This is a genomic window from Enterococcus alishanensis (assembly GCF_019218635.1).
In the GTDB taxonomy this organism is placed as follows: domain Bacteria; phylum Bacillota; class Bacilli; order Lactobacillales; family Enterococcaceae; genus Enterococcus_A; species Enterococcus_A alishanensis.
In genome coordinates, this window is sequence record NZ_JAHUZB010000011.1 from 1 (window position 1) to 57,671 (window position 57,671).

Sequence of the window (57,671 nt, forward strand, 5' to 3'; positions counted from 1 at the left end):
ATTCTATAGTCCTAGATAAAGATGTATTTAAAAAGGGGATTCGTCAAAGAGCGTTGATAAGGAACAAACTGTATAAATTTTAAGTCATAAACCAGCTAGTTTTTGCTAGCTGGTTTTCGTTGTTTCAAAAACCAACCCTTGAACCATATCAATGCCTGCAAGATGCTTGTTTTTTTGAGGAACCACAATTATTTAGTTCAAAATAAAACCGAATAAAATAAGATGACATATTTCGGATAATCTGAGTCACACATTTTCTTAAAATAGTAAATGAATCTATGATACAGAAAACTCAGTGTACAGAAAACGACCCTTTTCTGTACACTTTTCATTTCCACTCATTTTTTATTAGACGAAGATTATTTATACACAGTGAGCAAATTTGAATATGTTGGATTGCAAGACTTAAATGGCCGATTGACGGGGTTGCCTTCAAGAGTGTACTTTCAGATCATCAAGATGCTATAAGTGCCTATCGTCTATATAACTCTAATTCTGAAGAACATTTCTATACTTTAAGCAAAAAAGAATACGATTATGTATCATCTAAAGGAAGGACAAAAAATGAACTTTTTATATACATAACTTAACAGTTATGCACACAATATAGATATGTATCTAATGGAAATAAATATATCAGGATTTTTTTTATTTTAATATATCTGCCATCATAATGAATATTTTATTAAAGGATATTGATTATGACTAAAGTAAATAATATAGTAATATACATAAAAAATCATTCCTAAATTTTTTTGTACCACTAAGAAATCGTTACTAAATATATTATGTATACGAATAATGGAAATTTGAAGTGATGGTATTTATTCAAAAAATCTAATTGAAAAGAGAGGGAGAGAGTATATGAACATTTTACTATTAACAAATAGCTTTTCATTTGAAAATCCCTTTATTCAAGAACTAAATGCTATGAATCATGAAATTTTATGTAGCAAAAAATTAATCGCTCAGTTGACAAAAGATTCCATGAGCGAAAATTTATTGGCTTATTTCCAAGCAATTATTTTTAGCGAGACACTCCTAAACCGTGAAGTATATGATATATTAACAAAACAGAACCTTAAGCAGAGTATAGTTTGTTTAAAACAAGCAGGTGATTTAGATTTAGAAGAAGAAAAAATATGGGTTGAGAAGGGAATTACCAACTTCATTACAGAAAAATCGAATTTTGATGATATCAGAGAAATTTTTAGTATCACTGAAACAGCTGAGAAGAATATTACTAATCTATCTCCAAATGAAAATTTCTCTAAAAAAGAGGTAGGTAAAATCGTTCATGTTAGACTTTCGCGGCAAGAGCAAAAATTATTTGTAGAACTACAAAAAGCTAATAAAACAATCTCAAGAGAAGAATTATCGAGGAAATTATGGGGAAAGACATCAAATAATTCAACACTAAGCCAGCTTTCGAATTTAGTAAATAAAATCAACAAGAAGATGAAAGACAAGGGGGTCAATTTATACATATCGACGATTTGGAGAAATGGGTATATTTTAATAAGCCGATAAATTCAGATTAGTTAATTGCATATGAACGTAAATTAGAACGATTTCTATACTATAAATTGAAAAAGATGATTGTTCTCTTTTACAGACCCTCCACTATTCTTTTAAAGGTTCCTATAATAGGACTACGGATAAGATATTCAATATAATCTATTAAAGAGCTTTTCTTTAAAATTAATAAATGAATAAACTCTGTTTACTTATCAGATTTTTACTTGTCATTTTTGCAGATAAGTTGCAGACAGAAATAATTAAAAAAACTACGTACCTAATTCATGGCTGCGTAGTCTTTTTGGATTCTATAAACTGTTTGATGTGTAACACTATAATCTTTAGCAATTTTCGAGATTGCCGTCCCTTTTTCTAATTCGTCTACAATATTTCGATAAACTGCACGTCGTTGAGGATTTTTAGCATTAGACCCATACAACTTTGGTCTTCCTTTGTACACACCATTACTTTTAGCAATGTTTATCCCCTGGGCCTGTCTTCTTTTAGATTCAGTTCTTTCTTGTTCCGATATCATAGCCAATATTTGAACAATTAAATCTTTGATAAAACGATCTAATAGAGGATTACCAATTGCTTCAGCCATAATTGGAAGGCTTGTAATAACGAGTTTTACATTTTTCTGTTTTAGATAATTTACAGTCTGGATAACTTCATCATAATTTCTCCCTAAACGGTCAATTGCTTCAACCATAAATGTATCTTCTTCTCGAACAAAATTTAAAGCTTCTTGAAAAATTGGACGCTGCTCAATTGTGGCGCCTGTTTTTTTTCTCTACAAAAATTTTTTCAGCATCAAATTTTTCTAGAGAATCAATTTGCCTTTCCAAATTTTGGTTGATTGTTGAAACTCGTGCATGTGCAACTTTCAAAATATCACCTTTTCAAAATTTCTATCATACACCCTAGTCATACAACAGAAATCTAGATTTTCCAATATATTTATGTTGTCTATTTAAGGTACGCCCTAAATAGACAATAATAGGATTTATTAAGGGAGATGAATTGTGAGTAAGGGAAATTTTTTTGCATTTGTGCACATCAGTAGTTGAAAAAATTGCAATATAATTTTAAAAGTGACACTTTTAAGTGTTAATTAGATTATTAGGCGGTATTCAATATAAATCACATTATTTACAGTAGTTTAAACTAACTCTTCAAACTCCTGTGGGCTTAGATAGTGAATCGAGCTATGGATCCGATTTCGGTTATAAAATCCTTCAATGTAGCTAAATAGCGCTCGATTTGCTTCTTCAAAATCCGAGTAGCTAGTCGTGTAGACTTCTTCCTTTTTCAATGAAGCATGGAAAGATTCGATTCCAGCATTATCATAAGGTGTTCCCTTTCTACTATAAGAATGACATAATGCATTTTTGCTTTTTTCAGCGTTTGAATGACACAATCCACAGTCATTCGTTTTGAAAATGTATAGCTAATAATATTTTTTGTGTGTAAATCCATGATTGAAGATAAGTAACACAAACCATTTTTCTTAGTAGGAATGTAAGTAATGTCAGCTGCCCATTTCTCACAGATAGTCTTAGTAGAAAAGTCCTGATTTAAGAGGTTTTCTTTTGAAATAATCGGTTTATTAGACCTTTGAGGTCTAAATTTTTTAACTACAATCGACCTTAAATTTAATTGTTTCATCAGCTTTTGAACATTTTAAGAGATACTGAAATACCTTCTTTTAATAAAACTTGATGAATCTTTGTGGCACCATAGCGTTGTTTATTCGTAAAAAAAATTGTTGAAATCTTCTTTTTCAACTTATTATTTCTGACTTCTGTAACTGTCAATGGTTTGTTCTTATAAAAATAATAGACACTTCTAGGGATTTCTAATAACCGACACAACAAAGAAACAGTGTAATCCTTACACCATTTTTCAATAAATTGAACAAGCGAATTCAGGTTTCCCGAGAGAATATGGCTACGGCTTTTTTTAAGATTTCAAGTTCCTCTTTCAAACGAGCATTTTCTTTTCTCAGTTCAGCCACTTCTTTTCCAGTCAGTCCTGTGGACTGATTAGGTAAATATAAATTCTTCCATTTGTAAATCGTTGCTTCAGATAAGCCATATTCTTTCGCCAATCCACGAACAGAACGTCCAGTTTGATTCAGTTCAACAATCATCTGTTTGAAATTTTCTTCGCTTCGGGTCATAAAAATCATCCTCTCGTAGATAAGTTTAATTTATTTTTGTCTCTACGAAAAGCTATCTAAGATTTGATACTAACACCATTTTGGTCGTCACCGCAAAATTGAACAATTAGCTGAAGAGAGCCTACCGGCTCGATGGCTAACCCAAGAACAAATGCCTATCTATCGAACAATCGCTCACTTTCGTATCTCCAATGAGTTAAAAACCCTGATCGAAAAAAGACTTGATTCGTTAATTGATTACTTAAGAGAACGACAATTGATCAATGATTCTATTTTTATTGATGGGACGAAACTGTTAGCCGACGCCAATAAATATAATTTCGTTTGGAAAAAAAGTACAATCAAATACGACAAAATGAATCGCAATCAGATCATTGGTTTAATGACAGAATTCAAAGAAGCCTATGGGATGGGTCATATTCCTGAAGGAACTACACTCACATTAGATATGTTAGATGAAGTACTCACCAGATTGGAATTACGTTTGGAAGAATTGGATCAGGAAGTCAATGAAACCAAAAAGATTTCACCTAATCCAGACAAGCAACAACGAAGAACTTTGAAATCTAAACAACACAAACTGAAGGAAAAACGCGAAAAGATGGTGAATCACCAATTACGCCTATCTATTTGTGGTGTCCGTAATAGTTATTTGAAAACAGATACTGACGCAATATTTATGCGAGTAAAAGAAGATCCTATGCGAAAAGGGCAATTAAAACCGGCTTACAATCTTCAATTGGCTACCAGTAATCAATTCATTTTGAATTATGATGTTTATCAAAATCCTACGGATACGAAGACCTTACGTCCTTTTCTAGAAAAAATGAATATGACAAATCAACTAATAAAAACAATTGCAGATAGTGGTACAATAATCAAAACGATTGAAGAAAAGTTAGGCTGAAAGTATCGTTGTTTTTGAATATGGGAAATTATTTTCAATTAAAAAGGGGTTAAATATGAAGAAACAACAGGTTTAAAAGAATAAGTTTTTAAGAGCATTGTTACTTATGATTGTTTTGTGTTAAGTCTAAAACATTTTTTTCCGGATTTTTGTCATAGGAGCCATCAAAATTTTTTGAACGAAAGCGTTAGAAAGCGATCCCAAAGGAACTCTTGTTAATTTAAATCAATTAAAATAAATTTATAAAATGATTTTTAAACGATATTAAATATCAACATGCTGTGATTATTTCATTTTTATAATAAAATCATTTAACTTTTGCTAGAAATTTTAAATAAAGAGGGGGAGATATATTAGAATTATTCTGGGTCTTTCTGGTTGTCAGCTTTTTAAAGGGTTATCAAATGAATTATTAATGTGAGGTGCTGGAACAAAAAGTGAGTTTCAAGTGATGGTGAGAAAAATTATGGGCTGGTCAGCCATCATGCTTATCAAGGGGATCTGCTCTTTTCGTCTGTAATACATGCTAAAAACGGCGAGAAAGTTAATTCTGCAGGTACACAATGGTTAGATGTATCCGATGACGAAAAACTTGTTACATTAGTTACATGCGGGGGCACTAGCGGCGGTGATAGAATAATTGTTCGAGACGATTATGTCTATTGATGAGGCCAGAATATTTCAATTTAGAACAAAGAAGGATTTAAATTTTTTTCTCCTCCATAATAAAGTAAAATGATTAATAAATTATCAACCTGCTTAACTTCTGGAATCACAGGGAGAATATTTCATATTTTTAATCTTTTTTAATGCAAAAATATTAATTTTTTTTTAGAGAGGAATAAGTAAAAAGTATCTATAGATATATGCTATAGTGAGCTACCTAAATTTTATGAACTGTCTTTAATTTCAAAATTGGAAGCATAAAATGATGATTCTTTGACAGATATATCAACGAATAGAATATTCATTGATAATTATACAATTGCTTCATTATCATATTTTAGTAATGAAGTTAAAATATAGAAACCACTTTAGATATTTTGAGAGTTTCACGTACCTGATGGGCAAAATATTGCCTAACATGCTATTTAATAAGAGATCACTCCACAAGTTGAAGAGTGAATAAGGGAGAATTAAATGAAAAATATATATATTATTTTTATGCCGTTATTATTAATGTCACTATTTTTATTTCCAAATGTTAGTTCTGCAGAAATTCAAACAGCCACTTGGGGTACTGCCCCTGTATCATTTGATAGTGATACTGGAAATCTGACTGTTGAATCTGGTGAAATTACACCAGAACAGACACCTACTGTTGGCTCTGTTATAAATAAAGAATCTATTAAAAGCATTAATTTTGTCGGTAATGTGATTGCTCCAGAAGACAGTAGTTTTTTATTCTCTAGGTATACGTACTATACCAACTTATCTTCAATAAAGGGTAATCTAGATACTTCGTATGTTAAAAATATGTCAAGTATGTTAAATAATTCCAACATAATATCTGCTGACTTGAGCCAGTGGAATACTTCTAATGTAGAAAATATGTCATCAATGTTTTCAGGTAGTAAAATTAAAAATTATTCAATTAATAGTTGGGACACTTCAAAAGTTACAACGATGAGATCAATGTTCCAAGATTCATCAGTAAATATTATTGATTTGAGCAATTGGAACATTTCTAATGTGACAGATTTGGGCTATATGTTTTATCATTCTAAATTAACTTCATTAAATATTTTTAATTGGGATACATCGAATGTCAAAGATTATGGTGGTATGCTAGGATTTAACTCTACAATTGCTTCATTAACTCTAGGTGAAAAGAGCTTATTATCAGAAAATGTTGTACTTTCTGATGGAATAATATCCAATATCATTGATTATACAGGTAGATGGACACAGAGAGACTCTAATTTTGAAAAGAATATCTATGCGAATAGTTCAAGCTTTATGAAATACTATGACGGATCAAAACCAGGAACGTATGAACGAGAAAGAAAAGCTGCCAATATAACTATTAATTATCAGGATACTGATGGAAATATGCTGATGCCCAGTCAGATATTAACAGGTAATATTGGTGATGCTTACAATACAAAAAAAATTGATATAACAGGATATTTGTTTAAAAAAGTTCAAGGTTTAGAGTCTGGAGAATTCAGTGAAAATCCACAAATGATTACGTATTTATACGAAAAAGATACTTCTAGTAAATTAGTACCAATTTGGCGAGCATATAATCTGAATAGTGGGGATCATTTATATACAACGAGTATTGATGAATATAGTTGGATAGTGGGACTTAAATGGCAAGCAGAAGGAATTGCTTTTCAAAGTGTCTTATCTTCCTACCAAGGATCCGTACCCATATACCGATTATACAACCAAAATTCTGGCGAACATTTTTACACCATTAGCGAAAGTGAATATAATAGCGTATCAAAAAAAGGGTGGAATAAAGAGAATATAGGATTTTATATGGTTCCTAAAGAGGAGGGAATACCAATTTATAGGGTATTTAATCCGAACGCAACTGGGCCTGGTTCTCACTTATTTACCGAGAGTAAAGATGAAGCTAATTGGTTAATCAATCAAGGTTGGTCAAATGAAGGTGTAGCTTTTTACTCACCAAAATAAGAATGACAAATATAGTGGATAAAAAGCTTATTCCGTAAACTAAAAAAGTTCTTCTCATTCCTGTAATTAAAGTTATAATTTTAAAAGCTAGGAAATAGCTAAAGATTTTTCTAGAATATATTTACTGTCTGACTCTCGTTTTAAACGAGAGTCTTTTTATTGCATACTAACACTGAATGTTTACAGCATACCCATTTGTGGCACTTCTTGTTATGACGTAATGCTTTATAGACTGCCTTTAATTGAATTTTTAATCTGTAACCTTTAAGTGCTATATTAATTAACTGAGTCATTTTGAAGCTGCATCTTGTAAATGAGTCAAATTTAGATAGATTGAAATAAATTTTTCTGATAATATTATATCTTTGAAAGGAGATTATTATGAAAAGAATATCAGAACAAGGAAAAGTATCATTTTCTCAAGCTTTCAGTGATTTTTTTAAAGGATATGCTGACTTTAGAGGACGGTCTACACGTAGAGGTTATTGGTTTGCAATGTTAGGTGTTTTAGTTGTTTATCTTATTTTAACGATTATTACCGTTGCTTCTTCTAGTAATAGAGAATATTATGAATCACCTATCAATGATTTTATGCTATTTATAATATTAGTATTTTCATTAGCAATTATCATGCCTTCTATCGCGTTGTCAGTAAGAAGACTAAGAGATACTGGCTTGAAAAGTAAAGCAATTTTAGTCTTATACATTGTATACTATGCACTTAGTTATACTTGGGGTATGAATTTATATTCATCTGTATTAAACTCAGTATCTAGTATGGCTTCTGTGTATGGCGGTTATTCGGGTGCAAGTCCATCTTTAGCTAGTCTAAACTTTTCTGGATCACCAATAATTACATTTTTCACTATGCTATTATCTATATTTATAACTATCAGTGCTTTTTTACCTACAGATATGTTTGCTACCAGCAGTAAAAATTCGGTATTAACTTCAATTTTTGCAGAAAAATAATTATAAAATCAAAACAGGTATCTCTATAGGTTCCTGTTTTTTCTTCCATTTTAGCAAGAGCTTCTATAATAATTAAAAAAATTTGCATACACGCTATTTTCATAAAAAATAATTTTTACACTTTTTATTGTAATAAAATTCCATATAATCTAGAATAGTCTTAGTTAAATGACCGTAAAAACGTTTTTTTTGTAATTTATGGTCATTTACCAATGGATATAAAAATTTATAGAAAATAGGAGAATAAAATTGAAAAAAATAAGCGTGATATTTTTAGGGATTGTGACATTATTGAGTTTAGCGGCGTGCTCCAATAAAGGAACAAGTCCTTCAAGTTCTAGTACTTCAACAAGCATTTCGGAAAAAAGTAGTAAAAGTAATGACGTTACTACGAGTTCTACTGCTGCCTCTACAGAAAGTAGTTCGTCAAACTACCTTAGTTTGATGATTGAAGCAGCACAATCACAGTTACCAAGTTTGAAGGCACAAGCTGGTGATTCCGTTGCAGATATCACAATAGAAGAAGGTCCTGATAGCACTGTAATATATAACTACACTTTTGCTCAAGCACCTGGAGTGGCTATTGATGCTGAAGCAATGAAACCTACTTTAGTTAAGGCGATGAAGCCAACCTTAGACAGTTTAAAAGGATTTGTGCCTGATGCTAAAATAGAAGTTAATTATTTAAATCCTGATGGATCACAAGTTGCCTCATTTACAATTACACAAGAAGATACTGCACAGGTATCTGAATAAAAAATAAAATTTATTCCTTAAGAGGAAAGAAACCTATAGGTTTCTTTCCTCTTTATCTATAGTCTATGTCCATTATAGATATACTTATAATGGACTTTTTGATTATTGATAATTCAATGCTGATGACTGACCATTTCATATGTCTATTAAATACATTCAATTATATGTATAACAGATAGAAAGGTTTAAATTTACGGTTCAGGACCAATTCAATATTTTATTACACTAATTAGATGAATAAATTATTTGATGCTATATTGCTTAAGTTTATTTGTCATGCTATTATTATTAAAATTTTATTAGAATGAGGTGTTAGTTTGACTTATGTAAAAAAAGAAACATGTATTTATAGTATGGATAAAAATAATCTCCCTGTAATTAAAGTCAATACCAAAGAAGATATTATTTTTGAGACCTATGATTGTTTCAGTAATCAAATTACCGATGAAAAAGATTCTTTCGACAAGTTAAATTGGGATCATATTAATCCAGCAACCGGTCCAATCTTCATAGTTGGGGCTGAACCAGGTGACACGCTAGAAGTAACAATTAAAAAAATTGAAATAAAGGGAAATGTTACATTATTTACCGGTCCAGATTCAGGTGTAATGGGAGATGAATTAACTGAAAATACAATTCGCCAACTACCTATTATCAATGGTCAAATTAAATTTGATAATAATATTGATATTCCTTTAAATAAAATGATAGGGGTCATTGGAACTGCACCATCAGGAGATCCGGTGTCTTGTGGTACTCCAGATTCCCATGGTGGAAATATGGATTGTAAAGAAATCACTGAAGGAACGACTTTATATCTACCTGTAAATGTAAAAGGCGCATTATTTGCGTTAGGAGACTGTCACGCTGCAATGGGGGATGGCGAAGTTTCTGTCTGTGGTGCAGAAGTGCCTTGCGAAGTTACCGTAAATATTTCTGTTTTAAAAAATAAAGATTGGCCACTTCCTTTTTTAATTCATAATGATAAAATTATGACTGTTTCTTCAAAGGAAACAGTGGACGAAGCTTGTATCTCAGCTACTAAAAACATGGTAAAATTCGTCCAAAAATATACTGATTTAACTTTAGGTGATTCTATTCATTTATTATCCTTAGTTGGAAATTTAAAGATATGTCAAGTTGTCGATCCGAACAAAACGGTAAGAATGGAATTACCTTTATCTTATTTAAAAAATTGGAACTAGTTGGTAAAGGAGGAAGCTATGAAAAAAAATGAAGAAAAAAACTTAGAGTCTTTTGGCTATAAACAGGAGTTAAAACGTACGCTCACTTTAAAAGATTTAATCATATATGGTCTTATATTCATGGTACCCATAGCACCTTTTGGAATTTACGGGGAAGTTGTCACAGCTTCAAAAGGAATGATTGTTTTAACATATCTAATTGGTATGATCGCAATGCTTTTTACTGCGATTAGCTATGGATCAATGTCTGAAGCATTTCCAATAGCAGGGTCAGTATATGCATATGCTCAAAGGGGTATTAATAAAACGATTGGTTTTTTAGCAGGTTGGATGATTCTTTTAGATTATGTATTTGTACCTTCTCTTTTATACGTTGTTTCAGCTAATTCCTTAAAAGCGATTCTTCCATCCATTCCTGTTTGGATATGGCTGATACTATTCATTTTGGTAAATAGTATTATTAATATAAGAGGCGTAATGTTCACTGCTAAAGCAAATATTATATTCCTAATTGGTGAATTAATTGTTCTTGCTGTTTTTATTGCCTTCGGATTAGTCGCAATTTCTAACGGAGCCGGTAACGGATTAACTTTAAAACCAATTTATGATGCAACCGAATTTAATTTACCATTTGTAATGACAGCAGTATCTGTTGCAGTTTTAAGTTTCTTAGGTTTTGATGGTATAAGTACACTAGCTGAGGAAACTAAAGGTGGTAACAAGGTAGTAGGAAAAGCAATTTTATGGTCATTACTTATAGTAGGTTCATTATTTATTATCCAAACATATGTTGCTGCAATAATCCACCCAGATTATACAGTTTTCAACTCTATTGATACTGCTTTCTATGAAATTGCTGGTGAAGTTGGAGGTACCTTCCTGAAAAATGTTACAATTATAGCAACTATATTATCTTGGGGATTTGCTAACGCCTTAGCAGCTCAAGCTGCTATATCAAGAGTTTTGTTTGGAATGGCAAGAGATAAAAATTTACCGAGTATTTTAGCTAAAATTCATCCCAAATATAAGACTCCTTATATAAGTACTTTATTGGTGGCTTTAGTTTCTATAATCGTTGGCCTTATGTTTGTTAACAATGTGGGTATTCTTTCGTCCATTGTAAATTGTGGTGCTTTGACAGCATTTTTAGTGATCCATATTTCAGTAATTTATCACTTCATCATTAAGCAGAAATCTAAAAGATACATTGTTCATCTAATTGTCCCTATTATCGGTTTTTTAATTATTGCATATGTTATGATTAATTTAGATTTGCTAGCTAAAACTATTGGACTAGTTTGGCTTGTGATAGGAATTATTTACTACATTATTATGCGATTGATGAATAGAAATATAGAGATTAAAGAAATTGAATAAATAACTTGAGATTCCTTTTATCAAAATAATTTGAATGAAAGAAAATTCTTTAAATTATTTAAGGTGTTTAAAATTGATTACGCCTAAAAAAGTTTTATTTACTGCACTTCTACCTGCTCTCTTCATAATTATAATTGTTAATTAAATATTTTAAAGTGTACAGAAAAAATTTTTTCTGTACACTTTATTTTTTCTCAATTTTATTTTTAATGTATTGAATATTTTTTAAAAGAAGTACTATGTATGCATAACTTAACAGTTTTGCATAACACGTCAGCATATGATAGAATCAACCTTTTTACGTATGCAAAAGATATATGCATAAGGAGATCACATTATGAAATATGATTATGCTAGAGTTTCTACAAACGAGCAAGATTTAGCTAACCAAATTTAATTATAAAAAAATGCTGGATTAGAAAAAATTTATAGCGAAAAATATACAGGCACAAAAAGAGATCGACCAAAATTAAATGAAATGATTCAAGTGCTGTCTGCTAATGATGAATTAATCGTTACTAAATTAAACTGCCGTTCTCGTTCCGTTCAACAAGGAACAACATTAATTTCAGAATTACAAGAAAGAGACATTGTTGTAAATATTCTCAATATGGGGCGAATTGATAAATGGCTCCTATGTCAACGATCCAAACAAAATAAAGAGAACGAGTAATATCACAGTTCCCATAAATACTTCATTTTAGCAATTAAAGAGAGTATTCAGCACTCTTTATAATTTCGATATCTTTATGGTCTAGATAAAAGTCGCAATTAAATAAACCTTCTAAAATTTATCCTTTTTTCAGGGGAGATAGATTTTTCAGTTTACCAAGTAATTAGTGAAATGCAATCACTGTTGTACCAACGAATATAGTCATCAATACCAAAAATAGCTTCATCTATCGTTTTAAATGTTTGAAAGGTTTCACTCGTTTCAAAATCGAGTGAAACCTTTCCATCCTAGCATTGTCTCCTGGGCAACCTTTATGAGAATAAGAATGTTTTATGTGATTATTCTTTATGGTCCTTTCAAACAGATCATTCGTATACTGACTACCCATATCACTATGAATAAGTGTGACACCTGACACGCTTGTAGCTAGTTCTTTCATCATATTTTTGCCTATTTTATGAGCAATTACTCTTCGGATTACTGGATTATAGAGACTAGTCAAATAAACCCACTTTCCTCTAAATGGAATATAGGTAATATCTGTTAAAGGAACGGTAGACTAATCACCCTTTTTTCTGATTAAATTTGGTAATTGAGGATTTTCAGTATAGGTTTTAGGCTTTTTTATTTTCTTTATCATTCGTGATTGGCTCCCTAATTCACGCATAAGACGATAAATAAGGTAGCGACTAACTGGAATGTTTAAGTCTTCGTTAAAATATTTTGTCATTCTCAGATAGCTATACACTGGATAGATTAACCAAGAATCTAAAATTTTCTCTTTGATCTGTTGGCGTCGGATCATCCGTTTATTTGGTTTCCAATTCAAATAATCATAATAAGTTGTTCTTGGTATTTTAAGCATGTTTAAAATACGCGTAATGCGGTGTTTGGCTTCTAAATTTACTCGAATTACTCGTAATACTATCGCTAGTCCTTTAGCGATTAGTTCTTTGCCAAAAGCACCGCTGCTCGCTTTAAAATATCACTTTCTTCTTTCAAACACCTATTTTCCTTTAATAATTCCCTTTCTTTTATAGAAAATATATATTTTTATCGTTTGGATTTGCCTGACGTATCCATTTAGCAACAGTAGATAGACTGACGTTGTATTCTTTTGATAAAGAATTAGCAGACCGACCGGTCTGATTGAGTGCTACCAATGACGCTTTAAATTCTGTTGAATATCTTATAGTTGGTTTCTCTGCATATAAAAAAATCCTTTAATAGATTATAGCGAACATTTTGTCCGTAATTCTATTATAAGAGCCGATTTGAAGACCAATATTATTTTGCACCAGATGAATAATTTGGTCGTTATATTAAGCTATCACTTTTAATATACTAATTTAGAAGTTGTATATATTTTTCTTGCTTTTAGTTGACTGTTAGTGTCTATCAAGCTATTGTAAATTTAATGTGTTGATATTTACTTCCATAATTTATCGGGGTTAGATAAAGGAGAGTGAGCTGTTTGTTGAGAATAAGGAGAATATTTAATAATAATGTTGTTCTAGTGATAGACGCGAAAGGATTAGAACGAATACTAGTTGGCAGAGGAATTGCGTTTCAAAAAAAAGTTGGAGATGCTGTTGAAAATGATGCTATCGAGAAAACTTTTGTTGTTGACTCACCAAGTGTCACTGATAGGTTTATCCAATTACTTGAGGAAGTTCCAATTAATCGCCTTGAGTTAGCGACATTGATCATTAAAAATACAGAAGATAGTTTGAAAATAACATTTGATGGAAACACATATATTGGTTTAGCAGATCATATAAATTATGCCGTAAATCGTTTTAGAAAAGGTGAAACCATTAAAAATGCCTTGTTGTTAGAAATTAAAAAATTTTACCCTAATGAATTTTCCGCTGGAATGCAGGCTTTGGAGAAAATAAGTTATTATGAAGGAATTGAAATGAACGAAGCCGAAGCCGGCTTCATTGCCCTCCATTTTATTAATGGTGGATTAAATAATGATACTGGTCTAACTTTATCAACTACGGAAATATTAGAGAAAATTGTACTAATTGTTGAGGATTGTTTAGCTATTAAGTTAAATACAGATTCGCTAAATTACGTCCGTTTTGTCACCCACTTGAAATATTTTATTCAACGTGTCATAATAAATGAACCAAGAAAAAAAACATTCCCAGAAATGTTTGAGCAAGTGACCATATTTTATCCGAAGGCTACTGATAGCGTTAAAATAATCAAACAGTACCTGCAAGAAAAGCTTAATTGTCAAATTTATCCTGAAGAAGAGATGTATTTAATTCTTCATATACAACGTTTAATTAAATAATGGGATTGTAACTGATTATGCAGGCAACACCCAAACAAGAGAAGATAATTCTCTTGTTTGGGTGTTGCCTTTTTTATTTAAAAAAAGGAGGAAAAAGCATGAACAATTATCAGACACTCGTTTCTTTTATCTTAAAAAATATTGGAGGGAAAAACAACGTATTGAGTGTTACGCATTGTATGACAAGACTCCGATTTACACTTAAAGATGATTCACTAGTCCGGAAAGAAGAAATCACAAAATCACCAGATGTAATGAGTGCACAGTTTGCTAGCGGACGATTTCAAGTAGTAATCGGTACGCATGTAGCAGATGTATTCCAAGTACTTCAAGAACAACTGGGTGGAAAAAAAAGTGAATTAAAAGAAGACAAAAAAGGACTAGTCAGTTCATTAATAGATACTATTACGAAGGTTATTACACCAGTTTTAGGAATCTTGACCGCTTCTGGTCTGTTACAAGGTATATTAGCATTATTGACTGCAATGAATTTATTATCAGTAAATGATGGCGGGTATATCATTTTGCATGCGATGGGACAAGCAGTATTTTATTTTTTACCTGTTACTCTGGGTTATACTAGTGCAAAAGCTTTTAAAATGAATCCATTTGTGGGAATGATGTTAGGTGCAACTTTATTGATTCCCGAGTTAATGACAGGACTAACTAGTGGAAAAGTTTTGTTTACTCTTTTTAACGGAACCATATTTCAAACACCAATCTTTAATACTTTTTTTGGTATCCCGATTCTATTTCCAACAAACGGATATCAATATAGTGTTATTCCAATCATCTTTATAGTTTATGTAGCTTCAAAAATAGAGAAATGGTTAAAAAAAGTAATTCCAACTGTTATTGCACACAATGTAAACTCTTTTCTAACGATTTTAATTACCGTTCCACTAGCGATTTTAGTTATTGGTCCAATCACAAATGTTCTTAGTTCTTTAATCAGTGCCGGCGTGTCGGGCTTATATGGTATTTCACCAGTGATTACATCGTTAGTTGTCGCATTATTATATCAACCACTAGTAATTTTCGGATTGCATTGGCCTATTTCAGCAATCGGAATAACCAACTTAGCACAATCTGGAGTAGATTATATTTTTCCGATGTCTTTCACAGCCAATTTTGCTCAGACAGCTGTTGTTTTTGCAGTATTTTTAAGGACACGTTCAAAAGATCAAAAAGCGTTGGCAATTCCTGCCATGGTTTCAGGGTTATTTTGTATTATTGAACCGGCTATTTATGGCTTCAGTTTACCTGTGAAAAAACGATTTGCCTTTTCTATGATAGGAGGAGCTGTTGGGTCACTAATATTAGCATTAACTTCTACCAAAATGTATGCTATGTCCTTTGGAATATTAGGATTCGCAGCTTTCATCAATCCTAAAAGTAATAGTATGAATGGAGTACTCATAGCTGTTATTGCTTCAATCGCAACAGCATTAGTAGCTTTTATTTTGACATATATGACATTCAAAAAAGATGATGATGTTCAGTATGCAGAAGAAAATAATTTAATAAATGTAGAAAATGTAACAGCGCCAATAGAAGGTGAAATTAAACCAATAGAAAGTGCAAGTGATCCTGGATTTGCATCAAAATCTTTAGGTAATGGTTTTGTAATCATTCCCCAAAAAGGCATTGTAGTATCACCTGTTAGCGGTAAGGTAGAAGCTGTATTTCCGAGTGGACATGCTGTGGGAATAATAAGTGATACAGGAATAGAACTACTAATTCACATTGGAATTGATACTGTGAACTTAGAAGGACAAGGATTTAAAGTTTTAGTTGAGAAAAATCAAGAAGTAACCCAGGGAGAGAAAATTATAGAATTCGATATACAAAAAATTATTGATGCTGGATACTCAATTGAATCTTTTGTAACTGTTACGAATTCTGATAAATTTTTAGATGTTATTTGTCAACAGGAGGGGTATGTTCACATAAATGATAATGTAATGACTGTCATTCCTTTTAATAATCAGTCAGAAGAAATAAAATTAGTGGAGGTAAGTAAATGAATAAAAAAATTTGGGGAGTATTAGCCGGAGGGGCTTTAGGAGATGCAATGGGAATGCCTACAGAGTGCTGGTCCCTAGAAAAAATAAATAGGGAATATCCTTCTGGCGTAAATGAACTGATGGATTCTAATGGAGAAGATATGTTTGGACGTAAGCTAGTGGCTGGTTCAGTCACCGATGATACTTTAAATGTGTTAATGATATTATCTATGATAAAAAAAAATGATGGTAGGATTTGTGTAGATGACTACATTTCAGAATTACGACATTGGACAGAGAATTCACCAATTTCAGCTTTTGTTTCGGGACCGTCAACACTAAATGCTTTAGATAAAATAAGTAAAGGCATCCCTATAGAAAAAACAGGAGTTTCAGGTACAACCAATGGAGCTTCCATGAAAATTGCTCCCATAGGACTAATTAGTGACTATCACGATTTATCAACACTAGTAAAAAATGTTGCAGAGATTTGCTTACCCACTCATAATACAAAAATTGCTATTGCAGGAGCGAGTTCCGTAGCAGCTGCTATTAGCTATACAGTACGAGGTGGATCTTCCATTGAAGAAATATGGAAAATTGCATTTGAAGCAATACATGTTGCTAAAGACTATGGATATGATTTTCCAAGTGCTTCTTTACTTTTTAGAATGAATCAGGCCAGAAAGATTTTAAGAGAAGAAAGTGAGGAACGAATTATTTTAAGACGTTTATACGAAGAAATTGGAACAGGTATGGAGACAATTGAAACTATTCCGAGTGCTTTTTCTATTGTTGATCTTGCTAAAGGTGATCCTTTAAAAGCAGCTCATCTAAGTGCTTCAATTGGTTGGGACACTGATACTATTGGGGCAATCAGCGCTGCAATATGTGGAGGAATGAATCCCGAAATTCCAGAGGAAATTATTAAACAAATTGAGAAAGTGAACAATTTAAGTTTCATTCAATTAACGTCTGAAATCGCACCTTTTGTTAATTAAATTTTTTTCACATAAAAAGACTTTTAAATTTCGATTATCGTTTTAGTTTCTGTATACATTATATTTTTTCAAATATCTTTTAAATGTACTTATTGGAATCCTTGTATGCTTATCTATTTCTTTTAAGGTATATTTTTTCGATTTATATAAGTCAAATCCATATTTTAGAAGTAGATCATCTTCAGTGTAATTTTGTTTTCTACCTTGGTATAATCCTTTTGCTTTTGTAATCTCAATACCTTGTTGTTGTCGCTCACGAATACGTGCTTTTTCTGACTTAGCTTGATACTTATATAGTTCAAGAATTAAGTTGTTAATGAGGCGTCGAAGATTCTCTTCTTCAATTCCAGTCGTGAAAGGTAAGTTCAGAACTTCGAGAGTTGCCCCCCTTTTGCTGAATTTCATTCATGACGTCAGTTAGGTCTTTATTATTTCTACCTAATCGATCTAACTCAGTTACAACTACAATATCACCTTATCGAATATAATTTAACATTTCTTTTAATTGCGGACTATCTGTAGATTGTCCGCTTAATTTGTCAAAAAAAATTTTTGATACATTTTTTAGTGCTTCAATTTGTCTATCTAAATTTTGATCTTTACTACTGACTCTGGCATATCAATTTTTGTCATAAAATCCCTCAAATTCATTATTCTAATGGCAGACTCTAATGAAACTTTTCTATTATTGAATTATGGCACAAATAAAAAAGCTCACAAGGGTGTACCTAAATGAGCTTTCCGATATACCAATTATTAATGCTACATGTGGTATGGTAAGATTAACTTTTATCTTAAATAGCATTCCAGTATTGTTGAACTTTTATCAAGTTCCCGCTGTCGTTGTTCTAAATCTGCTTGTTTGTCTGTACGATTAGTTTCATAGACATTTATCCATTTTTTGATGAGCCCTTGACTCAAGTTAAATTCTTTGGTGACGCTTGCTTTTGTTCGGCCTTCTTTAACCACTAAGTTAACACAATGTTGTTTAAATGATGCTTCATATTTCATTGGAATACTCACCTCGACTAAATTTTAGGTAGTTTTCTATTCCTGTGTCAACTTTTAGTATACCGGCTCAAATCAAGTAGTACATTACCTATTTAAAATCAATAAAAACTGACTTTCTCTTTATATGTTGAAAGTCAGTTTTTTTATAAATATAGTTAATCTTTTGAATACGATCGTACATAATTATTGAGTAAATGACCAGGTGATGGTGTGTCCATTTACATCTGTTGTCCAATTACTGAACGAAATAACACCATTTTCTACAGAGTATGGAATAGTTTCATTATCAATAGTAATAGTATTATTAGTTAATGTATAAGATGTATCGTAATCAGGTCGATACGTTCCTGCTAGTTCAATGTGTACAGTGGAGTCGTCTACAAAAGTAATTAATTTAGTTCCATCATGTACTAAGTTTTGAGGAGCATTGTTTTCATTCATGGCTTGGTTGACATCTTGGCCATCATATAATAAAGGTCCAAGTATAAACCTTTTACCAATTAGTTGTTCATAGGCCAATGTTATATTATCTGGTTCAATTTTATAATACGCAGTATCTGGAATTCCACCATCTTCTTTTGGTGCAAACAAAAGTGCTCCTCCATTATTACCCATAATAATTCTATCAGATGTATTGTCTGTCCCATCCTTTACTCCCGATGGACTAGATCCTTTTGTTGCAATCATGATACTCATACCATTTGGCAATGGTCTAGGATTGAACGATAAGTAGACTAGATTCTGTTGATCAACAGGATTAACCAATGAAAATTGGGTAACACCTCCTAGACCGCTTCCAGACATAGTGACATATCCATTATTAAAAATTAATTGATATCCGTGAGAATTTTCCCACGTTCCATTTAATGAAGAATAATTTTTAGATAAAATTGCTGCTCTATCTATCTCTGTAGTGTTATCAGAAGGTGGTAAATCATATGTTGATTCCAATACTTTCAAATCCCATTCCCCTTTATAGAGTGTAAACTCTCCATTAAAATTAGACCCTAAATTTTTTAATATTGGAAATGAGTATTTTAAGTCTGCATATGCACCTATATTTGATTTTACTTGTATTTGAGAGGCATTAACAGTTGCTGAAGATGTACATTTAGCTCCTGTACCTACTGATAATTTTAGTCCTTCGATTTGGGTTAACACTGCCAATGATACGGATCCTTCTAACCCTGACTTAACAGTAACTTCTCCTTTGACATCAACATTCATGTCCGTATTTTTACTGTAGTCTTGCTTAATATTACCTTTATCGTAACCTACGTCCATTGTAATAGTGCTAGTAACTCCCATTTGAACACTCACTTTTCCTTCAACTGAAATCACAAGGTCAATAGGAACATTGGCAGTTATCCCAGGAATACCAGTAGGAATATAAATTGTCCCTATATTTTTTTTTATAGTTTCTTTTTTTCCTGTTAATGAAATATCTCCTTCAAAACTCATAGAAAGTTCGGGTTGTGCTTTAATTACTGCATTGTTGATATTAAAAGGATCAATATTAACTTCAGCACTCATTTTTCCATTAATATTTAATGAACCATCAACATTGATGCCGTTTGAATCAAATTGTATAGCTGCGGAAACACCTGTGGATGCAGTTGCGCGCCTTTGATTTGTATCGTTCACAGCTACACCTGTGGCCGGGACAAAATTGGCCTGAGTAACTGGCGAATCTGTTACTTCTCCTTGAATAGAAGTGACTACGGATCCCAACTCTGCTTGCTGTACTTTTGCAATGGTTCTTCCGTTTATCTTTTCTACAGAAGTAACTTGAAGACCCAGCCCACCTTCAAAACCATCTTGTGCTTCTAGATATAAAATATCACCCGCATTGATTTCTATGTTTTCAAAAAAAGTAATACTAGAATAGTCACTTGATATGTCGTAATTAGTTCTATTTGTATCTATTGCAATGGTTGATGGTTGTATTTGCATAGACCCATTTGAGTTTGAAATATTTTTCCCATTTACTATTTTTCCATATTTATTTTTTGTTTCAAATTTATTTAAATCTTTAGGTGTGACTGTAACTTCAAAATTTTCCCCATTTAATGTATATGTATCTCCTAAAATTAAATGAGTAAAAAAGTATCCTTCATCATCTGTTGTAACAGTTGTTACCTGATTATCACTGTTCTTTATTTTGATGTCAGTGTTTTTTAAGATATTATTGTTCTTATCATAAACAAAGCCAGTAAAAGCAATCTTCTTATCTATATCAGAAGGATCTACTCCATACCAAGAAATTCCTTCATCCTTCCAACCATAATTTATAAGATTTTTTTGTTCTCCAGAATCTACAGTATAGTTGTGACTACCTGCATTTGCATTTGGATTGTATGCTCTGTATAACGGTATCGATTTTTTTATATCAGAATACCAGCCAACGCCTTCATACTTCCAGCCATTGTTTTCTAAATATGTTTTCTCTTTACTGTCCTTTGTATAATGATGATCACCAGCATTCCCATTATATAAACGGTAAACAGATTCACCAGAAATTGGGGCGTACCAACCAACACCTTCATACTTCCAGCCTGCTTTTTGGATATTGTCTCTCTCGTTTTCATTAGCAGTATAGAAATGTTCCCCACTACTCGGATTATACAAGCGATACATTTCATTCGTTGCAGCTTCAGCATGTGAACTCAATATTAGTAGAGAAAACAACCCTGTTAAGAACATAAGCACCCTAACGATATTTTTCATTTTTAATCTCTCCTCCTACCTTAATAATAAAAATCTTCTAAAAATTAACATTTAATATGGATCTAGTAATATTAGTCTATACTAATTTAGTATGCACGGGTACCTTTTTTCATTTTTGTTCTTCTTTAGATGTTAATTGTTATTTTTTTTATTGCCTAATTCAACAAGCATGTTGTCTGTAATTGCCCTTGGAACATAACCTTGCTTATCGAAGAGTATTTGATCCAGCTGCGGTCGATACTTTCTAATTAGTTTAACATTTCTCAGTAAGTCTTCGTTGCTCTTTGCGTAATACCTTTAGTGCAATTGTTAATTCGCTGGTATTCATAACCTCCAGTTCTTCTAAATCAATATACTGATAGAAAGAAGGGTCTTTAGTTACCTTTAATTCTCTTGTTTTAATTTTACTCATTTTTTTCCTCCTGATTACTTATTTAACCTTTTTATATGCCTTTCGCTCTTTTCTAAAATCGTCTATCCATATTTGAGCTAGTTCTGTTAGTCTTTCTTGATAAATATAGTAGTCTGTAAAATAAAAATCACCAATAACTGAATAATGACCGTTTTTAGTTAATGCTAAGAAATTGGGTCTTTGAATACTACCATCTGCCGATTGTTCCATATCCACTTCCCACAAAATAGGATCATTTTTACTACTTTTATATAATGCTATTGTGACTAACTTAGGAATAAATTCTTTTTCAGGGCGATACGATACTATCTGTAGGAGGAAATCTAATAACTCTTTATCTGTCAGATTTGTACCGCCTACAAAGCGAAGGACTTTTGACTTCATATGCGTTTTTTCTTTTACTAACTCAAAGTCTAGTAATCCCTGTTGCTTTTTAGATACAAAGTTTAATTTGGTGTTCTCTTTACGACACGAAATATAGCTGCATACACCATTAATGATAATTGTATATTCGTAATCTTCTTTTAAATTTGATAACTCATTTAGTAAAGTTCTCATTTCTTCGTCCTTTCTCTAATCAAAAATTCGTTCCAATCTTTTTCACTTGGTGGTAATTTTGACTCAAATTCTATTTCATTGAAATTGATTTTTTTTAGTTCTTCCATTGCTTTTTTTCCTGCCGTATCATTATCAAAACAGATATTTAGTGTCTGACAATTATTTTTCAGGTCCATCTTTTCTATACCATACTTTAGAAAGTTAAATATTTTCTGCAAAGCTACACCATTAATGGAAATTAACCAAAAATTCTCTTGTTCTTCCAGGTCATTTTTGAAAAGGGTGTAGTAACTTAATAGATCAATTTCACTTTCAAAAAAATACAAATTTTTAGGTAATCCCTCCAGGTAATTAAATCCCCATAAGCTATCTTTTTCTGTAGTAGGTGCGACGTACTTAAAATAATCTTTTTTTGTATGGTATTTGTCTTTTTCTTCCTGCGTTAACTTAACTGTTCCTTGTTTACTGAAGCCGACAATTTGAGAGCCACAGTACCATTTAAAAATGATCTCTTTTCCTTCATTTTGAGTAATCAATCCTAAATGAAAAAATTTTCTAATGACACTATTTGCTATTTTTCTACTGGCTACTAAGTAACGCTGCGCTTCCAATGGAACAAAAGTTTCTTTGACCTGGTAATTAAAATATTTAGGATAAACTTTCTTTGCTACTTTCTTCAATTCTTTACCTTCTATATCGTGAGCAACTTTATTTAAACTCTCTTGCAATGTTAATCCATACATGATTTGTAGGTATTGAACTACGCCACCACTAGCATTTTTTTCTCCAGATCGGCTATTCCAAATAAAGTAATTTTTTCTCACATTAATTTTCAAGCTATCGTGGTCTTTATGTTGATAGTAATTGTGCCCAACGTTTATTAAAGGCTCTCCTATGGAGAGTAAGTAGTCTGCCACAGGAATATTATAAAAATCAATTTTTTCCATTCTCAACACCTCAAAATCTTTCTGAACCATCTTAAAGATACAATCATTTGACTATCTTAAACTTTGCAGAATTAGCTTTGTTTTATCATCTATTACACATCTTTATTTCTATCCTTCTTAAAATATAAAAGGTGTTCCTAGTGTTAGAACAGTCCAAAAATAAAGTAAGGATACTAGAATCAATCCAATAATCAACAAGTATTTATTTATCTTTATTATAAGGCTAATCGCAAACCATGAGAACAACGTAATACTTAATAAACATATTCTGGTTAAGTAAGGTAGTTGATGGATTTTTTCTTTCATGTTTTGATGGATTGTTACTTGTCTTTTTATCTCCATTTTTTTTGGCTCCTTCTTTTTTTTGTACTGTACACTGATCAGAGGATAGGCTGAGGAGTATTCCTCAACCTTGATTCCCTTCTGCTCTGAATATCTTTACTATTCAAATAAATAGTCAATTACCTGGAGTATCGAACAATATTCACCGCCGTATTTGATATAAATTCTTGTTTCATAAACTGGCTGCCAATTGCCAGTTTCTGTGGCCGTCATAATTAAATTAAACTCCTTTTTTGTCATGTGTACTTTTGGTCTATGAAAAGCTAGCAATTCTTCTTTAACCATTTGATACTTCGGAATACTCATAATTTTTGTCCCCCTATGCTTCTTTTAGTTGTTTTTGCGAATAATTTTTAACCGTTTGGCTACCATACATGTCCCGTATTTTATTCATGTCATAATCTTTTTTGCCATGTCGCTTATAACCTTTAGGGGACAAATACCATGCTTTCTTTTTGTTTCCCCATTTAAGACCTAACGCTTTTAATTCTTCTTTATAGGGTTTTGTTTCACCAGTGACCCATAAGAAAGAGCCAATCACTTCAATAAGGACATTTTGCATTTTCAGATTCAACAACTGCGAAATAATTTCTCGCCATTCTTCGGGGGTTTCAGTGGTTTCTTTTTCATAAAATTCATTGTCTTTATTTTTATGAATATGTTTTAATTTTTCAAAAAGTGAATCGTACTCATTATTGATAATTTTCATCACTTCTTCATCTCCGCCACAATCGGGGTGATGCTTCAAAGCCAACTTTTTATAAACCTGTTTTAATTCTTCCAACGTTTCAACTTCTTTGATATAAGTCGTCATGCCAATTCCTTCTTTCTTTATGATTTTTTTGAAACCCATTTCGTTTGCACGATTCCGGAGGCGGGAAGGTTTTGATTTTAAATTTCAATTTTTCTGAACTTAAAATTTGTGCATCTGAATTTTATTTGTATGGGTCATTTCGTATTGCTTGTCATCCTCGGCGTGACTTCGTTAAACACTAAAATGTTCTGAAATAAAAGGGAGTGCTGTAGTAAAAAAATTGTGGGTTTCAATTTATTTACGCCCCTTTTATTTCAGGTTATTTTCGTGTAGAAGTTGGCTTCGCCGTGGGTGATAAGCGTTTTTTACGAAATGATCTATACAATTTCAGATCAAAAGTGAAGGAAAATCGGGTTGAAATTTAGGTCTTGACCTTGAACTAACTTTTGACTTTATCTTTTGAACTAAGGTTTTGTTAAACCACTACATAAAATGTTTCTGACGTAGCGGCGGTGGCGGTTGGAGCGAAGGAAGAAATTCGTATTTTATATAAAAAAAACCAGTCAAAAGCCTTAATCAATAAGGTTCTAACTGGTTTTATATGGTATAATATTCATGACAGTAAAGTTTAATGACGGTGGTTTATCCAATCGAAAGTGAGGTGGTGCATATGAATGTATCCACTCAATCTAAAGAAAGGAGAAACCTTTTGCCTATTTCAGATAGTTTGCAACTAATGATTGCTTTTGGTGGCTTTACGCTTACCTTAATCACAACCATTATTGCGATTCTGAATTATAAAGACAAAAAATAGCCGTTAACTTTAGCAGTCGGCTATTTTTTAAGCTACTATGCCACCGTCTTTAACGGTGCTGTCTAAAGAGGTGTTGTTTCCGCAACGCCTCTTTTCTATTTTATTATACCACATTTGATAGAAAAATCGAGTCATAATGTTTCTACTACTGGCTTTGCCAGTTTTTTTGTTGCCACCTAAACAGTGGTGGTGGTCGGCGTGTGGTGGCAACAAAAAAAAGCTTTTGACCTAATTTAATAAAGCGATTTTTAGCGTAGGCTAAAAATGACAACACATCAAGGTTGATTCCTAGAAAGTGAGGGACGAGCCTAGGAATTAAACAAGCTTTATGAGGCACGAATAATACAGCTTGTTTCCTTGTATTTGTCGGCAAGCATAAAAGTATTTGTTCTGAAGTGAGGACAGACGTCCGCAACGGAAAAAGACTTTTAAACCTTTTTTAAATAAAAAAGTCTAGTTTCCTAGACTTTTCCTTTTCTTCGCTCTTCTGTTCGTTCTTTACTTTCTTCATTTCTAAATTGTAGAATTCTCTTTGTTTCTAAATATTCCTTTTTCCCTTGTTCGTTTGTTTTCACATAACTGTCATGAAAGCCTACTAAACTGACAAGAGAGCCTTTTACGACATAATCAGCTAGTCTACTGGCAATCTTATTGTTTTGCGTATCAATAGCCGTGTAGTTGATAAAAACCGTTTCTTTAGTACCGTCACCCTTTTTCTTGAAGGGGTGATCTTGGGCTAAGGTAATAGATACAATGGCATTGCCTGTTTCTTGGGAAATGTTGATAAAGGGATTGTCTACTAATCTTCCTCTTGCTGTGAATTGATTATCTGAATTTAAAAACATGTCCATTCCTCTTTTCTTTGTTTACATATCTTAATTATACAATATTTTAGTAATTTTATAAAGCTTTTCTCCACTTTTTCAGCGAATTATTGTATACTTTAGTGAGCGAAAAAATAGAATCTTGAGGGGTTTATTTATGTATAAATGGCGGGATCAAAAAATCATTCATAATGAGAAGTTGCGAAAAAAAAATCAAAATCTGTCCATCACAGCTTTTGTTCTAAATGAGACCATAAAGAGGGCAGAAGAAAAAGAAGAATATGTAGGAGATTTTGTGGCGGATATATTGATTAAACACTTAAACATTCCTATTCCAGAAAATAAATAAAAAGGAGAGAGCTATTTTGACAGAGGAAATTAAGCGAAGAAAGAAAAGAGTATTGAATCCTGAGTTAAGAAATATTAATAAAGGAATGACTTTACCTATATTTGTTATTGAAGCGGTTCAAGAAAAGGCAGATAGTCAATTAATGTCTTTTTCAAAATATGTAGAGACAGTTTTAATCAAGGAACTTCATTTAGAAATACCTAAAAATGTGCCCCCTGAAAATGAAGAATAAAAAGAGCAGCTATATTGATAGCTGTTCTTTATTTTGCAAAATTCAAGAATGTAATGAAGCCCTTTTCGTTTAATTTTACCTGAGCATTATAGGTATCTTTGCTCTCTTTCTTTTTAATCTTATTGACCACAATTTCTTTTCCTTCTAGTAATTCTTTGATATTTTTCTTTGAAAGTTTCTTTCCTCTAAAATTATTTGCCATAGTAAACTTGCAGTTTGGATAGTTAGAACAACCATAAAAAGTTTTCTTCAGGATCATATTACCGCCACAGGTAGGGCAATTTCCTACTATACTTTTTTCTATTTCTCTCTTTTCAGCCTCTTTATAACTTTCTATAGGTAGCTTAGAGATATCTTCAGGAACTGCTTCTATTAGATGGGTAATGAATTTTTTAATATTATTCAAAAATACTTCTTGAGAGCCTTGAGATTGACCGATTTTTTTTAAATATACTTCCCATTTAGCAGTCATTTCCGCACTAGTTAATAATGCTTGATTACTAACTGCCTGGCATAACAGTCTTCCTTTTTCCGTAATCACTAATTGATTTTTTTGAGAAAGGATATATTCTCTTTTTTTCAACGTTTCAATGACGTCTGCCCTAGTAGCTTCAGTTCCGATTCCCTCAACCTCATTTAATGTGTTCTTTGTTACTTCGTCGTCAACTGTTTTGCCTGCTGTTTTCATGGCAATAATGATTGATCCTTCATTGTAGGGTTTAGGCGGTTGGGTTTCCTTCTCCTTCATTTCTAAATCCACTTGTACAGATTGGCCTTTTTGAACTTTAGGCAATAATACTTCATTTTCTTTTTCCTTCTTGTTTAAGCTAGTAAAAAGAATTTTCCAACCTTGTTCTAATGGGACTTGTCCTTTACTTTTTAACAATAGATTACCAACAGCTGTCTGAATCACTGTTTCTTCGTATTTATAATTAGGCAAAAACATTCCTACTGTTGTTTTAGCTACCAACAAATAAATATTCTTCTGATTTAGCGTAAGTTTGTCGAAAACTTCCTTCGTTGCAACGGTTTTCGTTAAAATAATGGCATGGTGTTCTTGTACTTTTGAGTCATTTACATAGCTCTTTCTAGGCTCCAATTGTGTGGGTTTCTCAGTTATTCCAAGAAAGTTTAAATAATTACTGATATTTTTTCTTAAATAAGTAAATTCATTGTGGGTGATATAAGGCGTATCTGTCCTTGGATAAGTTAGTAGTTTAGCTTCATACAGCGCCTGAACCGTTTTTAGTGTTTCTTTTGCACTCAGTTTGAATATTGTATTGGCTTTTTTCTGTAGGGAACTTAAAGAAAATAGAGACGGACTCTTTGTCTCTTTCTTTGTGATTTCTACAGCACTTATTGTACCTGCTTGTTTTCCTATACGCGCTTTATGTTCAACAAGATAAGCTTGTAAGTCCCTTTCGTCTTTAAAACTGTTAAACGCAACTGAAAAAGGGGCCACCGGATGATTCAAAAAGGGGCCAAAAATTAGTTTAGCCATTTCTTTGTATCTTCTACACGAAAAGATGGACCACTGAGATCCAATACATGGGCCCGATGGGCCAAACGGTCCACCATTGCTGCCGTAAGCATTGGATCTTTAAAGGTTTCTTCCCAACGATCAAAGGACAGGTTCGTCGTGATAATCATAGAACCGGCATTCGTCCGATTTGAGAGAAGATTAAACAGTATTTCGCTTCCTATTTGGTCAAATGAAACATAACCTAATTCGTCCAGAATCACCAAGTCGTATTTACCAAACCGACGCTTATAAAAATTTAGCTGATTCGCACTCATCGATTCTTTCAGTTCGATGACCAAGTTAGGGATATTTGTAAAGAGGACACTTTTTCCAGAGAGACAAGCTTCCATTCCGAGAACAGTTGCTAAGTGTGTTTTTCCAACCCCAGGATTGCCCATTAAAATCAGATTCTCTTTTTGATCAATAAATCGTAACGTTTTCAGTTCTTTGATCTGTTTCTTCATTTTTACTTCCAAATGGCTGTCCATGTAATCATCAAACGTCACTTTACTTGATAATTTTGATTGGCGAATCAGTGTTTGAATCCGATTATTTTGTCTCTGCTCGATCTCTAACATAAGCAGATGTGTAAGAAATTCCTCGAAGCTTTGATCCAGATCAATTGCTTGTTGAAGTAAAGTTGAATAGTTTTTCTTCAGATAAGGTAGTTTTAATTGTTTGGCATATGCTTCGATCATTTATTGGCCGCCTTTCTCACTTGATGGATCAAATTATATTCCTGCAGTTGGTTTCTCGCTTCGTTTACTGCTCGACTAGGTGGTGTTTTAGAGACCTTATGGTCTTTCAATGCTTCTTCTTCTAATTGAATGATCAATTGATCCAAAGAGATACTTAAATGTTTTTCAATAAATTGAAGAAACCTGCGCGGTGTCTTTTGATAATACTGAAGAAAACAGTGTCGCAGCTTGGGTGTCTTCTTCAAAACAAGTGAGTGTTCCAACGACTTAGGTTTCCGTAAAAAAGTCGTTAAATAATGGCGAATATCGATCGAGTACTGTTTGTCTCCCTTCTGAATAGGGTGTGTCACGATAATTTGACTGGATCCAACGATTTTTAGATCATTGAGATAACGTTTCACGATCACTTTCTGTCCAACCAGATAATCTGGAACTGAGTAATAGTTGCCATTCACATGGACAAAACTATACTTGTCTACTGTTTGTTTTGTGGTAATACCGTAGTCATAAAATCCTCGTAATGGCTGTAATTGATCCTGCTCCAAAGCGATCGTTGACTCAACGTTTAATTCAAGTAGGGCTTTGTCTAAATGTCTTTGGGCATGTCCGATTGATTCAAACTCATACTGTTTTGTGAACGCTTTTCGTCGTAAGACCTGGACACTCTTCTCTACATGACCTTTTTCATGGCCGCTGAAGGGATTGGTCACCACTGGCTCAAAACGATAGTAAAGGGCCATTTTCACTAACTCGTCATTGAGTTCCTTCTCGTGTCGGCCGACAAAACGTTTCACTACGTTTCGCATATTGTCATAAACTACAGTAGAATAAACGCCTTGAAGTTGTTCAAAGAAACAAATATGTGCATCCAAGAAAACCTGTTGGTTGGCAGATTCATAGAGCTTTCCCCAGCGATAACCAGAAGCCGGACAAGAAAATACTGCGAGTGTCAATGTTCTCTTTTGTTGGTTGATCAGGCATTTTACTTCGCCGAAATCAAACTCGGTTCGATACCCCAACGGATAAAGTTGCTTGATATAAGCTTCCTTTTTCGCCTGAAGTTTTTCTCGAATATACGGGCGTAGGGTACTCTGACCGATATCAAATCCTTCTGATATCAACATTTCGTGAATAGCCACCGTTGTAAATCGTTGTTTATGAGGGCCAAGTTGTTTCGCTTTTAATTGGTCAAATGCAAGTATTTCTTCGACCCGTTGGTCGATTTCAGGCGTATATTTTCTAGGCTGACGATTGTTTGTTTGATAAGTCGGTGGAGCTGTTAGTTGCTCCTTTTTTATCGGATTGGCAGGATCTTGTTCCAATACTCTTTGCGCTGCTTGATACTGTCGCCAATAACGACCAACAGTTTTTCGATTGAGGCCCAATTCTTTCGCAACAGAACGTTGAGAACGGCCACTTTCCAACAGACGAATGACTGTTAATTTATCCATAAAAGTTATCACTCCAAGACCTCCAATAAGTAAATTGATTCTTTACTTATTGTGAGTTAGTAGTGGTCCCTTTTTCAACCATCGTTACTATGAAAAGTGGCCCCTTTTTAAACTAGCATAAACAGTAGGCATTCACCCAAACTCTTATTTGTTTCTTATCCTTAACCGAATGTACCTTTGCTAAATAGTTATACCCACCTTTCCCGTCTAAGTATTCTTGAACTACCTTCAATTTGAATTCAAAACTATATTTAGCCAAAAAAAATACCGACCTCCAAGAGTTAGATTTTGGTCTAACTTTTGGGGGCGGCTCATGATATTAAAGCAACGGGGTGTTTTTTAACTTTAGATGTTAAAAAGCAGGTCTTGCAGTTCCTGCCATTCAGTATCTAAGGGAATATCAGATAAACGATAAATATCTGATGATGTAAGATGGAGCTGCGGTTCAAAATTGTATACGCACAAATCAATCTGCAGTGTACTTAGCAACTCATTTGTTAATGGTCGATTGAATAAAAAATGATATTCAACGTCATTTGGAATAACTTTTTTTGCTAGAGCCTTGTAATAACTTACAGAAGAGGAGTCTCCAGTTAACGCAAAGAGCACTTTTTTCTTATTATATTTTTTTACCTCATACAATAAGGTTAGTCTGGCGGCGACATCCTCAACCTGTGAAAAACATTCGTGATTTTTTAAAATATGACACCAAATGGAAAATGTATCAGAGTAATTATTTTTAGCCTTGCGTATCAAAATGCGAGAATATTTTTGAAACAGATCCGTACACTCCGTCAATATCGATAGATTTGTGAGGTAGGATTGAATAGCTGATTTTGCCTTATGGTTGAGTACTAAATTCTGCTTTGAGGCGATAAAAAAATTTGTAATAAGCAAATCCTGTTCAGTGAATTCTTGAATAAAGTCATTGGTTAAGTATGAGCTGTTTGATTCATAAATAATGGTATCGACTTGTGCAAAATAAGAAAACAAGATTTCTTGGTTCCGATTGTTTTCCCTAGGTACCTTTGAACGAAAATAAGTAGAGAAGGCTGTTTTAAAACGGCGGTAGCTATCTTTGTTTTCATATTTTTCCAGTATTGGAGCATCAAACTCAATAAAATGCTGGTTTTCTATTCGTTTTTCTATGATGAACATCCAAATTGTTGCTCTATAGTAGTCGAAATTTAAATTTAGATCGTAGTCTCTTTTCATTTTTTCTAAGACTTCTGTTATCTCATGATATTGATCATTATGGATGATGGGTGCACTACTTTCATGAATGGAGCGAAAATACTGGAAGAAAAAATATCGGATATTTACTTCGTCACCGACTAAGGAAAAGGTAGTGGTATCGAGGTCAAGCCTGAAATCTTTAAGAACGTTTCGGAAGGTTCTGATGTAATTTTTCATTGTTGATTCGGAAATGTATAAGTCCAAAGCGTAAGTAACCAAATCTTTCTTTTCTTCATAGAAAATGGATTCGATAATGTGAAATATTGGATTATCTGAAATTAGACTATCAATATAAGAGACAATATCACGGCTCGGGCCATATTTTTCAAGGGATAAAGTATGATTGAATTCTTCTAATAAGAGAGCGCTTGGCAAGTTATCGATTAGGTAAGCGACATCTTGTTGTATCGTTTTGAAAGAAACATCACAGAGATCGCTAAAAGTTTTTAATGACACCGGGCGATTGGCTTCAAGTAAGATTTGAAGGATTTTTATTTTTCTTTTTATAGATTTATCGACTAGCAAATCATAGGAGTAGGTATTCATTAGAAAAAGCCCCCTTATCAAAAAGTGGTGATACGGTTCCATTATAATACGAACGAAGCTTATAAATAAAATATTTGTCTTGATATTTATAAATTATTTTTTGCAGATGATTTATTTCTATTTAAAGCTTCTTTTTTTTATTCCTTCAGACAAATTATTTCCGATTTCTAGAATTAGTTTATTTGTGAAAAGCTTAGTTGTTCACTAAACTTACTATACAAGCTATCCTTGAAATTGCTTGATAATTGTAAAAATCATTAAGGAAAAGTTCGATAGTAGATTAATAAGATAGAGAGTCGAAAGGAGAATTATGATGAATAAAATTGTGGTAATTGGTAATGGAGATGTCGGTTCAAGCTTTACCTTTGCTCTAATGGCACAGGGTGTTGGGAATAATGTAGGTATTATTGATTTGGATTCTCAAAAGGTTGCCGGTGATGTGAAAGATCTTACGAATGGTTTGGCTTATGTTGGGCCTAAAAGAATTTATTCTGCAGAGTATTCGGATTGTTCTGATGCAGATTTAATTGTTATCACAGCTGGAGCGGCACAGAAGGAAAATGAAACTCGATTGGATTTGGTGAAGCGCAATGCACGAACTATTAAGTCAATTGTCCAATCAGTTATGGCGCATCATTTTAATGGAATATTTTTGATTGCTAGCAATCCAGTTGATGTTCTCACCCATTATGTAAAAAAACTAACAGGATTTCCCGCAAATAGAGTTATTGGCTCGGGAACCTCTTTGGATAGCGCTAGACTAAGAAGTGCCATTGGAGAAAAATTTCAAATAGATCCAAGAGACGTGAATATTTATATTTTAGGTGAACATGGAGACACTCAATTTCCTGTTTGGTCTCATGGAAATATTGGTGGTTTAAAGATCAGCGAATGGTTGAATCAACATTCTGAATTTTCCGACTCTGACTTAATAGAATTGTCGGAAAACGTTAAGAATGCAGCATATGAGATCATTCATTACAAGGGCTCTACTCATTATGGGATTGCCATTTCTTTGGCAAGGATTACAAAAGCGATTTTGCTGGATGAAAATTCTGTTCTTCCAGTCTCAGTACATTTGGAGGGTCAATATAATAGTAAGGATGTTTGTATTGGTTCTAATGCTGTTTTAAATAGATCAGGGATTCGAGAGATCATTGAAATACCGTTAGATAAAGATGAAATGGAAAAAATGCGGGTTTCTATTCAGACCTTGAAAGACATGCAGAAAGAAATACTTGAGAGTGATAGCTGATGTAATGGAATATTTTTGATCACTCTGCGGCAATAGAAAATATAAAAATGCAAAACCTCACTTAGAAAACAAGAGATATCTATGCTTTTTCAAGAAGTCCTTCCATTACGACTAATTTTTTCACAGCCGCATAGTTGTTTAAGCAGATGCTAATAGCCTAAGAGATAATCATTTCTCTTAGGCTATTTTTTTATTAAATGCGCCAATATTAAAAAAACAGTAACGCTTTCAAACAAATTTTTTCCAATTTTTAGAAATAGTTTGTTTGAGAGGGCGGTATTAATTTACTAAACTAGCATCATACTCATTAAGGAGTTATTACGAAAGGGGAAAGGGTATGAAAGAAAATACTACTTTAAGCTTAAAAGCAGGAGTGAAAAAAAGAAAATCCGTTGTCGATAGAAAAAATAAAAGCGATACGCTATTTTCTTTTCTAGTGCAACTACTTAAAATATCCGTGGCGGTATTACTATTAGCCATTAGTATTAATTTATTTTTAGGACCGCATGATATTGCCGCTGGAGGCGCCAGTGGGATTGGGATTTTAGCAGAATCAGCGTTAGGAATCGATCGTTCATGGGTCGTCCTATCATTGAATGTTGTCGTTTTAATTTTAGCTGCTTTATTTTTAGGAAAAAAGATTTTCTTCAATACGTTAATTGGGAGCTTGTTGTTTCCTTTAGCATTACGTATAGTACCGATCGGTATGCTAACTGAAGATCGTTTACTATCAGTTATTTTTGGAAGTATTGTTTTTGCAGTCGGAGTAGCTATTTTATATAAGATCCAAGCATCTAGTGGAGGAACAACAATTCCACCGCTGATTTTTGAAAAATATTTTGGTATGAATCCATCACTAGGACTATTGTTTACTGATATGGTGATCGTATTTATGAGTCTCTATGTTTTTGGTTTCGAAGAGTTTTTGTTCGCCATTTTATCTATTGGGATTACTTCAATCGTTATGAATTATATTGAAAATGGTTTGAAGAGAAGAAAGGCGATTATGATCATAAGTCAAGACTATACGAAAGAAATACGCGATCAATTAACAAATGAATTGGATAGAGGTATGACAGTATTCGACGCTAAAGGCGGAAAAAATGATTGTGATAGAGAAATGATCATGGTAGTGGTGACTGGACAGGAGTATCCTTTGGTTAGAAAAATCGTAGATGAGATTGATCCTAAAAGCTTTATGATCACTTATAATGTGGCAGAAGTTCATGGCTTGGGATTCACGTATCATCCGATTCAATAATAAGGAGGAAAAATAATGGAACCTATATTAGCTTTTACTATTGTAATGTTTATTTGGACGATTGGGGAGTTTGTATCAAACAAAAGCAAGGCTTTGATTTCGATGATGTTAATAGCTTCTTTGATCTTTTTGGTGGGTTTTGCAACAGATTTATTACCTCATGATCTGATTCAGGACTCAGGATTGTTAGGCTTAGGAAATGCTGTTATTGGGGTGATTATCGTTCATTTAGGAACAATGATGAGCTTTAAAGATTTGAAGCTGCAGTGGAAGACCTTTGTTGTAGGATCGTTAACAGTTGTTTTAATGACGGTGATTCTAATCTTTATCGGTGAATTGATCTTTGACAGAAATATTGCCGTAGCTGGCACCGCGTCGATAACCGGAGGGACACTATCGATTTTAATGGTGCAGGAAAAAGTGAATGAGATTCAGAATGCTGGCGGCGATCTAGGGATTTTATCTAGTTACTTATTAGCAGTTTTTCCGCTCTTGATACTAAACTTAAAAAATTTGGTTGGTTTCTTATTTACGGCGAATATTTTGAAAAAAGAAGCACTTCGCGTGAAGAAGCAATATCGTGATGGCGAGCTGATTTTTTTTGAACAGGAAGTAGCTGAAAATACTACGGAGGCTAAAGAAAGTATTTTACCAGATTTTTTACGGACACCTTATGGCACGTTGTTTTTACTGGGACTGACAATGTATGTTTCTCGATTTTTAAGTCAATTAACTAATGGGACAGTAAATGCTTTTGTGATTGCCTTACTATTGGGAATCATTTTGCGACACTTCAGAATTCTGAAGCCTAATGCATTATCATCTACCGACTCTTTTGGTTTGCTAATGATTTCCATCATGGTTATTGCGTTTGGTCCATTAGCAGATATTGTTCCGGCAGATCTATTGCATTTGATTGGTCCAATTGCTTTCTACTTAGCAGCAGGTTTGGGGATAATCTTTATAGCGTCATTCTTTATCGGTAAAAAGGTCGGTTACTCTGGTTCATTGTCGATTGCTGTAGGTATGACAACCTTGTTTGGATTTCCAGGAACAATGGTCTTAACCAAAGAAGCAGCTGCAGCTGTAGGGGAAACAGAAGAAGAAATCGCTGTAATTGAGCAAAATATTCTACCAATCATGATAACGGCAGGATTTTCTACAATAACGATAACTTCTGTCATTACCGGAGGGTTGATTGTTGGATTGATGCTGGGATAAGTGTTTATTGATAAAAGAGGTTGATTATGAAGAAATTTAGTAAATATTTTGTGATTGCTTTGTTTAGTGTTGTAGTTGTATATTTTGCTTTTTTTTACAGAATTCCTGATTTATATATAACTAAGCCGGGGCCAGTAGCAGATGCAATGGAAATGGTGTCGGTAGCAGACCACACCTCAAAAAGTGATTCAGAAATTTTGGTGACAACAGTCAAACGTGAACAAGGAACAGTATTTAAGCTAATCAGGGCCTTGATCCATCCTTATCAAAATCTAACAAAAGAAAGCCAGAACTACGAAGCGGTAAAACAGGATAGTAGAGATGTTCAGCGGGCTTTCATGGCAAATTCTAAACAAACAGCAGTGATGGAGGCTCATAGACTTGCTGAAAAGGAGAAGGAGCTTGATTTTGTTGGAATACGAGTGATGAATATTAATCGAGATGTGCAAAACTTGAATTCACTGAGAATAAACGATGTCATTCTTTCAATAAATGGTGAAGCAGTCACACCTAGCGCTCTAGCCTTACTCCCACAAAAATTAAGGGCGGCACGAACCGAGCTTGTTGTTGCGAGAGAAGGTAACAAACAGGAACTATCTATTCCGAGAATTACAAGAAGCGGCTATTTATTAAACGGTGTACTGGCAATGACTGCCAACGAATCAATTAGCATAAATTCTAAAGGATTCGGCGGACCTTCAGCTGGGGCGATGTTAACCTTAAGTGTTTATCAGCAAATTACAGGTCAGGATCTGCTAAATGGAAGAACGGTTGCTGGTACAGGAACGATAGAAACGAATGGCAGTGTCGGACTTGTTGGCGGAATTCCGCAAAAAGTCTACGCCGCACATAACTCGCAAGCGGATATTTTCTTTGTCCCTTATCTGGGAAATGAAGAAGGAACTTTTTCAACAAACTATTTTGAAGCTAGAAAAGTGGCAGAGGATATTCAGACTGAGATGAAAATTGTGCCCGTTGGAGATATGGCCGATATTATTGAATACTTGGAATTGAATGGTTAAGTTGTCATTTCAAGAGTATCAAAAATAAGAAGGAGGAAAAATTATGGATACAAAACGATTAGTTATAACATTTATTGAGTTGGTTCAGATTGATTCTGAATCGGGAAATGAAGGCAAAATACATGAATATTTAAAAAATAAATTTATGAAGCTTGGCTTGGAGATCGTGGAAGATAACAGTAAGGAAGATACCGGATTGGGTTCAAATAATTTAATTGTTAAGCTTCATGGAAAAGACCGCAATAAATTGCCTCTTTTCTTTTCCTGCCACACTGATACAGTTTTTCCGGGAAAAGGTATTGAAGTGATTGAAGAATCAGGGATTTTATCCTCTAAAGGAGAAACGATACTAGGTGCAGATAATAAAGCGGGAATCGCGATTATCATCGAAGCGATTGAAACAATTCAAGAACTAGGTATTACAACAGGAGATTTAGAGTTTGTTTTTTCTCCAGGAGAAGAAATTGGATTAATTGGTGCATCAGCCTTAGATATGCAGCTGATCAACGCCAAAAGTGGATATGTTTTAGACAGCGGCGGAGAGGTAGGTCGTGTGACTATAGCCAGTCCGACATTATTTATGTATGAGATTCAAGTAAAAGGACAATCAGCACATTCAGGTATAGAACCAGAAAAGGGAATATCTGCTGTTTCAATTTTATCAGAAGCTTTACAAAAAATTGAGATAGGTCGTATTGATGAGATGACAAACGCGAATATCGGAACAATTAATGGAGGAAACGCGACAAATATTGTTATGGATTCGTTGGTGCTAAAAGGAGAAGTACGTTCAGTATTGCCAGAAGTAGCAGAACAATTACTCAAGGAAATAGAAGAGGCCTTTAGTGTAGCAGTTCAAAAATATGGCGGCTCCTTTGAAATGACGGTAGAAAAAATGGCCACTGGGTACAATATTCCTGATGAAGCAGTGATAATGAAAAGGTTAGATAAGGCAATGCATAAACAGGACCTTTCCTTGATAAAGGAGATTAGCGGCGGCGGAAGCGATGCTAATATTTTTAATGAAAAAGGAAAAGAAGTTGTTAATTTGTCCATTGGCTATGAAAAAATTCATACGACTGAAGAATATATAGCTGTTGCAGAAATGGAGAAGGCTGTTAAATTGGTGATTGAATTGGCGGAGATGGCTTCTTGAGGATTAAAAGTCGATAGAAATTTTTTATGAACAGAGGACTTTCAATAAATCGTTGAATGAGCGGAATAAATCAAGAAAAGGGTAAAGAGCATGCTTGCAATAAGTGCTATTTTGTTAGCTAGTTTCTTATGTTTTTTTAAGATCATTCTAAAATGGTGGAAAAAAACTTTTTCTGCAACAGAACAGCTGATGAACTCGTTATTATTTGTACTGTTCTCTCTATTACTAATTATTCTTTCCTCTGTTCGTTTATTATTTAGACTGTGAACGAAACTAGCAATGCCTGTACTATAAATTTTATGAGTGGTGGGGAAAAATGAACGAAATTCATTCATTTCAACAAAAAGAAATCCAACAAGCGCAGTTCTTTTATGAATGTGCCATGAAGGAATGCGAAACAAAATTTCAAATTCTTTTTTCTGAATTATTAATGAAAAATGAACGCTCATCTATTCAAGGAGTTAGCTCAAGAGTAAAGACAAGTACCTCGATTTATGAAAAGTGTGATAGAAAAGGAATCCCTATAAAGTTGGATGAAATTCTGTCGAATATATTTGATGGTGCCGGTGTTCGGGTGATCTGCTCTTATATCGATGATGTATACCGAATCAGAGAAATGTTTCTTGGTCAAGATGATGTGATTTTATTAAATGAAAAAGATTTTATTGAATGTCCTAAGGCAAATGGCTATCGCAGCCTGCATCTGATTGTTCAATTACCAGTTTTTCTATCTAATATGAAGAAAAATATTGTTGTGGAAGTCCAGCTTCGTACAGCAGCAATGGATTTTTGGGCCAGCCTTGAGCACGAATTAAAATATAAAAGTGATAATAAAGATCCGGCGTTAATAAATGAGTTGCGCGTCTGTTCAGATAAAGCGCATCTATTAGATGATGAAATGATGGGGTTGAGAGACCGAATCATCGAGTTTAATCAAAAGCTAGAACGCTCTAAAAAAGGACACTGAGTTTAGCCGTTTTCTTAATAAATAAAGCTTTACTATTTTTGGTTCTGTTGCAAAGATTTCCAATACCCTACTTTTAAGATAAAATGGAGGGAAATGACAGCTTGGAGGAACGAAGATGGACCATTTTAAGGGGAAACAATTTCAAAAAGATGTGATTATAATAGCCGTAGGCTATTATCTTCGTTACAATCTCAGCTATCGTGACGTGCAAGAACTGCTTTATGATCGTGGCATTCAGGTGTGCCATACGACGATTTATCGCTGGGTGCAAGAATACGGACGCATTTTGTACCAGATCTGGAAGAAAAGAAATAGAAAAGCATTCTATTCATGGAAAATGGATGAAACGTATATCAAAATCAAAGGAAAGTGGCATTATTTATATCGTGCCATCGATGCAGATGGTTTCACACTTGATATTTGGTTACGAAAAAAACGCAATACACAAGCAGCGTATGCGTTTATGAAACGATTATTCAAGCACTTTGGTGAACCGAAGGTTCTCGTCACCGATCAAGCGCCTTCGATTGCTAGTGCATTTAAGAAACTAAAGAATCATGGTTTTTATCAGCATACAGAGCATCGAACCGTGAAATATCTGAATAATCTCATTGAACAAGACCATCGACCAATCAAGCGAAGAAATAAATTCTATCGAAGTTTACGTACAGCGGCGACCACGATCAAAGGGATGGAAACCATTCGAGGATTATACAAGAAAACCCGAAAAGAAGGCAGTCTCTTCGGGTTTTCAGTCTGCATTGAAATCAAAGGATTATTAGGTATTCCAGCTTAATCCGGACGTTGAACTAGACTAATGTTGCGATTTTTAAAACTTTGCAACAGAACCACTTTCGGGAAGTATCTAAAATCAATTTTGAAATTATCATTAATGGTTCATTTAATGATAATTTCCCGTTCTTAGTAGTTATTAGATCGTTCTTTTTCTTTTTTTGATCGGATTATAACAAACATCTTGTCCGTAATCTTATTATAGAAGCTCATTCGAATTATTTATTTTTTTAACAGACATTTGTCTATCATTTTTGTAAAACGCTTTCATTTATTGCTGATTTTATAGACTTTTGTCGTTGATACAACTTAAGCATTACTTTAAAATCATATATAAAGAAAGGATAACTATTATGGATATAGATAATTTGATTCAAAGATACTCAACGGCAACTCTACTATTAGAGTACTGCCCTTATAAAATTCTTCAAGAAATTATAATTTTAGAGTTTTCAAAAGGAGAATTTTTTCTAAATCAGGGTGACATCTATGATCATGTTTTTTATATAGTAAATGGAACAGTAGATATATTTATTGATAATTTTAAAGACAAACAAATAGTTTTGGACTCTTATGAAGCCGGAAATTTTATTGGTGAACATGAAATATTTAATAATCAACCCTTTAGTTCTTCAGTAGTTTCAACGAGTGAAATCATTTTACTGAAAATACCAAGAAAACAATTTCTTGAATGGTTATCATTAGATAATCATCTGAATAATATTCTCATAAATTCTTTATGTAACCAAATATATAAACTAAGCAATTTGGTGGAAACATACTCTTTATTAACCACAAAGGAACAAGTCTGTTTGATACTTTCTCAACTCTCTCCAGACAACAATATTATTTCAAGAAACCGCTTGTTAAAAAAAATCTCTTCGACTACTAGAAGTGTCGATAGAGTTTTGTTGGAACTAAAGTCAAAACATATAATTATCAATAGCAACGGAAATATACAAGTTAATGATTTTGATTTATTAGAAAAATTTGGAGGTAGTGTATGACTAATATTGAAAAAGTCGAAGCTCATATTCAATTAGGGAATTCGATTAATGTAAAAAAAGCAATAATCGCTGGTGATCCAGCTAGAATTTCTAAGATATCAAAATTTTTAGATAATCCATCAGAACTGAAGTTTAATAGAGAATTCAAATCAATTGTAGGTTACTATCACGGTGAAAAAATTTTAATTTTATCAACAGGTATTGGTTCCCCTTCAACTGCAATAGCGATTGAGGAATTATTTAACATTGGTGTACGCCAAATTGTACGAGTAGGTAGTTGTGGATCTCTCAGTGGTAATTTGCATATTGGAGATGTCGTTGTTGCCACCGGAGCAGTTCGTGAGGACGGTTTGTCTAAAGAATATTTACCTTTGTCATTCCCCGCATGTCCAAGCCATGCCTTCCTAGAATCTTCTTTTAGAATTTCTACAAAAGATATTAAATATGGAATAATAAGGAGTCATGATGGATTTTACATGAAATCTAACAATCAAAAAGAAGCTTTTTGGTCTAAGTACAATGTGCTTGCATCAGATATGGAAACAAGTATTTTGTATGTCATTGCTGCTGTACGCGGAATTAAATCGATTTCTATATTAAATACAGTTGTAGAATTCAATGAATCATTAGAAGATGGAGTTAACGACTTGGTAAATGGTAACAAAAAAATGCTGAAGGGAGAAAAAGCTTCAATACAATTAGCTTTACAAATTTTAACAGAAGGAGATTAATTATGAAAAAAGTACATGCACTTTTAAACAGTAAACAGTGGGACATTGGTTGGATTTCTCTAGGAATAATTTTAGTTATTATAAGCACTATCATAAGTAGCAACGGAAACATTACTTTAACAACTGTTACCTCTTTTTTAGGTAGTATCATAGGAATGACAGTAGTATTATTATTAGCTAATCAATCAGGTAAATTTGCTACTGGGTTAGGAGTAATTGGTGCTCTATTTGATACTTTTAACAATTACATGTTTGGGTTATCTGGAATGATGTTTGTAGGTATTTATGCGTTCTTTATTTATTTGAAAGGCTTCTTTTCGCTGGGTAAACAAATAGCAGTTACAAAGGTTACTAAATCCAATTTAATCATATCACTATGCATTGCTGTTGCAGGTGGTGTCTTATTGCTTACGTATGGATCAACAATACTTCCTAACAATGCGCCACAGTGGGTCATATATTGTAACGCCCTTGTATTCATCATACAAGTAGTTTCCCAATATTTGATGGTCGAAGGTAAAGCTATTGGTTGGGTAGGTTTTACAGTAATTAATGTAATTAATTTATGCTTGCAATCTTATGTTTATATAAGTGGTGCCAATCCAGCAGCTCTAGTATATTTAGCTATGACGTTCATGTTTTTACTAAACTCAGTAAAAGCACTTGTCTTATGGTATGGCTTTGGAGAATAGAAAGGAAAATGAAAATGAAGACTACTTTAATAATCGATCATCCTTGGGATAAGAGTTTTAATCATGCACTTAAAAATAGTTTAGTTACTGAACTGAAGGATAATCATATTGATTACCATCTTGTCGACCTGTATAAAGACGGATTCAACCCTATACTTGAAACAAAGGATCTAGCAACTTACCAAGCGGGTCTTTCAAGTGATCCTATCGTTAATAAATATATTAACATCTTGAGAGATACTGATAAACTTATCATTATTTTTCCAATATGGTGGTATAGTTGTCCTTCTGGATTTAAAGGATTCATGGATAAGGTCTTTCTAGACGGAGTAGCTTTTCACGATGATGGGTCAGGGCTAAAACCTTTATTAAACATTAAATCTGCACACATTTTTACAACTTCTGAACAGCCAACGGAGGGTTTACGTCAAAGATGTGGAAATGCATTTGAAGGTCAAATTATTACTACTTTAAAGGATATTGGCATTGAAAATGTATACTGGGATAATTTAGGGACTATTAGTGCCTTAACAGATAGAGAAAGACTTAACTTTATAGCCTCAGCTAATAGAACAATAAATGCCTGCTATGAATGAAAATTTTCTAAAAACCGATTTGTATATGCTTTGTGAACTACTCACCACTTAACTAAACCTAACGGCTTTTAACTCTTGAAGTGAGCGCTTCTTGGGAATAGAGCTTACTTGCAAGCATATTTCTTTACTCGTAGCGATGTCTCATATTTACCAAGCTATCCCCGTAGTTTCTAAGATTTTTGATTGTATCTAAGCTAATTCTTTTATTCTTAGACCTTCATCAAAATATTAAATTTTTCAAAAGTGTTACTTTTGGGTATACCCACAGGTAACACTTTTCGTTATTTCGAGAATCCTGTTCTACTATATTTTTAGAAATGCTAGGTAATGTGACTTTTGAATGGATATTATATCGATTCTTTTAGTTCGAAGGACATTTAAAGAACGTAATATGAGCCTGGTAGATAAAGCATTAATCAAGTACGATATTGTGAAACATCTTATCCCAACTGGAACTATACATTGGGGAAATTTAAATACTCATCCTAATGCCTGCTCTTGGAACAATTCCCGCTACATGGAACCAACCATTTGATGAACATGTATCAGAGTTTTTAGGTCACATTGTATGGGGTTGGTCTATAGCGGCAACTGTATACTATATTATTGCAAAAGACAAAAAAGGAAATCTTGTCAACATTTGAATTTTAACTAGTGATAAAAGTGTTACTTATGTACAGCCGCATAAGTAACACTTTTTAGTATGTTTGCAGTGATTTTTTGATTATTTCTAAAATTTCAGACATGTAACTTTTGAATTTTAGTGAATTAAAATTTTTATCAACTTAATTTTGCTTGATTAAGCTTTAGTGCTGATCTTCTTCTTAGTATAATTTAATGCTTTATATTTCAAAAATAAACGTTTTTGTTCTATGATAAGAATAAGTATTGGGGGGTTGGATAATTTGAAAAAAAAATCTAAATTTTTTTTATTTTTACTCGCACTATCGGCAGTTTTTCCTTTGTTTTTCACACTTGTTTCTTCACAAAAAGCTGTAAAATTACCATTCCATCTTATTGATGTAAGAGAATACCCTTTTTTTGATAATTTTCTAATAATTATTTTATTTTGGCTAAGCCTAGTGTGGCTAGTCATATTGCTGATTGCTTTAATAGTAATTATATTTTTTCCCAGCTATAGAAAACAAATGAAAATTAAATCAGAATCAGGAGCTCTTACAATACAAAAAAAAGCAATTGATAACTTCATTTTATGTATCTTAAAAGATGAGAAATTTGTGGCAAATCCATCTGTAACTACTATCTTTAAAGCAAAAAAAATAAAAATAAAAATTAAAGGTGATATCAGGGGATCCGATACTAATATTATCGAAAAAAAGAAATATCTTTCAACTGAAATAGAGACAAAAATAAAAGATTTATTCGGCATAAACGAGCGAATCCAAACAGTAGTCACTTTTAAAAATTATGAAAAATCAAAAAAAAATCAACAGACAAAACGAGTAAATTAAGGAGATAAATTATGAATCAAGAGCTTTGGAGAACATATAAACTTCCAATTATTTTTGGTATTCTTGGCCTACTTATCGCAATCTGTTTCATGACTTTAGGTTTTTTAAAAACAGTATTAATTCTAATATTCACTAGTGTAGGTATTTACTTAGGATTCTATTTACGGTCAAAAGGTTTTTTTGATCGATAATATAGTACATTAAAACAAATATAAGGAGGAACAAAAATGGATAATAAGGATTTAGCAAAGAAGAACAACGAAGGTAGTAAAGTTCCTGAACCGGATAATGAAATCAAAGGAACATTAACGTTTGATGACAAAGTTATCCAAAAAATTGTGGGTATCGCTTTGGAAGAAATTGATGGTCTTTTAACTGTAGATGGAGGATTCTTCTCTAATTTGGCAGGAAAAATTGTTAATACAGACGACGTAACCTCTGGTGTAGATGTAGAGGTTGGCAAGCAACAGGTAGCAGTTGACTTAGATATTGTAGCTGAATACGGTAGAGATATAACAAATATATATGATAGAATCAAAAAAGTAGTATCTCGTGAAGTTAAACAAATGACTGGTTTGGATTTAATTGAAGTAAATGTTAATGTTGTAGATGTCAAATCAGAGGAACAATATGAAAAAGACGCGACTACTGTACAAGATAAATTATCAGATGCTGCAGAAACTACTGGAGAATTTGTTTCTAAGCAAACAGAGAATGCAAAAGAAGCGGTTAGTAAAACTGGAGATAAATTAAATAATCAAGCTTCTAAAGCTAAAAAGACTGTAGATAATGCAACAGAGTCACGAGTAAAATAAAAATGTTTGGGTATTAATTTAGGTAAGAAGACATGGAAAATTTATTTCCATGTCTTCTTTTGATTTCTTGCGGCACTTTCTCATTTGAAAAATTTAAAAACATAGAATGCCATATAACCTTATGAAATTTTCCGAAAAAGTTATATTAAACCGTTCTATATGAATAACCTTTATAGGTATACTTGCAGATAACACTCTTGTTTTTTGTGAATACTACCATATCAGTCAGCTTTGGTATCGAGTAGTGTTACTTTTAACTGGTGATTAAATGAACACCAGTCATGATTAGACGTAAAACGTATTAAGATAAATAAAATGAAGAGGCTTAAATGTCTCTTTTAAAGAAGGATTGAGAGCTATGAGGACAGGTGTTAAAATCGGACTTGGTGTGCTAACTATTGCTGGTACGCATGTTACAATTAATTGGTCAGAAAAAATATTAAATAAAGTTGAACGTGAAGTGACACGCTACAAGACAAAGAAAGTTGTCAAAAATAAATTTAACGGGAATGAAAAATTATTAAATATTGTTGATGATTTATCTGATAACGAATTAGACTCACTTAGTCAAATCGTTAAAAGCGTTAAAACGAGCCGAGAAAAAATGAAGGATATGAGAAAGAAAATAAAAGATAGTGCGGGAATTAGACTGTAACCGAAAATTGTTAATTTTTTTTTAGTAGATTTATCTACTCCATTTTTCTATTTTATTTGTTGTTAATTACTTGTCAGGTATTTAGCTCTTTTTGTGCAAGTTCTTGACATAGGAGATAATTATAATGATTCAGCTAAAAAAACATCCAAATAATTAGTTTGAAAAGCTATATTTTCAATTTGTCAATTCGTTTAAAAAATATTAAGATTTTATGGCACAACTTAATCTCTTTCCTATCATATTGTTCTCATTCTATGAATTACCTTGTAATCTCTCTCAATAGATGATACCTTTAAATATGTAGTAAGGTTTCATTGTGAACGTTGTTTAACATTAATAAATCAATTTTAATGCTTCTACTTATCACTTTAAGATTCTATTGCAAATAAACACTTAAATGTGTAAATGGAGGTATTTTTTATGAATACAGGTACTGTAAAATGGTTTAACGCAGATAAAGGCTTTGGTTTTATTACTTCAAGTGATGGCTCAGATTTGTTTGCTCATTTTTCTTCTATTGAAGGTGATGGTTTTAAAACATTAGATGAAGGTCAATCAGTAACTTTCGATATTGAAGAAGGTCAAAGAGGCCCACAAGCCACTAACATTATTAAAGATTAAGATTTAAAGAAGATCATTGTTTGATCTTCTTTTTTTTATTATTAATAAGGAGGAATGTACTATGGCAAAAGGATGGGGAACATTTTATGCAACTGTACCATCTGATATTGGGCAACAATTTTCAACCGGTGAAGAAGTGTGGATTACTTATAATAAGAATTCTGAAAAAGTAACTATTGTGCGTATGTTAGTTAATTCCGCAATAGTACATTTTGACAATACCAGTGAAATTAACTACGATCATATAAACAACAGAACAGTCATTAGTTATTCTAAACTTCATAAAGTATAAAAACAGAAAATATAACATGTCCATTATAAGTATACTTATAATGGACTTTTGAATTTATTAATATTGCACTCATAGTGAATGTCCGTTTTATATATCAATTAGACTATTTTTCTTAAAAATCAATTTTTCTAATATTACATGGTATTTGAAACAAACATTTGATAATATATTGTTCGTAACAGTAAAAAAAGATAGGAGAGTAAAATGAGTAAATTAAAGAAATTTGTTTTATTTGGAATTGTTGGAATCGCTGGGGCTTTGACGTTTCAATCAGTAAATGCTGACGCTTCAACTCTTTTAAGAGTGTATAATCCTAATTCAGGTGAACACCACTATACATTAAGTTTTGATGAGCGCAATAGCTTAGTTCAAGTTGGTTGGAAAAATGAAGGTAAGGCATGGATAGTTCCTGATCAAGGAACCCCCGTTTACAGACTATACAACCCAAATGCAGGTGATCATCATTATACCTTAGATGACAGCGAGAAAACTTTCTTGGAGGGATCAGGTTGGAAGTATGAAGGAGTCTCATGGCAATCTGGAGGATCTACGCCTGTTTATAGATTGTATAATCCTAATGCTAAAAGTGGATCTCATCATTATACTTTAAGTTCTAGTGAACGTGATGACCTAGTTAAGGCTGGTTGGAAATCAGAAGGAACTGGATTCTATTCTACTTTTGAGGGAACTATGGGTTTCCCTGCTCCAAATGACTCGGTGATGGAACCTGGTGGTTGGTAACCAAAAGCTAATTTAAAAAATTTTTTCATTACCTTCTTTCAATAAAAGTTTTAAGGTATTAAACTGCCAGACTGGAGATACTTTTAGAGTACAAGCCAGATGAATAATTATTTAACGTCTCAAGTAACATAGTTAATACGATTATTTGTGGTGCTGAACGCTTCCAAGGCTTTTCTTGCGATTAAGATTAAGTTAGTATTTTTTACAAAATTTTTACTACAGAAAAAAAGTGATTAAATCATTCTGAGACATTTTTTCGTAAAGAGCTATATTAATAGAAATATGTACTAAAGGGTCAGGAACTCAAAAAGTTTTTGACTCTTTTAAATTACGTTAAATTTATTATTCTTTAGCAGAGTATAACATTTATGCTCATTAAATGGAGAATTCTTGTTTAACTTTACTTTTTGAGTTTTGAATAACAAAAGTTTATGTGCATAACTTAATATTTTTCCCTACAGAATGGGCCTGTGATGAAATAATCATATTAAGTATGTGAAAGTTATATGCATAAGGTGATTTTACTATGAAGTATTGTCATGTTAGCGTGCCCAAAAAGGAACAAGATGAATTGGCTTCTATATTATAAAAACGGCTCCTATAATAAGATTTATATCAGAATACCAAAGAATAAAATTTAATTTTTAAAGATATATTTAATAATATTATAGAGATTAAATACAGTTATACTCACATTTAAAACTGCTTTACACTATTGATAATGCATGTATACCGTGAAGTATGATATTATAATTTAGTTACTATTCAATATAGAAAGTTAGGTTTAGAGTATGTTATTTAGCATAAACAAAAATGAATGGGTAGGCAATTTGCGAAATGATTTTTTGCTGGCTTGGTTTCTTCTATAGCAATATTGCCTGAAGTTGTTGGTTTCGCTATTATTGCAGGTGTAAATCCAATGGTGGCACTACTAGCTTCTGCAACAACTGTTTTAGTAATCTCTTTTACGGGAGGTAGACCTGCAATGGTTTCTGCAGCAGCAGGATCAATGGTACTTGTAATGGCTACACTTATTAAAAATCATGGTATTGAATACATGATAGCTGCAACAATTTTGACAGGTGTTTTACAACTATTATTGGGATACCTAGGTATTCAAAAACTGATGAAATTCATCCCTAAAACCGTAATGTTTGGATTTGTAAATGCACTGGCTATTTTAATCTTCTTAGCTCAAGTTCAACAATTGCCTGGTCAATCGCTTGCAACATATGCAATGGTTATTACTTCTATCGGACTAATGTACTTACTTCCAAAGATAACTCGTGTGGTTCCACCAGCACTAATTGTAATCATAGTTATGACAATCATTTCTTTATTTTTTTTCGAAATACTTAAAAAACATTGGAGACTTAGGTAGCATTTCCCCACTTCAAGTAAGTATATCATTCCCTGATATTCCTTTTAATTTAAATACCTTAACAATAATATTCCCATCAGCTATAGCTTTAACTTTTGTGGGTTTAATAGAATCGCTTTTGACTATCCCAATTGTAGATAGTTTAACAGAGACATCTGGGGACAGTAAACGAGAAGTTAAAGCCCAAGGTCTTGCCAACATCATTACTGGAATCTTAGGAGGTCCAGCAGGGTGCGCTATGATTGGCCAAGCAGTTATAAATGTTAAATCAGGAGGTCGTAAAAGATTCTCGACCTTTACTGCGGGGATTTCTTTATTGATGTTAATATTTTTCATGAAGAATATTATGTTACAAATACCTACAGCTACTTTAATTGGAATTATGATCACTGTTTCTTTCGAAACTTTTGAGTGGGAAAGTTTGTCTCTTATAAAAACATTCGAGGTAACGGAAAGCTTCATTATGGTAATTACAGTAGGTACAATTGTGTATACGCACAATTTGGCCACAGATATATTTATTGGAGTTTTGATAAGTTCTGTAGTTTATATGGTAAAATCATCATCAATCTCAGTGGTATCTGTAAATAATATTTTTGCAGTAACTGGGCCTTTATTCTTTGCTTCTACACACACATTTAGTGAACATTTTGATAAAATACAAAATAGCCAAGAATTATTAACTATTGATTTTACTCAGTGTAGAATCCTTGATTATTCAGGAACGACTGCAGTACAGCAAGTTATTAAAAAATTACATGATAAAGGAAAGTCAATAAGTATAACAGGGTTAGAAAAACACAATCCTAAGTTTAATTATGATGTGCAAAAAATTATATCTGAATTAAATAAATACTAGTTATTTATTTAGTTCAGATATAATCGTAATGAGCATACGTAGAATTCATTCCATTTTATAATTCCTAAACAGACATAGCTCTTTATAAAAAATTCCATCAAAAAATGTGAAATTATTGAAATAAAATGAATGGCGTTACAAAAAGATATCTTTTTTATCTACATAAATCACATTATACTAAGTTTATTTTTTTATTAAATATAGTTATCAATGAAATTTGAACAAGGATAAAAAATACTTTGAATTACTTTCTCTCCAAGTAAATTAAAAGTAGTATTAGGTATTATTGTTTCTAATATTCCTTCCTTTGATTCAATTCTTAAAAAACACTACTCTGTATATTATAAAGTGAGTTCGCAAATATAACACAAGGTTAACTTTTAGTTGTAAGTAAAATAATTCCGAATAAATTTCGAAAGTTGATTATAATATCCCTCTAAAGATACATTCTTCTAAAATTGACATACCTATGAATGTCGAGATACGAGTAATAATTGAAATCCCATGAATCGATGTGTTAGGTACCACATTACTTCTACATACAATAATAATGATAAATAGCAAAGTCGGTAAAGTAATACCAATTATAATTTCAGACATACTCTTCTTTATACCTTTCAGTGTAAATAAGTCTATTGTTTTTAACCTTCTAGACCTTTTATAGCAATACTTTTTTGTCAGTAGATAGATTATTGACACAGGAGCCGAGTCAAAATGTAATACAGTAATGAATAAATCATTTATAATTAGGAAACTAACTTATCCTAGTTCAAAAAAATTTAGTAGATTTATTATTGAAAGGATTTAAAGGATTTATTATGAAAAAATATTTTTGTACCTTGGCTTTTTTTTTAGCATTTCTATCAGTGGGACTATTTACTTCATTTTCCAGTAAATCTGTTAAAGCAGTGTCAGCTTATTCAGAAGAATTAATATATAGTGGTTCTTTAGGGACTGTAGATTGGAATTTATCATCTGATGGAACTTTATATTTAGGACCTGGAACTTTACCAACACTAACTAAGAGTCCGTGGAAAGATTATGCACCATTAATAAAGAAAATCACTATTAAAGGAGAAATTACTTCAGGTTCATATTTAAATAATCTTTTTGATGGCTTGAGCAATTTATCTGAAATAGAAAACTTAAATTATATTGACACTTCAAAAACAACACGAATGATGTATGTTTTTAGAAATTGCTATTCCTTAAAATCAGTTGATTTATCAAAATGGGATACTTCAAACGTCGTCACATTTACCTCTATGTTTAACGGTTGCAGAAGTTTAACTTCACTGGATTTATCTAGTTTTAATACAAAGAGTGCAACATCCTACGTTTCTATGTTCAGTGGATGTTCATCTTTAACATACTTAAATATACGTAATTTTAGCGCTTATGGAACCACAACTGCTGTTAGTAAGTATAATATGTTTGATTCGAGCAATAAAGTATTGAATACAATTGTACTGGGAGAAATATCTCCCTTTGTTAAAGAAAGTGGTCTTCCTGAACATACTGCTACTGATAATTATGATGCTAGTTGGACGGGCTTAAATGAGCTTAAAACATATTCTAGTACAAGAGAATTACTTTCCTCATATGATGGTACTATACCAGATACCTATGTGTGGACACCAAAATATTCAGTAATCTTTCATTCAAACAATGGTTCTGGAGTGTATAGTCAACAATATCTTACTTATGGAGTTGAAACAAATCTATCTGCAAATACGTTTACTAATAACGGTGCTACCTTTATAGGTTGGAATACGCAGCCAGATGGTTCAGGTGAAAGTTATGAAGATAAGCAAGAGGTGTCTAGCTTATCCACCGATTTTGGTGGAACGGTGACTTTATATGCTCAGTGGACTGCTAATAACTATATCGTGAAATATGATGCCAACACAGGTACTGGGACTATGGACGATCAAACATTTACCTATGATGTAGGTCAAAATTTAATCACAAACACCTTTACTAAAACTGGTTACACTTTTACAGGTTGGAACACCGCAGCAGATGGTTCGGTTACGACCTACACGGACGGTCAATCGGTCACAAACTTAACTACTGCATCTGGTGGTACAGTTACCTTGTATGCTCAGTGGAAAGCAAATACTGAAAGAGCCACTGTTACTTATATTGATGATACGACAAATACAACACTTTCAACGAAAGTATTGACTGGAGATTACGGGACCACTGATAGCTTTAGAACAGCGACCACAATTGACCGTTATGTGGCTTCTGGATATGAATTAGTTTCTGATAATTATCCAACAAATGGTGTAACGTATACTGAAGAGACTCAAGCATTCGAAGTTCATTTAAAACATGTCTCTGAGGGTACCACTGAGAGGAAAATAATTACTGAAACTATCCATTATGTTTATTCGGATGGATCAGAGGCTTCTAAAGATTACAAAACAAATATCACTTTTATCCGAACTAAAACAACGGATACAGTAACTGGGGACATCACCTACGGAGAATGGACTTCTGTCGAATGGAATACAACCTTTACAGCCGTTATTTCTCCAGACATTATAGGCTATACATCAGATAAAGCACAAATAGATGAAATTACTGGTGTAACGGAAGAAACAGCCGACATTGAAGAAACAGTTACCTATAGCATTAACAAAGAAGAGGCAACCGTTACTTATATTGATGATAAGACAGGTAAGAAAATTGAGACAAATACGGTTTCTGAATTAACAAGTAACCCTATGCTATTAACTGGAGATTATCAATCTGTCAGCAGTTATAGAACCACGGAAACCATACAAGCACTGGTCGCTAAGGGCTATATTCTTGTTTCAGACAGTTATCCATCAGAGGGTGTGGCCTTCTCTGAAAATGATCAAAGTTATGAAGTTCATTTAAAGCATTGCATCACTAGTAAAGAAGAAATAAAGAAAGTAACTGAAGTAATTCATTATGTTTATTCCAACGGGAATAAAGCTGCAGATGATTACACAAATGAATTATTCTTTGTAAGAGAAGTAGATACAGACAGTGTTACTGGAGAAGTAACCAATAAGGATTGGACACCGCAAAGTAGCACATTTGTGGCAGTAAACTCTCCTAGTATTTCAGGTTATACAGCTGATAAATCAGTAGTTGCAGCTGTTGAAAATATTACTGGAGATAGTAGTGATGTAGTGGAAACAGTCACCTATACAAAAAAGCTTGGTGGCAATGACTCAGATAGCTCTAAAGCAATGAAGTCACCTACTAAGTCAACTAAAAAATTTGAGAATGACGGTCAAAGTTATCTACCACAAGCCGGTGAAAAAATTTCTAACTATCTACTATTAGTAGGACTAATTTTGTTAGCTTCATCTTTATATACAATATTCTATAAATATAAAAAAAGAAATAGCTTATAATGTACTTTGTAAGGTAACGAGCCACTTTTTGAGTTATATTAAAATAATTTTTAACTTTTAAAATTTATTATTTTATCCATTAATGCAATTTATAAAAAGTTAAAAAGGCTCCTATACTCGAAATACGAACAAGTTGTTCGCTATAATCTATTAAAGGAGTTTGGTTCCTATGTCAATAATCCGAACAAAATAAAGAGAACGAGTAATATAGTAGTTCCTAGAAATTCTTCATTTTAGTAAAAAAGGAGTCACCTTTTATTACAATCTATCTAAAATGACGAAGAAATGGGAAAGCATAGAATATATTGATCTTTTAGATAATAAAAATTCTTTGAAATTTATTTTTACTGATGGTAATGAGTATGTACTTGATTTGTCTTCAGGTTCACTAAATGTAAAAACGAAGGAAGCCTATGAAAAAATATTTGAGTATTTCTCAAGTATTAAAAATAAGTCTGAATCAGAATAATATAATTATTAGAAGTGGCGCCTATGAGTATACACAAAAGTAACACTTTTTGTTTTTTCAAGATTCATATTCTAAAGTGTCACTTGTAGAGTTATATTGCACTAATTTTAACTGTTAAATTTCATTACTTTATCCACTAGATAAAATGTTTGGTTATATTGATTGATTTATGAAACAAGGAATCTCTCCAGAAATCCTTCACTGGGAAATTCCTCTTTTCTTCTTTTATTTTTTTAGCTGTTTATTAAATCCTTCAATTATATTAGTCATAAGAAAGTCCTTTTATAAAATTTTGGTTCTCGTAACTTTAATTTTACAGAATGGACTTTCTTTTGTTTATACAAACTTTCTATTTACACAAAATATTTTACGCTATCTTTTGTGTACTAGCGTCAGAAAAACTTTTAATAGTTCTTGACATCTAAAAACTGAACAAATATAATATTTTCGGGATAAATGATAATTATTACGCTTTATTCTTTTAAAACGTAATATTTCTGAAATATATTCTTGAAAAGAGAACTAAATAATGGTATCTTTTAAAGTGCTTTAATTGAGAATGATTCTCAATTAAAGCAGAGAGGGGCAAGTTGATTTGGCAAACTTTTTTGAAAATTGGTGGAATAAAGGATCCAATGGAGATGAACAGATGGAAAAAGAACATCAGATGGGTTGGAAAAACATTATTTCCAAAATAGATAATGCAGATATAAAAAATAAAAATATATTAGATTTTGGGTGCAACCGAGGTGGATTTCTTCGCACATTATTTGATAACTATTCTTTTGAATCCGGTGTTGGTGTTGATTTAGCCGAAAAGGCTATTGAAGTCGCCAACGCAAGCGCACTGAACTATCCAATACAATATATTCAAACTAATAATATTCTTTCTTTAGAAAGAAAATTTAATACAGTAATTAGTACTTCAGTGCTATACCTGATAGAGGATTTGCATGAACATTTTGATAAAGTTAATAAAATATTACTGTTAAACGGTGTTTATTATGCATCTTTTACAGATCAAACAAAAAACCCTAGTGAAGAGTATATGATGGAGCAAATAAATTTATACGGCGCTACAAAAATGCAACAGCATACGTTAACAGATGTTGTTGAACTACTTATTAATTATGGTTTTGAGGTTGAACTGAGAAAGGAATATATAGACAACACATATAATGTAACCAACTTTCAAGAATTTTATCTTCGAGTTGAGGATTATATTCAATCACTTAATGAATCTTATTTGATAAAGGCTACAAAGCGTGCAGAATCAAGAACATAAAGAAAAAATGATTATAAATAATGAAACTTTCTTTGTGCACTACTTTTTGCTGCAAAAAGCTATTTAATTAAAGATTTAATTACGTATGATAATAGTCCGAGATTCTCTAGTTTTTCACTACACTGGCAATGGGTGCACTGTTTTTAATGAGGAGGGATTAAAATATATTCAAATTACTTGAACCGCTCCGGTAATAAACTAATTATTATATCTTTGTTAATAGTTGCAATAGTATTATTAAGCTTAATTGATCTCTCAAACGGAGTATATAGTATGGATGTTTTTAATGCATTTACCTCCGTAGATAAGATTGTTCTTTTTAATATGAGATTACCAAAAACTCTCACATGTTTCTTAGTTGGTGCATGCTTAGGCCTCTCAGGTCTATGCATGCAAAACATTTTGAAAAATCCAATTGCTAGTCCATTTACATTAGGCATCTCTTCAGCCGCTAGTTTTGGAGCTTCTCTAAGTATTTTAACTGGTTTTCCATTCCTAATACCGAATTACAATATCCAATTCGGGTCTATTCTCTTTTCGTTTATCGGTTGTGCTTTAATAACTGTCTTTTTAGTTGGAAGACAAGCAACTGCTAATAGGATGGTTCTTATTGGCGTAGCTGTAAATTTCTTTTTTTCAGCTTTACAAGCCTTTGCTCAATATGCTGCTAATGAAAGAGATAGTCAAAAAATAGTTACTTGGATATTCGGCTCTATTTCACGTTCTACATGGGATGGGGTCTTAATAATCTCATTGGGATTATTTATAGCGCTACCTTTAATATATAAAGAATCTTGGAAAGTAAACCTTTTGATGTTTTCTGACGAAAAAGCTCAGAGTATGGGGATCCAAACTACTAGATTAAGGATATATATATTTCTCCTAACATCTTTTGTTACTGCTATAGCAATATCTTATGTGGGTACTATAGGATTTATAGGACTACTTGCACCGCATTTTTCACGTTTATTAGTAGGGAATGATTTTAGATATTCTTGCATAACTTCCATTTTATTTGGATCACTTTTGCTACTATTAGCATCTGTAATTTCAAAAAATATTTTACCAGGTACTATAATACCTGTAGGAATTATAACTAGTATAGTAGGGGTACCTTTTATGTGCGTTGTTGCTTGGAAAGGAGGAAAAACTTATTGACATTGAGTATTAGAGGACTAAGCATAAAAAAAGGACAGAAAAAGATACTTAATGATGTTAATTGCGTCTTTGAAGAAGGAAAACTCTCTTGCATTCTGGGGATTAATGGGTCAGGTAAAAGTATGTTTTTGAAAAGTATAGTAGGTATTGAAAAAGCTAAAGGTGTTATTGATCTCGATATGGAATGCTTAAAAGCAAGTAAATTATCTTATATATCTCAAATGATTGACCAACTATCGGGGATAACTGTATTTGAAGTTGTATTGTATGGTCTATACCCTAACATATCATGGAAAACAACAAATTTGGAAATTACTAAAGTAGAAAGTATTCTAACAGAATTACGTATCCAACATTTAATAAACGAGGATTTTGGAAATTTATCTGGAGGACAGAAGCAATTAGTAATACTAGCGCAAGCTCTAATTAAAAATCCAAGATTACTAATTGCTGATGAGCCGACGTCTGCATTAGATGTTAATAATCAGTTACGCTATCTTGAATTTTTAAAAAAATATATAAAGACAAATAACATAATTGGCATCGTCGTACTTCATGACCTATCTATGGCAACAAGATTTTCTGATAGATTATATATTATGGAACAAGGTAAATTTGTTGATGAAGGTTCTATAGGAGAAGTTCTAAAAAGTAAAGTTCTCGAAAAAACGTTTGGAGTCACTTTGGACCTAATTAAAACAAGCAATGGTTTACTATCCATTGTGCCGATAAATCGAATGTGAGGTAAATATAAAATGTATAAGAAAAAATTCTTAGTCATTATGTTAGCATGCTTAGGTTTAATTTTGTATGCTTGTGGGAAAGATAACGAAACTGAAAGTTTAGATAAAAAAAATTTCCATGAAATTACAGATGTTAGAGGTCGTACAGTGAAGGTTCCTATAGAAGTTGAACGTGCTTATTACCCTTATTACTACGAAAATTTATTAACTGTAGTTGGTCCCAATGCGTTTGATAAAATTAGTGCTACCTCAGTTTATGATACTCAAAACTATTCAAAAGAATTTTATAGGCTTTTGGAAGAAAGCAGTCCAGGACTGAAAGAAACCTTAGATGTTGGATCGACACTCAAAGATGATTTTGATATTGAAAAATTAATAGAATCTAATCCTGATATAGTAATTCTTGCCAACTATCAATATGATGCAATCGGGGAGGCGAATATCAATAATCTTGAATCAATGAATATTCCTGTAGTATTCATTGATTATACGGACCTAAGTATAGAAGCCCATGAAGAATCTACTAGAATACTTGGAGAAATTTTCAATGCAGAAGAACGAGCTTCAGAATTAATAGAAAATTATAAAACTAAAATATCTAGAATTGATGAAGTTGTAAGCTCCATAGCATTGGAAGATAAAAAGAGCGCATTTTTTGAAGTAGTTTATGGCAATACAACTTTCAAAGAATATGGAAAAGCATACGGTAATAGTATGTTAGGTCTATTAGGAAGTCTGGCAGGAGCAGACAATATTTACGGATTATCTGAAATAGATCTTATAGATATAAATCCAGAATTTCTTTTCGAAGAAAATCCCTATGCAATATTTTTAGATGGAGGGAATTTCGCTGATGATAGTTCTGCTTTCATTAAAACAGGTTACTCTGTTTCCAAAAAGGAAACTCAAGAATCAATAAATCGACTAATAAATGATAGAGAAGGCTTTGAGACACTTGAAGCTGTTAAAGAGCAAAGAGTTTTTGCTTTAGACGACGATATTATGCGAACAATGAAAGATTATGTACTCATAGAGTATATTGGAAAACAATTGTACCCTGATAAATTTGTGGATTTTAATCCGGAAGAGGATCTGAAAGAATTTAATAAAGCCT

At 32.6% G+C, this 57,671-nt stretch carries 50 protein-coding genes and 7 pseudogenes (1 of these 57 running past the window's edge); 40 read left to right on the plus strand and 17 right to left on the minus strand.

Going from position 1 to position 57,671, the window contains the following annotated elements:
- Positions 1 to 395: 395 nt before the first annotated feature.
- Both KUA55_RS18795 and KUA55_RS17020 read left to right on the plus strand, forming a co-directional pair.
- Positions 396 to 590, plus strand: coding sequence for a hypothetical protein (locus KUA55_RS18795; protein WP_425514630.1), 195 nt, complete (start codon positions 396 to 398; stop codon positions 588 to 590).
- A gap of 274 nt (positions 591 to 864) precedes the next feature.
- Positions 865 to 1,530 (plus strand): helix-turn-helix domain-containing protein, encoded by a 666-nt coding sequence (locus tag KUA55_RS17020; protein ID WP_218327584.1) that lies wholly within the window; start codon positions 865 to 867, stop codon positions 1,528 to 1,530.
- A gap of 265 nt (positions 1,531 to 1,795) precedes the next feature.
- On the opposite strand, the pseudogene KUA55_RS17025 reads toward KUA55_RS17020, so the two are convergent.
- Together KUA55_RS17025 and KUA55_RS17030 are read right to left on the minus strand one after the other, a co-directional pair.
- Positions 1,796 to 2,408 (minus strand): annotated as a pseudogene (locus tag KUA55_RS17025) (recombinase family protein).
- Positions 2,409 to 2,680: 272 nt separating this feature from the next.
- Positions 2,681 to 3,700, minus strand: a pseudogene (locus tag KUA55_RS17030) (IS3 family transposase).
- A gap of 151 nt (positions 3,701 to 3,851) precedes the next feature.
- Here KUA55_RS17030 and KUA55_RS17035 point away from each other — a divergent pair.
- The 7 genes from KUA55_RS17035 (at position 3,852) to KUA55_RS18430 (ending at position 12,236) form a co-directional block, all read left to right on the plus strand.
- Complete coding sequence (locus tag KUA55_RS17035) at positions 3,852 to 4,607, plus strand: hypothetical protein (RefSeq protein WP_218327585.1); 756 nt, start codon at positions 3,852 to 3,854, stop codon at positions 4,605 to 4,607.
- 1,140 nt (positions 4,608 to 5,747) lie between these two features.
- Positions 5,748 to 7,253, plus strand: a complete 1,506-nt coding sequence (locus KUA55_RS17040; RefSeq protein WP_218327586.1) for a BspA family leucine-rich repeat surface protein — start codon at positions 5,748 to 5,750, stop codon at positions 7,251 to 7,253.
- 381 nt (positions 7,254 to 7,634) lie between these two features.
- Positions 7,635 to 8,225 (plus strand): DUF805 domain-containing protein, encoded by a 591-nt coding sequence (locus KUA55_RS17045; protein WP_218327587.1) that lies wholly within the window; start codon positions 7,635 to 7,637, stop codon positions 8,223 to 8,225.
- 249 nt (positions 8,226 to 8,474) lie between these two features.
- Positions 8,475 to 8,981 (plus strand): DUF4854 domain-containing protein, encoded by a 507-nt coding sequence (locus tag KUA55_RS17050; protein ID WP_218327588.1) that lies wholly within the window; start codon positions 8,475 to 8,477, stop codon positions 8,979 to 8,981.
- A 317-nt stretch (positions 8,982 to 9,298) separates the two neighbouring features.
- On the plus strand, positions 9,299 to 10,186 hold the full coding sequence (locus KUA55_RS17055; protein WP_246601586.1) for an acetamidase/formamidase family protein: 888 nt from the start codon (positions 9,299 to 9,301) through the stop codon (positions 10,184 to 10,186).
- Between the two features lie 18 nt (positions 10,187 to 10,204).
- Entirely contained in the window at positions 10,205 to 11,563 is a 1,359-nt protein-coding gene (locus tag KUA55_RS17060; RefSeq protein WP_218327589.1) for an APC family permease, read from the plus strand.
- Between the two features lie 424 nt (positions 11,564 to 11,987).
- Positions 11,988 to 12,236: a recombinase family protein gene (locus tag KUA55_RS18430; RefSeq protein ID WP_343214741.1), complete on the plus strand. Its 249-nt coding sequence runs from the start codon at positions 11,988 to 11,990 to the stop codon at positions 12,234 to 12,236.
- A 152-nt stretch (positions 12,237 to 12,388) separates the two neighbouring features.
- Here the strand turns inward: KUA55_RS18430 and KUA55_RS17070 are convergent.
- Positions 12,389 to 13,456: pseudogene (locus tag KUA55_RS17070) on the minus strand (IS3 family transposase).
- A 245-nt stretch (positions 13,457 to 13,701) separates the two neighbouring features.
- On the opposite strand from KUA55_RS17070, the gene KUA55_RS17075 reads away from it, so the two are divergent.
- The 3 genes from KUA55_RS17075 to KUA55_RS17085 all read left to right on the plus strand — a co-directional run bounded on the left by KUA55_RS17075 (position 13,702) and on the right by KUA55_RS17085 (position 17,548).
- Positions 13,702 to 14,541: a PRD domain-containing protein gene (locus KUA55_RS17075; protein WP_343214739.1), complete on the plus strand. Its 840-nt coding sequence runs from the start codon at positions 13,702 to 13,704 to the stop codon at positions 14,539 to 14,541.
- A gap of 98 nt (positions 14,542 to 14,639) precedes the next feature.
- On the plus strand, positions 14,640 to 16,568 hold the full coding sequence (locus KUA55_RS17080) for a beta-glucoside-specific PTS transporter subunit IIABC (protein ID WP_218327591.1): 1,929 nt from the start codon (positions 14,640 to 14,642) through the stop codon (positions 16,566 to 16,568).
- Positions 16,565 to 17,548 carry an ADP-ribosylglycohydrolase family protein gene (locus tag KUA55_RS17085; RefSeq protein ID WP_218327592.1) on the plus strand — a complete coding sequence of 328 codons (984 nt, stop codon included), beginning with the start codon at positions 16,565 to 16,567 and terminating at the stop codon, positions 17,546 to 17,548. Before KUA55_RS17080 ends, KUA55_RS17085 begins: the two co-directional genes overlap by 4 nt.
- Positions 17,549 to 17,590: 42 nt before the next feature.
- Here KUA55_RS17085 and KUA55_RS17090 read toward each other — a convergent pair.
- From KUA55_RS17090 to KUA55_RS17125, 8 genes and pseudogenes are all read right to left on the minus strand, one after another.
- Positions 17,591 to 18,125: pseudogene (locus KUA55_RS17090) on the minus strand (recombinase family protein).
- Positions 18,126 to 18,337: 212 nt separating this feature from the next.
- Positions 18,338 to 18,559: a transposase gene (locus KUA55_RS17095; RefSeq protein WP_218327593.1), complete on the minus strand. Its 222-nt coding sequence runs from the start codon at positions 18,557 to 18,559 to the stop codon at positions 18,338 to 18,340.
- A 183-nt stretch (positions 18,560 to 18,742) separates the two neighbouring features.
- Positions 18,743 to 21,286, minus strand: a complete 2,544-nt coding sequence (locus tag KUA55_RS17100; protein WP_218327594.1) for a DUF6287 domain-containing protein — start codon at positions 21,284 to 21,286, stop codon at positions 18,743 to 18,745.
- 253 nt (positions 21,287 to 21,539) lie between these two features.
- Positions 21,540 to 21,698, minus strand: coding sequence for a hypothetical protein (locus KUA55_RS18435; protein WP_246601588.1), 159 nt, complete (start codon positions 21,696 to 21,698; stop codon positions 21,540 to 21,542).
- Between the two features lie 18 nt (positions 21,699 to 21,716).
- On the minus strand, positions 21,717 to 22,256 hold the full coding sequence (locus KUA55_RS17110; RefSeq protein WP_218327595.1) for a hypothetical protein: 540 nt from the start codon (positions 22,254 to 22,256) through the stop codon (positions 21,717 to 21,719).
- The gene (locus KUA55_RS17115) at positions 22,253 to 23,203 is read right to left on the minus strand and encodes a toprim domain-containing protein (protein ID WP_218327596.1); all 951 of its coding nucleotides are present in this window, start codon (positions 23,201 to 23,203) and stop codon (positions 22,253 to 22,255) included. Before KUA55_RS17115 ends, KUA55_RS17110 begins: the two co-directional genes overlap by 4 nt.
- A 441-nt stretch (positions 23,204 to 23,644) precedes the next feature.
- Positions 23,645 to 23,851 carry a hypothetical protein gene (locus tag KUA55_RS17120; RefSeq protein ID WP_218327597.1) on the minus strand — a complete coding sequence of 69 codons (207 nt, stop codon included), beginning with the start codon at positions 23,849 to 23,851 and terminating at the stop codon, positions 23,645 to 23,647.
- Between the two features lie 13 nt (positions 23,852 to 23,864).
- Positions 23,865 to 24,359 (minus strand): molecular chaperone DnaJ, encoded by a 495-nt coding sequence (locus KUA55_RS17125; RefSeq protein ID WP_218327598.1) that lies wholly within the window; start codon positions 24,357 to 24,359, stop codon positions 23,865 to 23,867.
- Between the two features lie 610 nt (positions 24,360 to 24,969).
- Here KUA55_RS17125 and KUA55_RS17130 point away from each other — a divergent pair.
- Complete coding sequence (locus KUA55_RS17130; RefSeq protein ID WP_246601589.1) at positions 24,970 to 25,113, plus strand: putative holin-like toxin; 144 nt, start codon at positions 24,970 to 24,972, stop codon at positions 25,111 to 25,113.
- Positions 25,114 to 25,574: 461 nt separating this feature from the next.
- Here the strand turns inward: KUA55_RS17130 and KUA55_RS17135 are convergent, their stop codons facing one another.
- Positions 25,575 to 25,958, minus strand: coding sequence for a single-stranded DNA-binding protein (locus KUA55_RS17135; RefSeq protein WP_218327600.1), 384 nt, complete (start codon positions 25,956 to 25,958; stop codon positions 25,575 to 25,577).
- A 136-nt stretch (positions 25,959 to 26,094) separates the two neighbouring features.
- On the opposite strand from KUA55_RS17135, the gene KUA55_RS17140 reads away from it, so the two are divergent.
- Together KUA55_RS17140 and KUA55_RS17145 are read left to right on the plus strand one after the other, a co-directional pair.
- Positions 26,095 to 26,286 carry a hypothetical protein gene (locus tag KUA55_RS17140; protein ID WP_218327601.1) on the plus strand — a complete coding sequence of 64 codons (192 nt, stop codon included), beginning with the start codon at positions 26,095 to 26,097 and terminating at the stop codon, positions 26,284 to 26,286.
- Between the two features lie 16 nt (positions 26,287 to 26,302).
- Positions 26,303 to 26,518 (plus strand): hypothetical protein, encoded by a 216-nt coding sequence (locus KUA55_RS17145; RefSeq protein WP_218327602.1) that lies wholly within the window; start codon positions 26,303 to 26,305, stop codon positions 26,516 to 26,518.
- Positions 26,519 to 26,546: 28 nt separating this feature from the next.
- On the opposite strand, the gene KUA55_RS17150 is transcribed toward KUA55_RS17145, so the two are convergent.
- The 5 genes and pseudogenes from KUA55_RS17150 to KUA55_RS17165 form a co-directional block, all read right to left on the minus strand.
- Positions 26,547 to 28,019, minus strand: a complete 1,473-nt coding sequence (locus KUA55_RS17150) for a type IA DNA topoisomerase (protein WP_218327603.1) — start codon at positions 28,017 to 28,019, stop codon at positions 26,547 to 26,549.
- Positions 28,007 to 28,738 (minus strand): IS21-like element helper ATPase IstB, encoded by a 732-nt coding sequence (istB, locus tag KUA55_RS17155; protein ID WP_218327604.1) that lies wholly within the window; start codon positions 28,736 to 28,738, stop codon positions 28,007 to 28,009. Before istB ends, KUA55_RS17150 begins: the two co-directional genes overlap by 13 nt.
- Positions 28,735 to 30,189, minus strand: coding sequence for an IS21 family transposase (istA, locus tag KUA55_RS17160; protein WP_218327605.1), 1,455 nt, complete (start codon positions 30,187 to 30,189; stop codon positions 28,735 to 28,737). The genes istB and istA overlap by 4 nt, the downstream gene beginning before the upstream one ends.
- A 124-nt stretch (positions 30,190 to 30,313) precedes the next feature.
- A pseudogene (locus tag KUA55_RS18440) lies at positions 30,314 to 30,448 on the minus strand (transposase); the annotation flags it as partial.
- A gap of 86 nt (positions 30,449 to 30,534) precedes the next feature.
- Entirely contained in the window at positions 30,535 to 31,971 is a 1,437-nt protein-coding gene (locus KUA55_RS17165; RefSeq protein WP_218327606.1) for an AcpB/EbpR/MafR family transcriptional regulator, read from the minus strand.
- A 313-nt stretch (positions 31,972 to 32,284) separates the two neighbouring features.
- On the opposite strand from KUA55_RS17165, the gene KUA55_RS17170 reads away from it, so the two are divergent.
- The 25 genes and pseudogenes from KUA55_RS17170 to KUA55_RS17290 form a co-directional block, all read left to right on the plus strand.
- Positions 32,285 to 33,226 carry an L-lactate dehydrogenase gene (locus KUA55_RS17170; protein ID WP_218327607.1) on the plus strand — a complete coding sequence of 314 codons (942 nt, stop codon included), beginning with the start codon at positions 32,285 to 32,287 and terminating at the stop codon, positions 33,224 to 33,226.
- A gap of 337 nt (positions 33,227 to 33,563) precedes the next feature.
- Positions 33,564 to 34,487, plus strand: coding sequence for a YitT family protein (locus KUA55_RS17175; RefSeq protein WP_246601590.1), 924 nt, complete (start codon positions 33,564 to 33,566; stop codon positions 34,485 to 34,487).
- Between the two features lie 15 nt (positions 34,488 to 34,502).
- Positions 34,503 to 35,708, plus strand: coding sequence for a hypothetical protein (locus KUA55_RS17180; protein WP_218327608.1), 1,206 nt, complete (start codon positions 34,503 to 34,505; stop codon positions 35,706 to 35,708).
- A gap of 26 nt (positions 35,709 to 35,734) precedes the next feature.
- Positions 35,735 to 36,730: a SepM family pheromone-processing serine protease gene (locus KUA55_RS17185; RefSeq protein ID WP_218327609.1), complete on the plus strand. Its 996-nt coding sequence runs from the start codon at positions 35,735 to 35,737 to the stop codon at positions 36,728 to 36,730.
- Positions 36,731 to 36,773: 43 nt separating this feature from the next.
- On the plus strand, positions 36,774 to 37,886 hold the full coding sequence (locus KUA55_RS17190; protein WP_218327610.1) for a M20/M25/M40 family metallo-hydrolase: 1,113 nt from the start codon (positions 36,774 to 36,776) through the stop codon (positions 37,884 to 37,886).
- Positions 37,887 to 38,202: 316 nt separating this feature from the next.
- On the plus strand, positions 38,203 to 38,853 hold the full coding sequence (locus KUA55_RS17195) for a GTP pyrophosphokinase (protein ID WP_246601592.1): 651 nt from the start codon (positions 38,203 to 38,205) through the stop codon (positions 38,851 to 38,853).
- 115 nt (positions 38,854 to 38,968) lie between these two features.
- Positions 38,969 to 39,649: an IS6 family transposase gene (locus KUA55_RS17200; RefSeq protein WP_218327611.1), complete on the plus strand. Its 681-nt coding sequence runs from the start codon at positions 38,969 to 38,971 to the stop codon at positions 39,647 to 39,649.
- A 349-nt stretch (positions 39,650 to 39,998) separates the two neighbouring features.
- Positions 39,999 to 40,652 (plus strand): Crp/Fnr family transcriptional regulator, encoded by a 654-nt coding sequence (locus tag KUA55_RS17205; RefSeq protein ID WP_218327612.1) that lies wholly within the window; start codon positions 39,999 to 40,001, stop codon positions 40,650 to 40,652.
- Positions 40,649 to 41,383 (plus strand): nucleoside phosphorylase, encoded by a 735-nt coding sequence (locus KUA55_RS17210; protein ID WP_246601593.1) that lies wholly within the window; start codon positions 40,649 to 40,651, stop codon positions 41,381 to 41,383. The genes KUA55_RS17205 and KUA55_RS17210 overlap by 4 nt, the downstream gene beginning before the upstream one ends.
- A 2-nt stretch (positions 41,384 to 41,385) precedes the next feature.
- Positions 41,386 to 42,075, plus strand: a complete 690-nt coding sequence (locus tag KUA55_RS17215; RefSeq protein ID WP_218327613.1) for a nicotinamide mononucleotide transporter — start codon at positions 41,386 to 41,388, stop codon at positions 42,073 to 42,075.
- An 8-nt stretch (positions 42,076 to 42,083) separates the two neighbouring features.
- A complete protein-coding gene (locus tag KUA55_RS17220) occupies positions 42,084 to 42,671 on the plus strand; it encodes an NAD(P)H-dependent oxidoreductase (RefSeq protein WP_246601594.1) in 588 nt (195 codons plus the stop codon).
- Between the two features lie 479 nt (positions 42,672 to 43,150).
- Positions 43,151 to 43,315 (plus strand): annotated as a pseudogene (locus KUA55_RS17225) (DUF1440 domain-containing protein); the annotation flags it as partial.
- A gap of 261 nt (positions 43,316 to 43,576) precedes the next feature.
- Positions 43,577 to 44,143 carry an alkaline shock response membrane anchor protein AmaP gene (gene amaP, locus KUA55_RS17230; RefSeq protein ID WP_218327615.1) on the plus strand — a complete coding sequence of 189 codons (567 nt, stop codon included), beginning with the start codon at positions 43,577 to 43,579 and terminating at the stop codon, positions 44,141 to 44,143.
- Between the two features lie 11 nt (positions 44,144 to 44,154).
- Positions 44,155 to 44,334, plus strand: a complete 180-nt coding sequence (locus KUA55_RS17235; RefSeq protein WP_218327616.1) for a DUF2273 domain-containing protein — start codon at positions 44,155 to 44,157, stop codon at positions 44,332 to 44,334.
- A 36-nt stretch (positions 44,335 to 44,370) separates the two neighbouring features.
- Entirely contained in the window at positions 44,371 to 44,958 is a 588-nt protein-coding gene (locus tag KUA55_RS17240) for an Asp23/Gls24 family envelope stress response protein (protein WP_218327617.1), read from the plus strand.
- 358 nt (positions 44,959 to 45,316) lie between these two features.
- Positions 45,317 to 45,613: a hypothetical protein gene (locus KUA55_RS17245; protein WP_218327618.1), complete on the plus strand. Its 297-nt coding sequence runs from the start codon at positions 45,317 to 45,319 to the stop codon at positions 45,611 to 45,613.
- Between the two features lie 420 nt (positions 45,614 to 46,033).
- Positions 46,034 to 46,234 carry a cold-shock protein gene (locus KUA55_RS17250; RefSeq protein WP_218327619.1) on the plus strand — a complete coding sequence of 67 codons (201 nt, stop codon included), beginning with the start codon at positions 46,034 to 46,036 and terminating at the stop codon, positions 46,232 to 46,234.
- A 61-nt stretch (positions 46,235 to 46,295) separates the two neighbouring features.
- On the plus strand, positions 46,296 to 46,526 hold the full coding sequence (locus KUA55_RS17255; protein ID WP_218327620.1) for a hypothetical protein: 231 nt from the start codon (positions 46,296 to 46,298) through the stop codon (positions 46,524 to 46,526).
- Positions 46,527 to 46,730: 204 nt separating this feature from the next.
- Entirely contained in the window at positions 46,731 to 47,267 is a 537-nt protein-coding gene (locus KUA55_RS17260; RefSeq protein ID WP_218327621.1) for a hypothetical protein, read from the plus strand.
- Positions 47,268 to 48,058: 791 nt separating this feature from the next.
- Positions 48,059 to 49,507, plus strand: a pseudogene (locus KUA55_RS18445) (SulP family inorganic anion transporter).
- 818 nt (positions 49,508 to 50,325) lie between these two features.
- A complete protein-coding gene (locus KUA55_RS17270; RefSeq protein ID WP_218327622.1) occupies positions 50,326 to 52,902 on the plus strand; it encodes a mucin-binding protein in 2,577 nt (858 codons plus the stop codon).
- Between the two features lie 1,118 nt (positions 52,903 to 54,020).
- Positions 54,021 to 54,656, plus strand: coding sequence for a class I SAM-dependent methyltransferase (locus KUA55_RS17275; protein ID WP_218327623.1), 636 nt, complete (start codon positions 54,021 to 54,023; stop codon positions 54,654 to 54,656).
- Positions 54,657 to 54,869: 213 nt separating this feature from the next.
- On the plus strand, positions 54,870 to 55,814 hold the full coding sequence (locus KUA55_RS17280) for a FecCD family ABC transporter permease (RefSeq protein WP_218327624.1): 945 nt from the start codon (positions 54,870 to 54,872) through the stop codon (positions 55,812 to 55,814).
- Entirely contained in the window at positions 55,811 to 56,557 is a 747-nt protein-coding gene (locus tag KUA55_RS17285; RefSeq protein ID WP_218327625.1) for an ABC transporter ATP-binding protein, read from the plus strand. The genes KUA55_RS17280 and KUA55_RS17285 overlap by 4 nt, the downstream gene beginning before the upstream one ends.
- A 12-nt stretch (positions 56,558 to 56,569) precedes the next feature.
- On the plus strand, positions 56,570 to 57,671 hold the 5' portion of the coding sequence (locus KUA55_RS17290; protein WP_218327626.1) for an ABC transporter substrate-binding protein. The gene runs 59 nt beyond the window's last position; only the first 1,102 of its 1,161 coding nucleotides appear in the window; its start codon is at positions 56,570 to 56,572; its stop codon lies beyond the right edge, outside the window.

What these genes read in the sequence shown, in the direction of transcription:
- KUA55_RS17250 (WP_218327619.1), top strand. Translation starts at nt 46,034, where the DNA reads ATGAATACAGGTACTGTAAAATGGTTTAACGCAGATAAAGGCTTTGGT.
- KUA55_RS17220 (WP_246601594.1), top strand. Translation starts at nt 42,084, where the DNA reads ATGAAAATGAAGACTACTTTAATAATCGATCATCCTTGGGATAAGAGT.
- KUA55_RS17275 (WP_218327623.1), top strand. Translation starts at nt 54,021, where the DNA reads ATGGAAAAAGAACATCAGATGGGTTGGAAAAACATTATTTCCAAAATA.
- KUA55_RS17040 (WP_218327586.1), top strand. Translation starts at nt 5,748, where the DNA reads ATGAAAAATATATATATTATTTTTATGCCGTTATTATTAATGTCACTA.
- KUA55_RS17135 (WP_218327600.1), bottom strand. Translation starts at nt 25,958, where the DNA reads ATGTTTTTAAATTCAGATAATCAATTCACAGCAAGAGGAAGATTAGTA.
- KUA55_RS17085 (WP_218327592.1), top strand. Translation starts at nt 16,565, where the DNA reads ATGAATAAAAAAATTTGGGGAGTATTAGCCGGAGGGGCTTTAGGAGAT.
- istA (WP_218327605.1), bottom strand. Translation starts at nt 30,189, where the DNA reads ATGGATAAATTAACAGTCATTCGTCTGTTGGAAAGTGGCCGTTCTCAA.
- KUA55_RS17130 (WP_246601589.1), top strand. Translation starts at nt 24,970, where the DNA reads ATGAATGTATCCACTCAATCTAAAGAAAGGAGAAACCTTTTGCCTATT.
- KUA55_RS17185 (WP_218327609.1), top strand. Translation starts at nt 35,735, where the DNA reads ATGAAGAAATTTAGTAAATATTTTGTGATTGCTTTGTTTAGTGTTGTA.
- KUA55_RS17035 (WP_218327585.1), top strand. Translation starts at nt 3,852, where the DNA reads ATGCCTATCTATCGAACAATCGCTCACTTTCGTATCTCCAATGAGTTA.
- KUA55_RS17140 (WP_218327601.1), top strand. Translation starts at nt 26,095, where the DNA reads ATGTATAAATGGCGGGATCAAAAAATCATTCATAATGAGAAGTTGCGA.
- KUA55_RS17240 (WP_218327617.1), top strand. Translation starts at nt 44,371, where the DNA reads ATGGATAATAAGGATTTAGCAAAGAAGAACAACGAAGGTAGTAAAGTT.
- KUA55_RS18435 (WP_246601588.1), bottom strand. Translation starts at nt 21,698, where the DNA reads ATGAGTAAAATTAAAACAAGAGAATTAAAGGTAACTAAAGACCCTTCT.
- KUA55_RS17245 (WP_218327618.1), top strand. Translation starts at nt 45,317, where the DNA reads ATGAGGACAGGTGTTAAAATCGGACTTGGTGTGCTAACTATTGCTGGT.
- KUA55_RS17120 (WP_218327597.1), bottom strand. Translation starts at nt 23,851, where the DNA reads ATGAGTATTCCGAAGTATCAAATGGTTAAAGAAGAATTGCTAGCTTTT.
- KUA55_RS17095 (WP_218327593.1), bottom strand. Translation starts at nt 18,559, where the DNA reads ATGAAATATGAAGCATCATTTAAACAACATTGTGTTAACTTAGTGGTT.
- KUA55_RS17115 (WP_218327596.1), bottom strand. Translation starts at nt 23,203, where the DNA reads ATGGAAAAAATTGATTTTTATAATATTCCTGTGGCAGACTACTTACTC.
- KUA55_RS17110 (WP_218327595.1), bottom strand. Translation starts at nt 22,256, where the DNA reads ATGAGAACTTTACTAAATGAGTTATCAAATTTAAAAGAAGATTACGAA.
- istB (WP_218327604.1), bottom strand. Translation starts at nt 28,738, where the DNA reads ATGATCGAAGCATATGCCAAACAATTAAAACTACCTTATCTGAAGAAA.
- KUA55_RS17260 (WP_218327621.1), top strand. Translation starts at nt 46,731, where the DNA reads ATGAGTAAATTAAAGAAATTTGTTTTATTTGGAATTGTTGGAATCGCT.
- KUA55_RS17170 (WP_218327607.1), top strand. Translation starts at nt 32,285, where the DNA reads ATGAATAAAATTGTGGTAATTGGTAATGGAGATGTCGGTTCAAGCTTT.
- KUA55_RS17205 (WP_218327612.1), top strand. Translation starts at nt 39,999, where the DNA reads ATGGATATAGATAATTTGATTCAAAGATACTCAACGGCAACTCTACTA.
- KUA55_RS17150 (WP_218327603.1), bottom strand. Translation starts at nt 28,019, where the DNA reads ATGGCTAAACTAATTTTTGGCCCCTTTTTGAATCATCCGGTGGCCCCT.
- KUA55_RS17270 (WP_218327622.1), top strand. Translation starts at nt 50,326, where the DNA reads ATGAAAAAATATTTTTGTACCTTGGCTTTTTTTTTAGCATTTCTATCA.
- KUA55_RS17080 (WP_218327591.1), top strand. Translation starts at nt 14,640, where the DNA reads ATGAACAATTATCAGACACTCGTTTCTTTTATCTTAAAAAATATTGGA.
- KUA55_RS17235 (WP_218327616.1), top strand. Translation starts at nt 44,155, where the DNA reads ATGAATCAAGAGCTTTGGAGAACATATAAACTTCCAATTATTTTTGGT.
- KUA55_RS17255 (WP_218327620.1), top strand. Translation starts at nt 46,296, where the DNA reads ATGGCAAAAGGATGGGGAACATTTTATGCAACTGTACCATCTGATATT.
- KUA55_RS17210 (WP_246601593.1), top strand. Translation starts at nt 40,649, where the DNA reads ATGACTAATATTGAAAAAGTCGAAGCTCATATTCAATTAGGGAATTCG.
- KUA55_RS17060 (WP_218327589.1), top strand. Translation starts at nt 10,205, where the DNA reads ATGAAAAAAAATGAAGAAAAAAACTTAGAGTCTTTTGGCTATAAACAG.
- KUA55_RS17045 (WP_218327587.1), top strand. Translation starts at nt 7,635, where the DNA reads ATGAAAAGAATATCAGAACAAGGAAAAGTATCATTTTCTCAAGCTTTC.
- KUA55_RS17190 (WP_218327610.1), top strand. Translation starts at nt 36,774, where the DNA reads ATGGATACAAAACGATTAGTTATAACATTTATTGAGTTGGTTCAGATT.
- KUA55_RS17200 (WP_218327611.1), top strand. Translation starts at nt 38,969, where the DNA reads ATGGACCATTTTAAGGGGAAACAATTTCAAAAAGATGTGATTATAATA.
- KUA55_RS17195 (WP_246601592.1), top strand. Translation starts at nt 38,203, where the DNA reads ATGAACGAAATTCATTCATTTCAACAAAAAGAAATCCAACAAGCGCAG.
- KUA55_RS17180 (WP_218327608.1), top strand. Translation starts at nt 34,503, where the DNA reads ATGGAACCTATATTAGCTTTTACTATTGTAATGTTTATTTGGACGATT.
- KUA55_RS17175 (WP_246601590.1), top strand. Translation starts at nt 33,564, where the DNA reads ATGAAAGAAAATACTACTTTAAGCTTAAAAGCAGGAGTGAAAAAAAGA.
- KUA55_RS17020 (WP_218327584.1), top strand. Translation starts at nt 865, where the DNA reads ATGAACATTTTACTATTAACAAATAGCTTTTCATTTGAAAATCCCTTT.
- KUA55_RS17165 (WP_218327606.1), bottom strand. Translation starts at nt 31,971, where the DNA reads ATGAATACCTACTCCTATGATTTGCTAGTCGATAAATCTATAAAAAGA.
- KUA55_RS17125 (WP_218327598.1), bottom strand. Translation starts at nt 24,359, where the DNA reads ATGACGACTTATATCAAAGAAGTTGAAACGTTGGAAGAATTAAAACAG.
- KUA55_RS17215 (WP_218327613.1), top strand. Translation starts at nt 41,386, where the DNA reads ATGAAAAAAGTACATGCACTTTTAAACAGTAAACAGTGGGACATTGGT.
- KUA55_RS17100 (WP_218327594.1), bottom strand. Translation starts at nt 21,286, where the DNA reads ATGAAAAATATCGTTAGGGTGCTTATGTTCTTAACAGGGTTGTTTTCT.